Genomic DNA, 55,115 nt, shown 5'->3' on the forward strand with positions numbered 1-55,115 from the left:
AACACGGCACCGATGATGGTTCCCACCACGTTGAAGAACCCCGGGCGGATCGCCGTCGCACCGAGGAAGACCGCGGCCAGTGCAGGAAAGAGCAGCGAGTTGCCATCGGACGCCGATCCCGATCCGGTTCGCGACAGCTGGAGTACACCTGCGACTCCCGCGATGGTCCCGGCGACGATGAAGCTCCACCACACGTTCCTGGTCACCGGTAGCCCGACCAGCTTCGCCGCGGTCGCATTGGAGCCGATCGCGTACAGCGAGCGCCCGTACGGCGTGTGCGTGAAGAAATACCACGCCACGGCGCCGACCGCGAGGGTGATGAAGAAGACCAGGGGGATGCCCAGCAGCCGGGAGGAGCCGAAGCGGACGAGCGCCGGATCGATGCCTCCGATGATCGTCTGCCCGTTCGTGTACCAGATCATCAGGCCCGAGAGCAGCATGGCCATCCCCAGTGTCGTGACGAACGGACTCATCCCGAGCCTCGTGACGAAAAAACCGTTCACCACTCCCACCAGCATCCCCAGCAGGATGGGCAGGACGATCGCGACCCAGAGGGGCAGGCCCAGCTTGGCCATGAACCCGGCGCAGAGCACCTGGGACATCGCCGCCGTCGCGCCCAGGGAGAAGTCGAAGTAGCCGGACACCAGCGGGAACAGTGCTGCGACAGCGACGAGTGCGACCACTGCTTGGCTGCCGAGTATCACATTGAGGTTGTTGATCGTGGGGAATGCTCGCGATGATGCCGGGAAGAAGGCGAAGAACACCCAGACCAGCACGGTCAGGGCGGGCAGCGCGTACCCCTCGAGCAGCTTCAGTCGCATCGGCCGACGCTTCACCGGAACGGCGGCGGCATCAGCCGTCGTGGCAGGCATGGTCTGTGTCATGATCGCGTCTCCGTGCTCGCATCGTTCATTTTCTTCTCGCGCAGGACCAGGCTCGTCAGTCCGTCGACGTCGAGTTCGCCGGCGAGGACCTCGTCACTGATCTCTCCACGACTGAGGACGAGGGTCCGGTCACACAGCGCGTGGATCTCCGCCAGGTCGCTGGAGGCGACCACGACCGCGCAACCGTCGGCGGCGGCGCGGCGGATGATGTCATAGATGTCCGCGCGGCTCATCACGTCGACGCCCTGGGTCGGCTCGTCCAACAGCAGCAACGTCGGCTTCCGCTGCATCCATCGGGCGATCACGACCTTCTGCTGGTTTCCACCGGACATCGCGGAGAACAGCGCGTCCGGACCGGCGACCTTCACGCCGAATGACCGGATGAGATCCGTGGCTCTGCGCCGTTCGCGGCCACGCGGCATGAACCCGTGGGTCCAGTTGTCCGTGAGCGTGCCGATGGCGAGGTTCTCCGACACCGTCCGCTCCAGGAACGCTGCCTCTCCCGCACGGTCCTCGGGCACCAACCCGATACCGGCAGCCATCGCGTCGCCGATGTTCTTCGGACGGTACGGCGTGCCGTCGAAGTCCATGCTTCCGGCTTCCGCCGCGTGCTCCCCGAAGATCACCTTCAGGATGCTCGAGCGTCCGGAACCGACGAGGCCCGCAAGTCCGAGGATCTCGCCGCGATGCACGGTGAAGTCGATGCCGCGCAGCGGTCCACCCCGAAGTCCCGACACCGAGAACACCGGCGCCCGATCCCCGCTGGACGCCTCGCCCGTGGGCCGGAGCGCCTTCACCGCACGCCCGGCCATGGTCTGGATCAGCTCGTCTTCGGTAGGAGAATCGTCGACGATGGTGCCTGCCACCCGACCGTCGCGGTAGATCGTGAAGTCGTCGGCCACAGCGAGCACCTCGCGCAACCGATGGCTGACGATCACGACCGTCTGTCCCAGTTCGGCACGACGCCGTACGCGTTGCAGCAGCACCTCCGACTCGTGCGCGGCCAGCCGTGCCGTCGGTTCATCGAGCACGAGAACCCGGCGATTGTCCTCGTCCTGGTCCTGCAACGCACGGGCGATCGCGACCATCGTGCGGTCGGACGGTCGCAGCTCGCGCACCGGTGTCTCGGCACGCGCGTCCAGCTCGTACTCCCCCAACAGGGCGTTGACGCGGCGCCGCAGCGTTCGCCAGTCGATTCCGGGGCCCCGACGCGGATACCCGTTGTCGAGTGCGAAGTTCTCCTCGATGGAGAGGTCCTCGAACAGGCCGAGGTCCTGGTGCACGAAGCGCGTGCCGGCGGCCTGGGCGGTCGTCGGCGTGTAACCGTGCTGCAGGTCGAACGGCTGCCCGAAGATCTCGAGCTCGCCAGCGTCGGCCGAGTACACGCCGGCGAGAATCTTGATCGTTGTGCTCTTGCCCGAGCCGTTGCCGCCGAGAAGGGCGTGAACCGTTCCGGGACGCACCACCAGAGACACGTCGTCCAACGCGCGAGTGCCCGAGAAGTCCTTGCTGAGATGAGCCAGACGCAGCGCCGCGGCCGTCTCCAGGTCTCCCGGAGACGCCGCCGACGCGCCGCCTATCACCGCGTTCGTCACTTCCCCCACGCCTTGAGGAACTTCGAACGGAAGTCGACCGAACCCTCGTATCCGCCCGACATCGGCATGTTGTGGTCGGCGTCGATGACCTGCACGGACTGGCCGATGTAGGCCGGATCCTGCTTGTTCATCACCCTGAGCGCGGTGTCGATCGATCCCCATCCCTGCCACGCGTTGCCCATGGCGACCGTCGCATTGATCCCGGATTTGCCGTTGCGGATCATGTCGATGGCGCCGTCGCCGCCGAAGGCGCCGATCACCGTGAGCTTGTCGGCGAGGCCGGCCTGGTCGATCGCCGCGGCGAGCCCCGTCTCGAGATAGCTGTCGGTGGGAACGATCAGGGCGTTCGCGTCGGGATTGGCCAGCAGCGCGCTGGTGACCTTCTGCAGGTAGGAGTTGTCGGCCGTTTCCGGATCGGAGACGTCGATGGTCTGCAGAACCTCGCCGCCACCCAGCTTGGCGAGCTGGTCCTTGAAGGACTGGGTGATCCAGGGACCCCAGGCGTTGGTGGTGCTGTTGATAACGATGGCCTTCACGTTGCCGTTGTTCTTGCCGTAGACGTAGTCGGCCATGAGCTGACCGAAGACACCGAAGAAACCGGTCTTGGGTGCGTCCTTGAGCCACAGCCGCTCCGAGTTCCACACCTTCGGGGAACAGTCGTCGACGCCCCCGCCACCGATGATGGTGACGCCGGCATCGTGCGCCTCCTTGAAGGCGGCCGCGGCCGCGCTGCAACTGATGCCGATCGGCACGAGGACGTCGGCGCCACCCGCGATGGCCTGCCGGATCGCGGTGGCGAAACCCTCAGGATTGAGCTTCCCGTCGACGATCTTGCCGGTTCCGCCGGCCTTCTCGGCTGCCTCCACCACGGCCGCGGCAGGCTGGTGGCAGGTGGCGAGCTGCTCGCCGCACGACATCACGTACACGTTCATACTCTTGGGAACGGTGGTCGACGCGAGGTCCGACAGGTCCGAGCCCACGCCCTTGTACGCCTCGTCGAGGGCTTGCTGGACACCGGCACTGGTTTCACCGCCACCGGTGTTGGTCGCGTCGCCGGACGTACCAGCGCCATCGCTGCAGCCGGAGAGGACGAGCGCGGCGAGGATGAGCGCGGATGCTGTCTGCGCTGCCTTGGCCTTGATCACAACTTGCCTCCATGAGATCGGCGACGGCGCTGGACTCAAGACGGCCGCGCTGCCGCAGGGATCGGTTCGGTGACCCTGATCACACAGTCAAGAGGCAGGAAGGAGCGAGAACCAGTGGGACGTGGCGATGGAAACCATCGACGGGCAGGATGAGTGCGGTCCGTGACGTGTCCCTAGAGTCAACGTCCATGACGATGACGACGCCCTCCGCCGCCGAGCTCTTCTCGCTGGAGGGCACGGTTGCCCTGGTCACCGGGGCGACCTCCGGGCTGGGCCTGGCCGCCGCCGAGGCGCTGGCCTCCGCGGGCGCGCGCACCGTTCTCAGTGGCCTCGAGTCGGCACACCCGGGACGGATCGCGGCAGAGCGCGCGATCGACGGCTTGCCGATCGAGGGCATCGCCTGCGACGTGACGTCACAGGCCCAACTGGAAGAACTCGTCGCTCGGACGCTCGACCGGCACGGGCGGATCGACACGGTGTTCTGCAACGCCGGTCTCGCACTCGACATCGGCCCGCACACGACCAGCACCGACGAGCAACTGGACCGGATGTTCGACGTGCACGTGCGCAGTGTGCTCCGGCTGGCCAACCTCACCCTCCCGCAGATGGCCGCGCACGGTGGCGGCTCGTTCATCATCATGTCGAGCCTGTCCGGCCTGCGCGGAAACGCCCGGCTCGGCTTGTACGGCGTGACGAAGGCCGCCAACGCCCAGCTTGCCCGCAACCTCGCGGTGCAGTGGGGCGAGCACGGCGTACGGGTGAACGCGATCTCGCCGGGCGTCATCGCCACGGAGTTCGCCAAGCCCATCACCGAGGGCGAGGAGCGGGAGGCGCGGCTGGCGAAGACGCCGATGCGCCGCTTCGGGGACGCGAGTCACGTGGCAGGTACGTTGCTGTACCTGGCCTCCGCGGCAGGCGGATTCACGACCGGCCAGAACATCGTCGTCGACGGCGGCACCCTGGTGGCCGACTGATGGACGGACGTGCTCACGCAGCGAGCTGGGCCTCCAGCCACGACTACTCAGCGGAGCTTCTGAGCGCCCGTCCTGGTTGAGGGGCGCAACGGCAGATCGGAGCCGAACTCGACGCGCTCGGCTGTCTTGCGGAGAATGCCCACGAGCCAGCGCAGGGCAGGATCGTCCTTCTTCGACGGATGCCAGTAGACGACCTCGACCAGCATCGGCACCGGGACGGGCGTACGGGCGACCATGAGCCCCAGTTGATCCCCGTAGAGATCGGCGACCCGCTCGGGCACGAAACCATACCCGTCGGTGCCCTGGATCATGAACGGCACGGGGAGGAAATCGGACACCCTCATTGCGACGACCGGCGTCACCCCCGCACTCATGAGCGCATTGTTCGCGACCATCGGCACCCCATCGGCGAAGGTCACGTCCACGTACGGAAGCGTCTTCAGATCCTCCATGGAGAGCGCACCGTCTTGCAGGCGCGGATGGTCCCGACGCACGAGGCAGACGAAACGGTCCGAGAACAGCGACTGGTGCTTGCCGGGCAGCGAGCGGTCGGACGTGGCGACGATGACGTCCTTGCGGAGCAGGTCCACCGGGTCGACCTGGTACAGCGCGTCGAATTCCACCGAGGTGCCCGGGGCCTCGTCCGCGAGGACCTCCAGCAATGGAGCCGTCATCACGGACAGGGCGTAGTCGGATGCCGAGATCCGGAACCGCCGGTCGCTCGTAGCGGGGTCGAAGGCCGGGCGGAGCGTGAAGGTCCGGTCGACCTGGACCACCGCTTCGCGGACGATCGGCTGCAGGGCTCGGGCCCTGTCGGTGAGTTCGAACGTGCGGCCACTGCGGATCAACAAGGGATCGCCGATCACCTTGCGGAGCTTGGCGACCGCGCCGCTGACGGCGGGTTGCGTGAGCCCAATGGCCTCGCCGGCGCGGGTCAGGCTGCGCTCGGTGAGGACGGCATCGAGTACCACGACGAGATTGATGTCGATGCCACGAAGATCGTCCATACCGTGAGTCCCGCTCCTCTGCGCGTCGCTCACAGCATAACCAGGCAACAGGTCCGACCCGCGCGGGTCCGGTCAGAGCCGGTCTGCACCGTAGGTGCGTCGCGCCCGGGGGACCGTGTACGCGGGACTGGTCCGATCGACGATCGTGTTCTCGATGGTGCCCAGACCCTCCACGGTCATCGTGACGACATCACCGACCTTCAGCGGCGGCGGTGTCAGGGTCCCGCTGCGCGCCCAGTGTTCGGACAGAGCGCCTCGTGAGGCGGTGCCCGTCGCGAGCACGTCGCCGGCGCCCACCCAGGCATCTCGAGACGCATGCACGAGCAGCTCCTCGAACGACCAGGACATGTTGCGCAGGTTGTCGGTGCCGACGACCTCACCGTTGATGGCGACAGACATCTCCAGGGCGTACCGGTCGCCCTCCCGGTACTGCTCCAGCTCGTCGGGCGTCGTGAGCCACGGACCGAGGGTGTTGGCGAAGTCCTTGCCCTTGGAGGGGCCGAGTCCCACCCGCATCTCGTTGCCCTGGACGTCCCGTGCCGACCAGTCGTTAAGGATGCAGAAGCCGGCGATGTGCTCGAATGCCTCCTCGAGAGAGACATCACGGACCGTGTTCTTCACGATCATGGCCACCTCGAGCTCGAAGTCGAGCTTCTGCGTGAACGGAGGCATCGGGATGCCGGTTCCGGTCGGCACGACCGACCAGGGATTCATGAACAGGAACGCCGGCGCTTCATACCACTGCTCGGGCACGGTGCCGTCACCGGGCTCGTTCTTCTTCATGCCGGCGATGTGCGCCTCGAACGCCAGGAAGTCCCGCATGGCGCGCGGCTCGACAGGTGAGAGCAGCTCCGTCTCCGAGACGGCCTTGCGCTGCTGTTTCCCGCTGCGCAACAGGACGTCGTAACGCTCGGCCTCCGGTGCCCGCAACAACGGCAGGATCTCAGCGTCCAGGGGAAGATCGTGCACTCGATCGTGGCGGACCGTGCCGGTGTGCGCGATCCCCCGCTCCACGTACCGGACGTACCGGGGCATCAGTAGTCCAGGGTCTCGTAGAAGTCGCGCTGACGCGTCTCCAGGGCGGGGATCGCCTGACCGAGCGCCCACTGCTCGAAGTGCGGGTAGGTGCCGTGCTTCTTGAAGGCGGCCTCGTCGGTGTACACCTCGAAGATGCGGAAGACGTTCGACTCCTCCGGGCTCTGGTACGCCTGGTAGTACAGGTTGCCGGGCTCGTCGCGGGAAGCCGGCGAGAGCTTCGCCAGAGCGGAGCGGACGGTCTCCTCCTCTCCGGACTTGGCGATCCAGGTTGCGCTGCAGACGAAGGCCATCAGGGTTCCCCTCTCGAGTTCACGGCCGGATTGTTCCCGGTCGTCTTTCACGCTACGGATGCCCCGTGGCCTCGACCACCGGTCCGGATCGATGCCTCCCATCGGCCGAGGACGAGGTCAGCGGGTGCGGACCCGCGGGCGGCTGCGGGCCGGGGGAATGTCAGGAACCGGCCGGCTGCACCCCACCCTGCCGGTGAGCGTGCCCAGACGCTCCACGTCCAGCGTGACCTCGTCCCCCTCGACCAGCGGTGGAGGCGTGCGAACACCGTGGCGTCCCCACAGTTCGCCCAGGCATCCTCCGTTGCCCGCCGTGCCGGATCCCAGCACGTCGCCGGGGACCACGCGCGTGTTGCGCGAGGCGTAGGCGACCAGCTCCCCGAAGGGCCACCCCATGTTCGAGAGCAGGTCGTACCCGACCCGTTCGCCGTTGATCCGCGCCTCCAGCTCGAGGGCCAGGAACCCCTCGTCGTCGATGAGATCGGAGACCTCGTCCGCCGAGACGATCCATGGGCCGAGTGCCGTGCCAAAGTCCTTGCCCTTGGCCGGCCCCAGTCGCACCTGCATCTCACGGGCCTGCACATCGCGGGCGGACCAGTCGTTCATGATCGTGTACCCGAAGATCGCCCGCGCACCCTCGGCCGCCGTGAGGTCCACTCCGCCGCGGGGCGGGGCACCGATGACCGCCGCGACCTCGAGTTCGAAGTCCAGCGCCTCCGTGGCCGGCGGGGTGACCGCCTCGTCGGGGCCGAGCACGGAGTGTGGGTTGGTGAAGTAGAACGTGGGATAGCGGTACCAGGAATCGGGCACACCCCCGACGCCGTCCACGGAGACCGAGACTCCCTCGACGTGCTCCTCGAAGGCGACGAAGTCCCGGATCGTCGGTGGGTCGAGTGGAGCGAGCAGCCGCACATCCCCCAGTGCGGGCTCGCTGCCGTCGGCGGCGCCGACCAGCCGCTCCCCCGCCGCCAGGGCCGCGTCGAGCCCGGCCTCGAGCAGACCGGCCGTCGTCGTGTCGTCCGCGAAGGCGATCATCCGGCCTTCATGCACGATCCCCTCGTGCTCGGCCCCTCGGTGCTTCCAGCGTGCAATGCGCATCTCAGTCCTCCAGTATCGCGACGGCGCGGGTCCAGCCGGCGGAGGCACCGCGCACCTTGGTTGGGAAGCAAGCGACGGTGAACCCGTCGTCCGGCAGCGCCTCGAGGTTCTGCAGCTTCTCGATCTGGCAGTAGGCGACGTCGGCACCGGCCTTGTGGCCTTCCCAGACGGTGCTGGCGTCGCCGGTCTCCTCGAAGATCCGCCGGCCGATGCTCACGGGCATGTCCCACCCCCAGGCGTCGGTGCCGACGACGCGGACACCCCGGTCGGTGAGGTGCTTCGTGGCCTCGCGACCGAATCCGATCCCGGTGTCGATGTAGTCGTCCTGTCCGTAGGCAGCCGAGGCGACCGTGTGCACGAGCACGATGTCGTACGGCAGGAGCTCGTGCCCGGCCCTCGAGAGCGCGTCGTCGATATCGGCAGTGGTGACCAGGTGCCCGTTCGGGAGGTGCCGCAGGTCCAGCTTCACGCCAGGTCGGTAGAACCAGTCCAGTGGCACCTCGTCGATGCTCCACGCCTTCTCCCCGCCGTTCATGGTGGGGTGGTAGTGCCATGGGGCATCGACATGGGTACCGGCGTGCGTGGTGACGGTCATCGTCTCGGCCGCCAGCCCCTTCCCCTCGGGGAGCTGCTCGGGGAGGATCCCGTACATCGCCTGCAGGTCCGCGAGTCCGGCGATGTGGTCTTTGTAGTCGATCCTCGGCCGCAGGAACGGCGGATCGACGGGAACGACGTCGTCCAGCGGCATCGAGAGATCGATGATGGGCATGTGGTCTCCTCGACTCGGCGTCCCTACATCCTGGGTCAACGCGCGTCGCGGCGGCACTGGGTACCAGGGATGGCTCACATCGCGGAGTGCTAGATCCGGCTCTCCCCGCCGTCCACGAGCAGCGTCTGCCCAGTCATGAAGGCCGCGTCGTCGGAGACGGCGAAGGAGACCACCGCGGCAATGTCGCCGGGCTCGCCGGTTCGCGGGATGGCTTGACGGGAGCGGACCACGGCGAAATGCTCCGCCGGCACGTCGTGCAGCGCGTGCGAGGTCGCCGTCAGGCCGGGCGCCACCGCGTTCACGGTGATCCCGTCGCGTCCGAGCTCGGTGGCCAGGGCGCGGACCATACCGGTGAGAGCTCCCTTGCTGGCGATGTAGTGCGTCATCCCGGGTGGAGGGGCGAACTGGCTCGACGACGTGATCATCACGATCCGGCCCCAGCCGGAAGCCTGCAGGTCGGGAAGCGCTGCGCGCACGATATGGAAGGCACCGTCCACGTTCACCCGGAACGTGCGCGACCATGCCTCCGGGTCGAGCTCGCCGAACGGCAGGACCACCTGATACGCCGCGCAGTGCACGACGATCGACACCGGGCCGGCCACGTCGTGGACGTGGTCGACGGCGGATGCTACGGCTGAACGATCGGTGATGTCGCAGCCGATGTCGATGATGCCCGGGCGAGGTGCGTCCGGAGCAGCGACGTCCAGACTCGCCACGACCAGTCCGTCGGCCTTCAGCCGCTCGGCGATCGCCGCTCCGATGCCGCTGGCACCGCCGGTCAGCACGACGACGCGTGACGATCCAGGGCCGGCGGTCACCACGTCTCTCGCAGCTGGGCGGGCCAGATGCCGTGGCGGCCGGGGTTGAGGATTCCCTGCGGGTCGACGGCGTCCTTGATCTTCTCCACGAACCGGCGGTAGGCGTGATCGTTGAAACCGTACTGCTCCTGCGCGAGGTCCATGAACTGCAGGTGCGCGCGGTATTCGCCGTAGCCGATCCTGCCGCCCTCGCGCACGAGTTCCTGCATGACGCGATAGCCGCTGACCGTGGACTCTTCGTCGTCGATGTCGAAGGTGATGCCGGCGACGCTGCACAGCGACCGCTCGTTGATCACGATCAGGTCGGCGGTGTGGTCGAGGCCGTTGCGCTCGAACTGCGCCTTCAGCCACATCTGCAGGTCGTACACCTGACGGCCGGACAGCGGCGCCACCGGAGCGAAGCTCATGTGCCCGCCGTGCTCACCGCCGCGCCAGCCCGCCATCGTGTTCCAGTCGAGGTTCGGCACGCCGGCGTACACGCGGTCGGAGGGATCGGGGAGGCTAGCCCACCGGTCCGGCCCCGTGGTGGTGTGCCGGATCGATGCACCAGCGATCGGGCCGAACGCCGCGGTGACCTTGCGCAGCTTGATCGCAGCGATCTCCGCATCGTCGTAGAAGGCGAAGCGCAGGTGCCAGCGGCCGATGCCGAGCTTCGCGGCGATCTCGTCGATCACCCCGTCGGGAATCACCCCCTCCTTCGGCTCGTACCACGTCGTCCGCGGGGCGATCGTGCTGGCGATCAGGAGCGTGTTCAGGATGCAGGGAACACCGTCGATCGTGCCGTCCAGCCGGAGGCGCCTCAGCGTGTCGACGAGAGGGATGAGGTCCTCGTCCCGCGGGACGTCCACGTGGACGTGGGTGATCGCCTCCGGCTTGGGCATCAGCCACAGGCCGAGCTTGGTGACGACGCCGAAGTTGCCCTGGAAGAACAGCGGCTCGATCGTCGGACCGAGGTTGCGCGTGTAGAGGTTCCAGCTGGCATTGCCCTCCATGGCGCCCATGCCGGTGCGCAGCAGCTCTCCTTCGGCGGTCACCACCTCCAGGCCGCAGATGTTGCGCCAGTCCTTGCCGTACGGCAGATAGGTCAGCCCGTTATCCTGCTGGTTGCCGCCCATCGACCCCCAGCCGAGGTCGGGCACGCTCACCATCAGGTCGGCTCCCGCCGCCTCGATCGCGTCGTAGATGTCCTGGAAGCTCGCGCCGGGCTCGATGAGGGCGACACCCAGCTCCGTGTCGATCTCGAGGACCCGGTTCATGCGGCGGAAGTTGATGGTGATGCCGCCGGACACGCGGGGAGCCGCACCACCGTAGCCGTTGTTCCGGCCCTGTCCCTGCGCCCACAGGGGAACGGCGTATCGGGCGGCGGTCCGCACAATCTCCTGCACCTGTTCGGCGCTGTCGGGGAACACGACACCGGCCGTGGCGAAGGCATCCCACTCCGGGGGCTGATAGGGGTCGCGGTACTCGCCGCCGTCACCGGTGATGACGCGATCGGCGCCGATGCACCCGGCGATCTCGCCCAGCGCCGCCTGCACCGTGGCGGTGCCGACCGCGGCCGTCACCACGGGGAGGAAATCGGGGGTGACTCTGCTCATCTGCTCTCTCCTTCGAGTTGCGGCACGGAGGGCCGCTCTATCATTCAAAACCGTAGCGAGCGCTATGGTTTTGATTCCAGTCTCCTTGTCGGCGAGGGACAATGCCTGCCTGCCGATATCACGTATCGAGCGACCCTGTGCGTGCGGGATCGCTAGGCTGGGCCCATGCCCGCCGGTGACCTTCGTCCGCCCCGGCAGGAGCGCACCCAGGCCGCGTGGGAGCGGATCCTCGATGCGGGTGTCGCGATTCTCGATGAGCACGGGTACGAGGGATTCACCATCGCGTCCATCTGCGCGCGAGCCGGGGTCACCCCACCGACGATCTACGCACGCGTCCGCGGCAAGGAGGCGCTCTTCTTCGCCGTGTTCGAGCACGGCTTCGAGCCCGTGCGACGCCGACAGCAGGAGGAACTGACGGCAGCGGGCACCGGCACGGTATCGCCGCAGGACGCCGTCCGACAGGCCATCACCGCCATCGTGACCACGACCCTCGTGCACGAGCGGTTCCTGCGCACGATCGTCCACCGGGCCGAGGACGACGACGAGATCGCCCGGCGCACGCGCGACGCGAGGGCAGGAACCGCGACGCGATTCCGCGAGCTGGTACTGCGGCACCCGGAGGCGCTCCGCGATGCCGCACCGGAGCGGATCGACAGGTGCTTCCGTGTCGTTTTCGCCGCGCTTATGGCGCGCGTCGCCTTCGGCACGTCGCTCGACATCGGCGCGGAGACCAGCGACGCCGAGTTCCTCTCCGACCTCCAGGAGATCGCCCTGCGCACCCTGTTCCGCGAGACCGCTGCCTCGTAGGGCCGACGGTCTCGCGGAACCGGAAGGGGCTCAGGCCGGATTGCGTCCGATGAAGAACTCCGAGAAGGGGTCGGCCGTCGGCTCGAAGCCCGACGCGATCAGACCCTGCTTGAGCGTGTTCATCTGTGGGTCGTGGATGCGCTGGGTCGGCAACCGCAGCGGGCCGCCGTTGTAGCCGCGCAGCCAGCCCTGGAACTTCCACAGCTGCCGGTCGATGAAATGGCCGCCGTTCAGCTGCTGTGCCATGGCGCCCTTCGCCTTCCGGGCCGGGTGCATCTTCCAGTACAGCTCGGTGACCTCGTTGAATCTGCCGGCTCGCAGCAACCGCATCGCCTCGGGGATCGTCGGCCCCCAGAACTCGTGATCGCTCGTGGCGGACAACTGGATCGGGATCAACTGGCCCAGCGGCAGCAGCTCACCCTCGATGGGGCACGAGATGACGACCTCCTCGCCGAACAGGCGGTGCGCCTCGACGATGCCCATGATGGAGGGGAAGCCGCCCTCGGCCTTGATCACGGCGATGTTGGGGATGTCGTCCAGCAGCCGGCGGATGAGCCGTGCGGGGATGTCCGAGGGGTGGATGCGACTGCTGAAACCCCACAGGAACATCGGGAACAGGATCACCGCGAGGTTCGTGGCGTCGCACACGGCCTTCGTGTAGTCGTAGATCTCCTGCTCGGACTGTGGGTAGAAATTCGGCGGGTAGGACAACAGCACGAGCTCGGCGCCGGAGGCCTCAGCGCCCTTCACGGCCTCGACGTTCTGCTCGAGGGTGCTCCAGCTCGCGTGATGAACCACGACGAGGTCTCCCCCCGCCTCGTCCTTCATGATCTCGAGGAACCTCAGGTATTCGGGCAGCGTGATGTTGACCTCGGAGACTCCCAGCGAACCGAGGAAGCCGTGCTCCCTGGCGAGCCGGACGTCGTGCCGGATGCCCTTCTCGTTGATGGCGGTGAGGTCGTTCGTGAACGAGGGGATGGTGCAGTTCACCGCGCCGACGAGGCGCTCCCTGGCCCAGTCACGCGCTTCTGTCCTGGTGTAGTCAGCCATGGTCTCTCTCTCGTGTCACTTGCGGATGGTGAGGATGCCGACGGGCAACGGGGTGCCCAGGCCCCGTTCGACGGCGAGTTCGTACAGCGACTCGGCCAGGACGATGTCCTGGAACCCGCTGCCCGTGGATTTGTAGATGGCGATGCCGTGTCCGGGCCGTCCGGCCCGTCCGCCGAGCAGGTCGTGCAGCGACACGGTGACCGCTGCGGGATCGTGGCCGGCCCGCCGTGCGGCGATCAGGTCGCCGCTGTCGTGCAGCACTTCCTCCATCGCGTCGGCCACCACGAGGGCGGCCCGGCCGACGAGTGCCGGATCGAGTTCGAACTGTGACGGCGTGGTGGAGCCGACCGAGACGATGGTCGCGTCGTCGCCCACCCACTCCGAGAGCACGGTCGGCGTATCGTCCCGCGAGCGGGCCGCCGCCAGCACCAGGCCGGCACCCTCGACGGCGTCGCGGGCGGTCTCGACCGCGGTGATCGGCAGGCCGAGCTCTTCCCCCAGTTCCTCGGCGAAGCGTTCGCGGTTCGCTCGGGTCGGACTCGAGACACGCGCCGCCGTGATGTCGGCGACCCGCGAGGCGGCGCGCAGCTGCGCGCGGGCCTCGAATCCGGAGCCGACGACGGCCGCCGTGACCGGACCGCCCGGCAGCAACGCGGTGAGGGCCGCCGCAGCGGTCCCGGCCGTCCGCAGCCCCGTGACGCGGTTGCCGTCGACGAGGGCGGCGAGCCGGGAGTCCTGCTGGTCGAAGAGCGTGATGAGATAGCTGGCAAGGCCGTTGCGCATGGAGGCGGCGATCGTCTTGGATCCGGCGAATCGCGCCCCGGGAGGGGCCGACGTCATCACCCGCTGCCAACCGGCGGCCGTCGAGGCGACCGCCCGCTCGGGAGTCGTCCCGGGCACGTCCCCGCGGAGGTAGGCCTCCCGGAGGGCGGCGATCACGCGGTCCCAGTCGGCGAGCGCGGCGACGTCCTCATCGGTGAGGAACAGCGTCGCGGGCTCCGCGCGGAATCCGTCATCGGTCATGGTTCAACTCCGTTCGGTTCTCGGCGACGACGTCCGCGAGGAGGCCGTCGGCCAGGGATTGGACGCCACCGCGCATCGCGAGGAAGCTTTCCCAGAGATGCCGCCGGGTGACAGCGCACGCGGCCGGCGGGTCGCGTCGTGCACAGGCCGCGAGGATCTCGGCGTGGAATGCCGCGGCCGTGTCGTTCTTCACCTCCACGTGCAGGCGGATACGGTCCGCCTCGTCCTGGAGGATCGTGATCAGCCGTGACAGTGTCGGGCTGTCGGCGGCGTCGTAGACGATGCCGTGGAACTCACGGTTCAGACGATTGAAGGCCTCGGCGTCCGGCGCTCGAGAGACGATGTCCAGATGGATCCGTCGCATCCGCTCGACGTCCCCGTCGGACAGCCGCGGCACGCCCAGCAGCGTCGCCCGCCCCTCGAGATCGATGCGCAACGCCGTGATCTCCTCGAGCTGATTCGGGTCGATGCCGGTGACCACCGTGCCGCGGTAGGGCTGGCGGGTGACCAGGCCCAGTGCCTCCAGCTGGAGGATCGCCTCGCGCACGGGCGTGTGGCTGACACCGAGTTCGGCGCACAGGTCGTTGATCTCGACGCGCGCGCCGGCGACGAGTTCCCCGGTGACGATGCGGTCACGGAGCACGCGGACCACCTGGTCCGTCATCCGTCGGGGCTGCAGTGCCGTCATGTTCACCAGAGTCATCGAATATCGAATATCGAACCAGTCGCTCGGGAGCATGCCAGTCATCGTCGTTCGCGATGGCTTCCGAGTGCGGCGCCACCGTACGCTCGCCGGGAAGCCCGACCCTTCCCAGAGGAGCACCCCATGGCCATCGCGACGACCAACCCGTTCACGGGTCAGACGGAAAAAACCTTCGACGCCCACTCCGAGGAGGAGGTGGAACGGCGAATCGCCGCCGCGCAGGCCGCGTTCGATGCGCTCCGCGGCACGTCGTTCGCCCAGCGCTCGGAGTGGATGCTCGCCGCAGCTCAGCTTCTCGAAGACGACGTCGAGGTGCTCAGTCGCCTGGTCACCCTGGAGATGGGCCGACCGATCACCGGTGCCCGCGCCGAGGTGCTGAAGTCGGCGAAGGGACTTCGCTTCTATGCTCAGCATGCCGAGGAGTTCCTCGCCCCGGAGCCACTCGCCGACCCGTCGGCCGTGAACGCATCGGCCGCCGGCACCCGCTACGCCCCGATCGGGGTAGTCCTTGCCGTCATGCCGTGGAACTACCCGCTGTGGCAGGTCCTGCGGTTCGCCGGCCCCGCCTTGATGGCCGGGAACACCGGGCTGCTCAAGCATGCGTCGAACGTCCCTCAGACGGCGCTGTACCTCGACACGCTCTTCGAGCGGGCGGGCTTCCCCGCCGGCGCGTTCCACAGCCTGCTCATCCCCGCCTCCCGGGTAGAGGCGGTTCTGCGTGACCCGCGCGTCAAGGCCACCACCCTGACCGGCTCCGAGCCCGCCGGCCGGTCACTGGCCTCGATCGCCGGCTCCGAGGTCAAGCACGTCGTGCTCGAACTCGGAGGATCCGACCCCTTCGTGGTGATGCCCAGTGCCGACGTCGAACGCGCCGCCACGGTCGCGGTCACGGCACGCAATCAGAACAACGGTCAGTCGTGCATCGCGGCCAAGCGCTTCATCGTGCACCGGGACGTCTACGACGAGTTCACCCGGCTGTTCGCCGAGAAGGTCGCGGCCCTGACCGTCGGCGACCCCTTCGACGAGTCGACCGAGGTGGGGCCGGTGGCGACGGAGTCCGGACGTGACGAACTGGCGGAGCAGGTGACGGATGCCGTCACCAAGGGCGCCGAGGTGCTCGCCGGCGGTCGGGTGCCGCAGCGCGCCGGGTGGTTCTACGAGCCGACGGTGCTGGCCGGAATCACGCCGGCGATGCGGCTGTACCTGGAGGAGGCCTTCGGGCCGGTGGCGTCCGTGTACCGGGCGGAGAGCCGTGAGGACGCGCTGCGCATCGCCAACGGCACGACCTTCGGCCTCAGCTCCGCCGTCTGGACGCAGGATGCGGACGAGGAGGAGTGGTTCGTGCAGAACCTCGACGCCGGAGCCGTGTTCGTCAACGGCATGACGGCGTCCCATCCCGAGCTGCCCTTCGGCGGAGTGAAGGCCTCCGGTGTCGGCCGCGAACTCGCGGCCGCCGGCATCCGCGAGTTCTGCAATCTCAAGACGGTGTGGAGGGCCTGACCCCACGGTTCGGACTCCCCGCCTGGTGCTCATGAGCGCCGGCACACTGATCGAGGACGCCAACTCGAGCGGAGGGCCTCAGGTCGAGCCGACCTGAGGCACTCCGCTCCAGCCGTGCCACGTCGACGGCAAGGACGGGTCGTTCCGGCCGCCGCGTGAGGAGAACGTCTCCGAGCCGGGCAGGCCCGATCAGACGCGGTGAACCGCGCCGGATCATCTCGGCCTCGTCAGGGGACGACCACGATCTTTCCCGGCGCGTGGGAGGACTCCAGGGTCTGGAAGGCGGCGACGATCTCGCCGAGGGGGAAGACCTGCGCGACGGGGAAGGCGATCCGACCGGAGGCGATCTCCTCGGCCAGAGCAGCCAGGTTGGCGGCGGTGCGGGCCTCGCGCTCGACGTTCTGAACGCCGAGTTCGTCGACCGCGTCATAGGCGGCGATCGCGACCATCCGCTCCACCGGAACGCCCAGGGCCACGCCGGCGTCCAGCGCGTCGCGTCCGTGACAGTCGTGGACCGCGGTCACCGCTCCGAGCGCGCGCACGCGATCGGCCAGACCCGGGCCATGGGCGACCGGCACCACGCCGACCGAGCGAAGCAGGTCGTGGTGGCGCGGTGACGCAGACCCGATCACGGTCGCACCGGCGGCCAACGCCAGCTGCGCCGCAACGAAGCCGACGGCGCCCGTGGCACCTCCGACCAGCACGGTGTCTCCCGCTCCGACCGGCACCGTCGCGATCACCGACACGGCGGTCAGGCCCGCCACGTTGAGGCCCCCGGCCGCTTCCACCGACAGCCCGCCCGGGCGTTTCGAGAGATCGGACACGCGTGCGACGGCCTGTTCGGCAGCAGAACCCGCAGCGCGGCCCAACACGTCGTCTCCGACGCGGACCGCGGTTCCATCCCAGTAGACGGCGTCGTCGCCCACCGCGACGACGGTGCCGGCCACGTCCGAGCAGATGCGGCGCGGGAATGGATCGTCCGAAAGGACGAACCCGCCGCGCAGCTTGGCGTCGAAGGGGTTGAGCCCGGCGGCGCGCACCCGCACCACGGCTTCTCCGACACCGGGTTCCGGCTGCGGGGTCTCCGCCAGATGGAGGGTCTCCGGCCCGCCCGTGCGATCGTACTGCGCTGTCAACGTCATGACCTCTCCTTCACTCGCTGTACTGGCGGGCAATCTGCTCCGGCTCGAGCTGCACCGCCCAGCCCTCGATCGTGCCCGCGTTCTCGTACTCCTCGATCTGGAGGATGCGGCGGCCATGATCGACCACGTGCTCCAGTCCCGTCGTGATGAAGGCGTTCAGCGTGAGCCAGGCCACCTGCTCGTCGGCGTCCCCGCCGAGCACCAGCACGTTGGCATCGACCACCCGACGCGTGGCGATCGCGACGTTCGGCGACGTGGCCGGCACCGCGCGCGCCCCGTTGACCTTGTTGGCGGCCACGACCCCGGCGGCGGGCTCCTCCACGACGAGCACGGCGAAGGCATCGATGCCGGCGTCCTGGTCCTCGACGACGGCTCGCCCGACGCGAATCGCCTGCACCGGGTAGTCGTCGCCCGGGTCGACGGCGTCGGCGCCGTGCCAGATCACGTCGTGCCCCGCGCCCTCGGCGCGCTGCTGCAGGGCTCGGCCCAGCTCGTAGCCGCCGTGATCCGCGGTCAGGTGAATACGTCTCATGATGTGTCAGCTCCCAGGTGATTCGATCGAAGTGGTTGATGCGGAAGTAGGGGGTGCGGAGTTGGTTGATGCGGAGGTGGTGGGCCGGAACACGATCCAGCCGCCCCAGGCCACCGCGGTACCCGCGACGACCACGGTGGCCAGGGGCGCCAGGCTCCTGCCACCGCCCAGGACGGCCAACGGCGCCACGATCCCGGCGACGACGAACCGCACCGCACCGACGAGGGCCAGTGCTGTACCGGCGACGGCGCGGAGCTGCTGGACGGCGACGGCGAGGGCCGGGCCGATGTACGGCCCGCACGCGGTGGCGAGACAGAAGAAGCCGAGCAGGATGAGCCATACCGACCGTGACCGGCCGAGAGCCGCTGCCGCGACGAGGACCGTGCCGACGGTGAGCACCGCCAGCCCCACGCCGAGGATCCTGTGACCGCTCCAATGGCCGGAGAGCCGCGCCGTGAGCAGTCCACTGAGCAGCAGGCCCATGCCGTTCACGGCGAAAGTGATGGCATAGGCCCCGGGGGTGAAGCCGAGGCCCGTCTGGAGCACATGCGACGAAGCGGCGATATAGGCGAAGCTCGCTGCGAAGGCCGCCCACACGGTGGTCGCTCCGCACCAGAAGGTCCGCGACCGTGCCGCCGTCGCGATCGAGCCCGGCACTGCCCGGAGCCCTCCGCGTACGCGGCGCTCGACCGGCAGCGACTCGGGCACGGCGGCGAGCAGTCCGACGAAGGTCAGGGCCGCGGCGACGGCCACCCCGACGAAGATGCCGCGCCACCCCCACGCCAGCATCAGCAGCACGCCGGCGACCGGAGCAGCGATCGGACCCACCGCCATCAGCGTTCCCAACAACGTGAACCCGCGCGTCAGCTCACGGCCGGCAGCCAGATCCGAGATCACGGCGCGTCCGACCGTCGCACCGGTCGCCGCGCCGCAGCCCATCAGGAAGCAGGCCAGGATCAGCACCCACACTCCCGGTGACAACGCACACGCCAGGGCGAACAGTGCCATGGCCGCACTGCCGGCGAGCAGGGGGCGCCGGCGCCCGACGGCATCCGAGACGGGGCCCGAGAGCAACTGACCGGCGGCCATGCCGATCGTCACCGCGCTCAGCGAGAATTGCGTGCGGTCGGCGGCGGTTCCGAACTCCTCGGCGATCGTCGGCAGGGCGGGCAGGAAGATGTCCGTGGACAGCGGTCCGAGCATCGCCAGGGTGCCGACCGCCAGGAGCGGTGCCGGCGAGAGCCCACGTGCGGGCCCCGACAGGGACCTCGTGGTCAGCCGTGTGTGCACGATCCGCGCCTGCGATCGTCGCCGCTAGACCGGCGGAGCGACGAACAGTCCCTCGTCGATGTCGTTGAACGACTCCCGGGCGACCAGCTCGCTCATCTCTGCGGCAGTGCCCCACTGGTCTTGCGTGGACATCAGGCTGGTGTCCATCCGCGAGGGGTGCCAGGTGTCCTCGTCGAGAACGGCCAGCTCGGTCGTGTACTCGATGGTGTTCCCTGCCGGCGAGAGGAAGTACGCGAAGGTGTTGTCGCCGGCGTTGTGACGGCCCGGGCCCCAGATCATGCGAGTGCCTGCCCGGAGGATCTTGCCGGAGCCGCGCATCCACTCCTCGATCCCGCGCATCTCGAACGAGAGGTGATGGAGCGAATGATGGGGGCCCTGGGCGATCGCGATCGAGTGGTGGTTGCGGTTGCAACGCAGGAAGTGCATCAGGTCGACATCGGTGGGCGTGACCAGCGAGTCGGAGATGGTGAAGTCGAGATGGTCGATGTACCACTGGGCGCTGCCGGCCAGGTCTGCCGAGTTGAACACGACGTGAGACAGCTTCACCGGAATCGGTTCACGTTCGCGGATCTTCCGCGAGGCTCGCAGCTCGTAGTCGGTGGAGAACTCCAGGACCCGTCCGTCGCCGTCGAACACGCGGAAGCCGTAACCTCCGCCGGGTTGGGTGAGTTCCTGCGGCTCGTGGATGAACGTCACGTTTTCCGCGTGCAGCTTGTCGGCGAGCTTGTGCAGGTCCCTGCGGTTCTTCGTGGCCATCCCAACCAGATCGATCCGCTTCTCGTCATCGCGCAGGCGGAGGATGAACGGCTCCGGGGACCCCTCGGCGGCCAGGTGAACCAGGCCCTCGTCGCTCTGCACCGCGGTGAGCCCCCAGTGCTTGATGAAGAAGTTCTTCTCCTCCTCGAAATTGGGCACCGCCAGCGCGGCGTACCGCAGATGGGAGACCAGTCGTTCAGTCATCGTCGACCTTTCCTCTCTGACCGCTGGACACCCATAGATGGGCGCCGTCCATTGGCACCGAGAGTAGGCGGGACTGCCTCACCCGACCATGTGGTGGGTCGAATACCATGCATCGTGTGACTGGCACCGAACCCGATCTGAACCTGCTCGTGGCGCTCCGTGCGCTGCTCGAGGAGGCGAACGTCACGCGGGCCGGCCAACGTATCGGCATGGGGCAGTCGACGATGTCCTCCGCCCTGGCCCGCCTGCGAGCGGTGTTCCAGGACGAACTGCTGGTGCGCATCGGTCGCGACTACGAACTCACCCCGCTGGCACGTGAGGTGCTTCCCCAGGTGCAGTTGACGATTCCACTGATCGAGCAGGCACTGAACAAGGAAACGCCCTTCGACCCGGCGTTCGCCCGGCGCCGCTTCAGTTTCCAGCTGTCGGATTTCGCCGCCATCGAGCTGCGTCCGTTGTTCAGTATCGCCACGTCCGCCGCGGGCGGGGTGTCGTTCGACCTCCAGCGCCTGCCGATCGCACCGACCGATGCGGACCGCGACCTCCTCGGCCACGACTTCATCGTCGCGGTCCCCGGCATCGGCATCGAGGCGGAGAGCTTCGAACTCTTCCGGGATCACTACGTGGTCATCGCGGACCGCTCGAATCCCGTCGTCGGCGACGGCGCCATCTCGCTCGAGGACTTCCTTGCCAGTCCGCAGATCCGTTGTGATTTCGGCCGGTCCCACGTGACGCCGGCGGAACGGCGGATGCGCGAACTGGATCTGCGCACGAACGTCCGGGTGACGACCTCGACGCTGCTGTCGATCCCTCTGATCGTCTCCGGAACCGCCCTCGTCGGGGTGGTGCCGAGCCGCCTCGTCGACCGGCTCGGCGGCCCGACCACCACCGTCGCCGTGCCCACGCCCTTTCCCCGCGTCGAAGTCATCGAGCGCCTGTGGTGGCATCCGACGCATCAGCACAACCCCGCTCACACCTGGCTCCGCGAACTCATCGCCGAAGCCGTCCGGGCCGAGGCCGTCTCCGCCCGCTGAGGCGATGGCAGCCATCGCCGCCGCCGTATGGCGGCGGCCGTCGCGCGCCCCTAGCGTCGTCACCGGATGCGGGACGCAGGAGTCGTTCCGCGGATGTGACGAGGCATCCGTGAGGAGAGTGGCAACGATGTCGGTCGAGAAGGTACTCATCGTCGGTGGAGGCTTCACCGGGCTGACGGCAGGAATTGCGCTGGCACGGCGCGGAGTCGCCGTCACGCTCGTCGAACGCGCGAAGGCGTGGGCCCGGGTCGGGCACGGCCTGACGATCCAGGGCAACGCGCTTCGGGTGTTCAAGGACCTGGGCGTGCTCGACGACATCATCGCCCGAGGGTTCCCGGAGGAGGACGGGGTGACCCTGTACTTCGCCGACGGTCGGACGATGTCGCATCTGCAGACCCCGCGCACCGGGGGCGACGACCTGCCCCCGACCATCGGCGTCCTTCGGCCCGACGTCCACGAGGTACTGGTGTCGAAGGCGGAGTCGCTCGGCGTCGAGATCCGCCTCGGCCAGGAACTGGCCTCCTTCCAGGACGACGGCACCGCGGCGACCTCCGTCCTGACGGACGGGACGACCGAGACCTGGGACCTCATCATCATCGCCGAGGGCATCAAGTCGCGGACCCGGGCCGAGCTCGGCATCACCGAGGACCGCGCCCCGACCGGGCTGGGGATCTGGCGCGCGGTCACCGATCGCAAGCCGGAGATGCACGGTGGGATCGCCTTTCCGGCGTCGGACGACGGTGGCGCGTACAAGGTCGGCTACACGCCGGTGAGCGCCACCCAGTGCTACGTCTTCGTGCTGTGCCGACCCCAGCGCGTCGACAACGGTCTGGCTGATCACCAGGAAGTACGTAGACTGATGGAGAACTTCCACGGTGAGTTCGACTGGATCCGTGAGTCGATCGACGAGAACACGTTCATGAACTTCCAGCAGATCGAATGGATCTTCGTCGAGGGCCCGTGGCACCGTGGGCGCGTCCTGGCCATCGGTGAGGCCGTGCACGCCGTTCCGCCGCTGATCGCCCAGGGGGCCGCGCTGTGCCTGGAGGACGCGCTGCTGCTCGCCGAGCACATCACTGAGGACGGCGACCTTCAGACGCAACTGACCGCGTTCCACGACCGGCGCCTGCCTCGGATCAGGGGCGTCGTCGACGCCTCCCTGCAACTGGCGCACTGGGAGCAGAATCCGGGGACGCCCGACGCCGACCCCGGCCGGGTGATGGCGGAGTCCCTGCTCGCCCTGGTGGCCGCACCGTGACGTCGCATGCGCCTCGCCCCGGCTTCCGCGTTCCCCGGCGCATCGTCACGGGGCACGACGAGCACGGTACCTCCCTCATCGTCAGCGACGGACCGGTCCCGGTCACCCAGGAGCTTCCCGGCGACGGTGTCGCCTTCCACGAGATCTGGCTGACCGGAGAGACGCCGGCCCCGATCCACGCCGGACCGGAGGATCCGACCGCCGGTTCGGTCACGGTGCCCCCGCCCACGCACGGCACCCGCATTCGCATCAACGAATTCCTGCCCGGCCACCTCGACGAGCGTGGCCTGCAGTCGCCCGTGCATCGCACCGAGTCGATCGACTACGGCGTCGTGCTCGACGGGGAGATCACGCTGATCCTCGACGACAGCGAGGTCACGGCACGGGCCGGGGACATCGTGATCCAGCGCGGCACCGACCACGCCTGGGCCAACCGCGGGAACACGACAGCCCGCGTCGCATTCATCCTCGTCGGCGGCGAATACCAGGACGACGTCCTGCAGGCACTGCCCGTCGACGTGAGGCACGGTCTCATGCGCCACGGGCCGCGCGACTGAGACGGAAGGAGAATCATGCACATCGATCACGTCGGACTGTCGGTCGGCGACCTCGACGCCCAGCTCGCCTGGTACCAGGAGGCGTTCGGTTTCGCCGTCGCCAACCCTTTCGCCCTGGAATCGCTCGGACTGCGCGGCGCCTTCCTGCTCGGGCCGGACGACCTGGCGATCGAGCTCCTCGAACGCACCGGGTCCGTCCATCGGCGCCCGGCGACGTCCGCACCCGATGAACTCCTCGCCCAGGGCTGGGGTCATCTCTGCCTGCGGGTCGATGACATCACGGCCGTCTACCAGAGGCTCCTGGCCGCCGGTGCCGGTCCGGTCAGCGGCCCCGCGCCGTCACCGGAGCCGGGCGTTCGCTTCGCTTACCTGACGGACCCGGAGGGCAACTTCATCGAGCTCGTGGACCGCGGCCGGCCGGTAAGCGCATGAGCGACATCGTCCTCCCAGGCCTGTCCGGCGACCAGTTCGTCGTGACCGGCGCGGCCGGTGGCCAGGGCGCCGAGGAGGCTCTGCTGCTCGCCCGCAACGGCGCGCACGTGATCGCTGCGGATATCCGCGATGGTGCCCCCGAGCTGCTCGCATCCGCCGCCGGACTGCCAGGCGTGGTCGAGTATCGACGACTCGACGTCGCCGACGAGGACGAGTGGGCCGCGCTGGCCGCCTCCCTGTCCGGGCGACGGGTGAAGGGACTCGTCAACAACGCGGGCGTCACCTCCCGCGTCCGCATCGGTGCAGTCGAGCGCGCCGATTGGGATCGCGTGCTCTCGATCAACGTGACCGGCGCCATGCTCGGGATCCAGGCGCTGCTGCCGTTGATGGACAGGGGCTCCTCGATCGTCAACATCGGCTCGGCCGCCGGACTCACCGGTCACTACACCGCGGCGTACACCACCAGCAAGTGGGCGATCCGCGGACTGAGTCACTCGGCGGCAACCGAGCTGGGTCCCCGCGGAATCCGGGTCAACCTCGTCCACCCTGGATACATCCACACGGAGATGACCGCCACCGCACCGCCGACGTTCCTCGACGCGAACGTCGCGGTCGCTCCCCTGCATCGCGGCGGTCAGCCCGAGGAGGTGGCCGGCGTCGTGGTGTTCCTCCTGTCGGATGCGGCCTCCTACATCACCGGCGCCGAGGTCGGCGTCGACGGCGGCCAGTTCCTGTCCGGTGTCGCCACCTACCTGTCGGACGCCGTCCGGCCGGAGACCTCCTAGGAGCGCCCATGTTCATGTACTTCCCCTCCAACTACGTGTGGAGCATGTCGGTTGTCGCCACGCTCAACAACGGCGGTTACATCGATGAGATCGACCGGGCGTGCAAGCCGGTGCTGCTGGCATCCCAGAACGGAGACGACGCCGGAACCGAGGAGCTCTACGCATCGTGGTCGTCCGTCGCCGATCGTCTGATCGCGAAGGCACAGCACGACGAGAGCCGCGGTCGACGGATAGGCGCAGGCGAGACGTACTACCGCGCCTCGCTGTACACCTCGCAGGCCGAGCGCCTGCAGTCACCGAAGTGGGAGGGCCGAAACGGGGCCTACCAGAAGTCGATCGATCTGCTGCTCAAGCACGTGGAGCTCTCGGGGGTGCCGCTGTCCGCGGTGGACATCCCGTACGCCCCAGCCGACGAGAACGTCGACGCGGCCCTGCCCGGCTACTTCTACCGCGCCTCGGGCCCGGGGCCGCATCCCGTGGTGATCCAGTGGAACGGACTGGATTCGACCAAGGAGATGATGTACTACTCGCAGTTCCCCCAGATGCTGGCCGAGCGCGGCATCTCGACGCTCATGGTCGACACCCCCGGCTCCGGCGAGGCATTGCGGCTGCGTGGATTGACCGCCCGCCATGACACCGAGATCTGGGCAGGGGCGATCATCGACTGGCTCGAGCAGAATGCCGACGACCTGGCCGTCGACCCCGAGCAGATCGGCATCGTCGGGTGGTCACTGGGCGGTTACTACGCACCGCGCGCGCTGGCCTTCGAGAAGCGCTTGAAGCTCGGCGTGGCGTGGGGGGCGAATCACCAGTGGGCGGAGGTCCAGGAAGGACGCCGTCAGCGTGAGGGCGAGAACCCCGTTCCGCACTACTGGGACCACGTGTTCTGGGTGTGGGGCGCCTCCGACATGGAGGACTTCATCGAGAAGACGAAGGACATGCATCTGAACGGCGTGGCCTCCGAGATCACCGCGCCGCTGTTGATCACCCACGGCGTCGGAGACCGGCAGATCAACGTGAAGTACGCCCACCAGACCTACGAGCAGGCCACGAACAGTCCCAAGCGGGAACTGCGTCTGTTCGACGACCCCGAGGGCGGCACGGAGCACATCTCGATCGACAACATGCCCTATGTCGCCGGCATCATCGCCGACTGGGTCGCGGAGACCTTCGCCGAGGGGACGACCGCGCACGCCTGAACCCGCGCTGACGCGCACCGGCGGGCCGGCACGCAGAGCACGCAGCACACGACGGAAAGGGACCACGTATCGACGTGGTCCCATTCCGTCGTGCGCAGCGACGCTCCTATGGATGTCAAGCGGCGGCTGGTAGGTCTTGGGGGTTTTCGAGTTGCCGGTAGAGCTGGCGGGCGATGTAGCGCTTGAGGCAGCGTTTGATTTCGCGGTCGGTCTTGCCTTGGGTTCGGCGACGGTCGGCGTAGGCGCGAGTGTCAGGGTAGTAGGGCAGTCGGGAGAGCACGATCGTGTGCAGGGCCCGGTTCAGTTGGCGGTCGCCGGACCGGTTGAGGCGGTAGCGGGTGGTCTTGCCTGAGGATGCCGGGATCGGCGCGACGCCGGCGAGCATGGCGAAGGCGGCATCGTCGCGGACCCGGCCGGGGTGCGACCAGGCTGTCAGGACGGTGCCAGCCACGATCGGGCCTACGCCGCTGACCTGGAGCAGGTCGGGACGCCATGAGCGGACCAGCGCGCGGATGAGGCGCTCGTGCTCGTCGGCATCCTCGGTGAGGAAGGTGATCCGACGGGCCAGGGTGCGCAGCACCGACAGTGCCTCCCGGACCTCCACGTCACCGTTGGTGGTGGCTGGTCGGAGCCGGGTGGCGGTGGTGACCATGGCGGTGGTCGATTGGCCGCGGAACCGGGCGCGGACCTTCTCCGGGGCGGTGATGACCAACGCCCGTAGTTGGCGTTGAGCGGTGCTCGCGGCCTCGACCGCAGCGCGCCGGGCCGTCAGGTGCACCGCGACCGCGGCCCGCTCCGCACCGGTCTTGGGCCGGGCCAGACGGGTTCGGCTGAGGGCTTCGCGGGCGGCTCGCTCGGCGTCGATCGCGTCGGACTTGGCCCCGGCGCGGCGGTGGGCACGAACCGGGCGGTCCAGCTCGACGACCAGCTCTTCGGCGTCGGCCAGGTGCCGGGCGAGCCCGGCGCCATACCCGCCGGCCCCTTCCAGCGCCCAGGCCCGCAGCCCGGCGTGGGCTTCGGCCAGCGTGACCAGCTCGGCGTAGCCGTCGGGGTCGGTGCTGACCGTGGCGCGGGCCAGCACGGCGCCGGTAGAGGCGTCCAGCACCGCAGCGGTGAATCGCCCCGGGTTTCGTGGAGGCTCGGTTAGTTGGATCGGACCTCGGTGAGGACCGGGTTCTGACGGTAGTGCTCCACGGGCTGTGATGCCCAGTGGTTGGTCTCGAGCTCGACGGGCGGTATGAGCCCGATCTCGCCGTGAAGGCGCCTGTGGTTGAACCAGTCGACGTACTCGGCGACGGCGATCTCGACGTCACCGACGTTCTTCCAGCCGCCGTTGGGGCGCAGGAGCGGGTTGCGGATGCACTCGGCCTTGAACAGTGAGTTCAGCGCCTCGGCCATGACGTTGTCGTAGCTGTCGCCCTTCGACCCGACGGACGCGACGGCTTCGGCTTCGGCCAGCCGCTCTGTGTAGCGAATCGCTCGATACTGCCTGGGTTCAATCGGTCGTTGCAACACCGGGTTGTTGGAGTGAGCGTAGCTGTTCTTCGAAGACCTCGGCGGGGGTCTTCCAGCCCAGGCTCTTGCGGGGCCGGTTGTTCAGAGCGAGAGCGACTGCTTCAAGATCCCCGGCGGACCAGCGGGAGAGGTCGGTGCCCTTGGGGAAGTACTGACGCAGCAGCCCGTTGGTGTTCTCGTTCGTCGGCCGCTGCCAAGGCGAGTGGGGGTCGGCGAAGAAGACCCTGGTGCCCGTCTCCAGCGCGAACTGGGCGTGCCCGGAGAGCTCTTTGCCGCGGTCCCAGGTCAGTGTCTTGCGCAGCTGAGCGGGCAGTTTCGCCATCGACGCGGTCAGCGCAGTGTTCATCGCGGTGGCGCCGTAACCGCCCAGCGCCGGGCCGTTCTTCACCGGCGGTATCTCGCCCCAGCCTTCCAGCCGCGGCAGGTGCACCAGCAGGGTCGAGCGGCTCTTGCGTTCGACGATCGTGCCGATCGCTGACCGGCCGGTCCCGATGATCAGGTCGCCTTCCCAGTGCCCGGGCACGGCCCGGTCAGCGGCTTCGGCGGGTCGCTTGGAGAACACGACGTCGGCGCTCACATGCCCCTGGGCCCGGTTCTGTGCGCGAGCTCGTGGCTGCCGCAGCGCACGCCCGGTTCGCAGACAGGTCACGAGCTCGCGGTGGAGCGCACCCCGGCCCTGGATGAACAGCGACTGGTAGATCGCCTCGTGGCTGATGCGCATGGACTCATCATCCGGGAAGTCCAGCTTCAGCCGGTGGCTGATCTGCTCCGGGCTCCACGCGATCGCCCACCGCCGGTCCTGCCGGTGCGGCTTGTTCAGCCCCTTCCACGCGGGCGGCTCCGGCCCGACCACGACGGCGCCGTCCGGACGGCGAACCCTGCCAGCAAGACGCTCCTGAACGTATTCCCGCAGCCTGGCGTTGGTCGCGAGCTTCGCCGGCTTCGGCCGCTTCGCCGCCTGTTGAGCCTTCCACTGCGCGACCAGCGGCCGGTACTCCTGCTTCCCGCCGCGGGTGGCCGCGTTACGGCGCAGCTCACGGGAGATCGACCCAGGATCACGACCGATCCTGCGGGCGATCTCACGTACCCCGACCTGCTGCGCGTGCAACAGCGCGATCTCCTCCCGCTCCTCGAACGACAGGTAGCGTCCGGATGGTTCGGTCAAGGAAATGGGAGGCATGCCGCCAGCGTGGCGAAACCAGCGGCTCCCGACCGGCACGGACACGCCCACCGTCAGCGCCGCCTCGGCCGAGGTGATGCCCGTCGCGATCAGACGCCAGAACTGCCGCTGCACCGCCCGCGAGGGCTCAGGCCGCCCGGGCGAACGCATCGGAGGACGCAACGCCCGATCCGCACGCCACTGCCGACGCGCACCCTCCGGCACGTCGCTGGCCTTCTTGCCCCAGTCCGACCTCGCCATCGCCAAACACCTCCGTGATCGAAGTGTTGCGACGACCAGTTGAATCCGCCCTGCGATCCCCGGTCCGAGTGGTGGATCAGGCCGGTGACGTCCTGGCCGGCTCGCTGGCGAGCCCACAGGCCCATGTCGAGGGCGTCCAGCGCCAGGTCGGTGCGCAACGAGGTGGATACCTGCCAGCCCACGATCATCCGGCTGAAGACGTCCAGGACGAACGCCACGTCGGTCCAGCCCGCGTGCGTGCGGACGTAGGTCAGATCTGCCACCCACAGCTGGTTCGGGGCGGTCGCGACGAACTTCCGCTTCACCCTTGTCCTCGGGACGCTCGGTCTCCGCGCCCTCGCCACGAGTGGTCGTGCGGGTCTTGTCCCGCGCGATACCACGTAGCCCCTCGGCCCGCATCAGCCGCTCCACAGTGCAGCGGGCGACCTGCACACCCTCGCGGTTGAGCTCGGCGTGGATCTTCCGGGCGCCGTAGACACCGAGGTTGGCCTTGTGGGCGGTCTTGATCTCGGCGACCAGCTCGGCGTCACGCACGGCTCGCGGCGACGGTGGGCGGGTCCTGGCGGCGTAGTAGGTGCTCGGGGCGATCTGCACGCCAGCGTCCTTCAGGACTGCGCAGATCGGCTCGACCCCGAACCGGTCGCGGTGCTGATCGATGTCGTCGACCAGCACCGCGGTGGGTGCCTCTACCTGATCTTGCGGTCGAGCTCCGCAGCCGCGAAAAAAGCCGCGCTCGTCTTCAAGATCTCGTTGGCTCGCCGCAGCTCGCGGACCTCGCGCTCGAGCTCGGCCAGCCTGGTCGCGTCGTCGGTGCTCATGCCGGGCCGCACACCGCCGTCGATCTCGGCCTGCCGGACCCAGGTCCTCAACGCCTCCGGGTGGACCCCGAGCTGGTCAGCGACCCGCTTGATCGCCCCACGCGCCGACTCCGGGTCTCTCCGGGCGTCCATCGCCATCCGCGTGGCCCGCTGCTGGAGCTCGACGCTGTACTTCCTCGGTGCTGCCATGACTCTCATCATCCTTCCCAGGACTGAGAGCCTCCATCAGACCCGGGGCGATTCAGTTCAACCGGTTGCTCGTGGACGAGGTCCTCTACGCCCGCCCCTACGCCACCGAGACCGCCCGCCGGAGCGCCGTGGAAACCTGGGTCAGCCACTACAACTACCATCGACCTCATACCGCCTGCAGCGATCAGCCGCCGGCCTCACGCGTCCCAGCCCGTGTCAACAACGTCACGCCCTCCTACAACTAGCGAACCGGTACGTCGACCCTCACAGTCAGCCCAGCACCGACCCTCCGCCGTCGACCACCAGGTTCACGCCGGTGATCCATGTGGCCTCGTCGGAAGCCAGGAACACGGCGGCGTTCACGATGTCGTCGGGTTGTCCCACGCGACCGAGCGGGATGCGGTCCCAGGCCGCCCGCATCGCGGGCGGCGGGTTGTCGACCAGGAACTTGGTCGCCGGCGTCTCGATGAACCCCGGTGAGATGCAGACGGCGCGGATGCCGTGTGGTCCGCCCTCGACGGCCAGCTGCTGCGTCAGGTTGATGACTCCGGCCTTCGCCGCGCCGTGCACGTTCTGCGGCATGAACTCCACGCCACGGGTTCCGGCGATGGAGCCGATGTTCACGATCGTCCCGCCGCGCCTCTTCAGGTGCTTCCAGGCGGCGCGGACGGCGTAGAAGACGATACTCAGTTCACCGCGCACGTTGAGCTCCCAGTCCTCGACCGCGAGCTCGTCGATGGGCCCGAAACGCTGCACGCCGGCATTGTTGTAGAGGATGTCGATGCAGCCATAGGCGGCGGCCGCCCAGTCGATCCACTCCGCAGCGGTCTCCGCGTCGCTCAGATCGACGGGAGCGTGGCCGGTGATGGCACCGCCCTCCTCCCGGACCATCCGCACCGTCTCCTCGAGCCCCTCGGCATGGAGGTCGCAGCCGACGACCCTCGCGCCCTCCGCGGCGAACCGTCGCGCCGCCTCGCGTCCCATGCCCCCACCGATCCCGGTGATGACCGCCACCTTGTCCTGCAAACGTCCCATGGTTCTCCTTCTCGCGTTCTCTCATCTTGGCGAATGGGGGGGAATCCCGCCTCCGCCTCGACGGATGACTGGTATCCGGCCTCACCACGCCGCGCCCAGCGCCCAGCGGGCCGTGATGGCTGGTATCCATGGGATCGGGTGTCCGGTCCGGCCCGCTCTTCCTAGCCTCGGGAGTGGGTGCCGGTAGCGTCCTGCATCCGCCGAGCTTTCCAGGAGATCAATGATGACTGCTGATGTCACCTTCAACGGGCGCCTGGTGCTCCCCTCCGATCTCGACTGGGAGGAGGCACGGGTGGGCCGCGTCTTCAACGGACGGCGCCCCGACAGGCAACCCGACGCCGTGCTGTTCGCCGCCACGGTCGACGACGTGCAGAAGGGCGTTCGCCTGGCGAAGGAACACGGGTGGATCGTGTCCGTCCGCTCCGGCGGACACGCGTGGGCGGTGTGGAGCGTTCGCGACGGGGGTCTGCTGATCGACCTCGGGGCATTCCGGGACATGGCGTACGACGAGGACACGGGCATCGTCTCGGCGGGGCCGGCCACCAAGGGCGGCGACGAGCTGTCGCCCTACCTCGAGGAGCGCGGCCGCTTCTTCAACGGCGGGCACTGCCCCTCCGTCGGCATCGGCGGTTTCCTGCTGCAGGGCGGTCAGGGCTGGAACCAGCGGGGCTGGGGCTGGGCCGCCGAGTCGGTCGTCGCCATCGACGTCGTGACCGCCGATGGTGAGCTGATCCGCTGCGACGCCGAGCACAACAGCGACCTCTACTGGGCCTCCCGGGGCTCGGGCCCCACCTTTCCCGGCATCGTGATGCGGTTCCACCTGGCGACCCGCCCGCTCTTCGGGCATCTGGCCCACACGGTGCACGCCTATGAGCTCGAGGACTTCGCCGAGGTCATGACGTGGCTGTACGGGGCGCACCACCGCATCCCCGACAACGTCGAGATCGTGGCGATCTCCACGCCCGCACCGCTGCCGGACGGCACGGAGAGGCGCGTCCTCCTCGTGACCGGGGCGGGATTCGGCGACGACGAGGATCACGCCCGCGCCTCCCTCGCCGGGTTCAACGCGTGCCCGGTCATCGACCGCGCGATCTTTGTTCAGGACGCCGCGCCCTCCACCCTGGCCGAACACCGTGCACAGCAGGAGATGCAGAACCCGGAGCACTGGCAGTATGTCTGTGACAATGCGTGGATCGACGGCGAGAACACTCCGGAGGGGATCGCCGCGATGGTCGAGGGCATCCGACCCCTGTTCACCACGAACCCGACGGAACGGGGCTTCGCGATCTGGATGAGCAACGCACCTCGCCGCGATCTGCCGGACATGGCCTTCTCACTGCACACCGACGCCTATGTCGCCGCCTATACCGTGTATGAGGACCCTGCCGAGTACGCACGCAACCGGTCCTGGGTCGACGCGGTCTTCGCGCACGCCCAGCCCGTCACCGCCGGCCAGTACTTGGGCGACAGCGACATGACCAACCGTCAACTGCAGTTCATGGCCCCGGAGAACTGGGAGAAGCTGAAGGGCATCATCGCCTCGCGTGACCCGGAGGGCCGCTTTCACCGCTATCTCGCCGCGGACCAGGAGACGTTGAACATCAATCACTGGGTACTGGAGCATCCTGCCCCGGTGTCGTGAGCGCCCCGTGGGAAGTCACGGCAGAGGGGCGGCGTGGATCCTCACGCCGCCCCCTCTGCGCTGCCGACTTCTGGTGCGTCACTCAGTGCGGAATGCCCAGGTCCTTCGCGTTGCCGTCGAGGTCGGTGTGGACGAAGGAGTTGTACGCCACGAGGATGTCGGCGAATCGATCGGTGGCGTCGATCCGGTACATGATCACGCCGTCGAACCGGAAGGTCTCGCCCTTCTTCACCGCGCCGAAGATGGTCTCCACGGCGTCATGCTTCGCGGTGAAGAGCGTCTGCATCTGGATGGCCGCTGTCTGTTCATCGGACACGAACCGCGGGACCATGAGCGCCTCGACGAAATTCGGCCAGATGTTGCCCCTGTAGTGATGCTTCATCCCGTCCACACCGGTGTACTCGAGCGTGCCGTTCTTCACGTGTACGTCCGGAGTCAGGTAGTCGTCGAAGGCGGTGTCGTCCTCGGCGTTGAATCGGTTGATGTACTCGCGAAAGCGGTCCTCGCGCATGTCGTTTCCTCTCGTCATAGAACGGGTCAATCGCGACGCTAGGGCACCGAGATAAGCCGGAGAACGCCCTCGAGACAATGGGAGCCATCAGGCGTCCACGCGCACGGCCCGCCGTCACTCGTTCTTCCGTTGCTCGGCGGACTTCTATCACGAGAACTTGACCGGGAAGGATACGCTCTTCCGTGCGGTCGTCCATGCCGAACTGGATGTTCTGTACCTGGACAGCAAGACGGAGAGCAAGGAGCGGTGGCTCGAGCAGTCACGCCGATCGAGGCATCTTCCTCATCGACCTCGGCCCTATCCCGTCAACGCTGTCAGCCGCACATCCAGGGCAGCAACGCGGCGGGCTAACGTCGTCAATCGCGTCGCACGGGCACGCGCGCTGGAGCCCGAGGGCATCATCGTTTGCCACGGCCCAAGCCACCGGGAACTTAAGCCGGCCCCGGAGGAAGCCGGCCTGCCATTACTGCATAACAAACGGATCCCGCTCCGTCGGGGGAACTGGCCTGCGGCCTTCGTCGAGCGTTATCGCGAGGCCGTTCGGCGATTGCAGTCTAACGGGTAGCCCTCCTCCACCTCCTTACTACCGGGAGCAGTATTTTCAGTATGAAGGTGAGTGTGCGCCTGACCGAGAGAGACCTTGAGACGCTCGACCGGTACGCCGCTCACGCCGGGCTGCCATCGCGGTCGGCGTGAGTGCAGCGAGCCATCCGCATACTGGACCATGCCGAACTGGAGGACGCCTACGAGGCCGCCTGGGACGAGTGTGAGATCGATGGCGAGGCGAGCGCGTGGGATACCACCACGCCAGACGGTTTGAACCGTGCTGCGCGGTGAGATCCGCTGGATCGACCTCGACCCTGCCCGAGCCGGCGAGGCCGACAAGCGACGGCCCGCCATCGTCGTGAGCAACGACCGGGCCAACGCCACGACGGCGCGCCTCGGCCGCGGCTTCGTGACCGTGGTGCCGGTGACGAGCAACGATTCGCGCACTTACCCGTTTCAGGTGCTGCTGCCGGCCGAGAAGACGGGGCTTGCATCCGACTCTAAGGCGCAGGCGGAGCAGGTCCGCTCCGTGGCGATCGATCGCGTTGGCGGGACGGCCGGCCGTGTCCCCCCGGATCTGATGCTCCGACTCGACGACGCGTTGCGGCTGCACCTGCAGCTGTGACCGCCGGCAGGCGCGACAGGGGTTCGCGTGACCTTCCGGGCCGTCAGAGCAGCGCGCGAGACCCATCGGTGCAGAGCGCGGACCGCTATGCTCCCGCTCGCGTTCGGCAGTGCGACTACTCGGATGACACTCCTGACATCTGCCTACTATGATCAGAAGTATCAGCAAGCGCCAGCCCTGAACAGATCACCGCGTCGGACCAGGAAGAGGTGCGAGATGACCGTCCCAGCCAAGTCCGTCGAAGGCACCACCACCGAGACCCTGCTCGCGGCAACGCAGCGGACCGTCGCGGCGATCGAGGCCCTGGGTGCTGCCGCGCACGCCGTGCAGGTGCCGGCGTCGCCCCAACTCGCCCGGTCCGCTCAGCACACCGAGAACCGCTGGCGTCAGCTCGACGACGAGTTCGGCCTCCTAACCGCCGCCCAGGCGGGACGGCGGATGGGCTCGATCAACGACCGGGCGGCGCGCACCCGGGTCTCCAGCGCGCGCGGCTGCCTGCTCGCCGTCCGACGCGGTGGGCGCAACCTCTATCCCGGTTTCCAGTTCGACGACGACGGGCACCCCCGGCCCGCTGTCGCCCGTCTGCTGGGTACGGCCCGCTCACTCGACGTCTCCGACGAGACGTTCGCCCTGTGGCTGGTGGCGCCCGCCGAGGCCCTGGACGCGCAGCGGCCGGTCGATCTGCTCGCGGACGACGGGGCCCTCGACCGGGTGGATCAGGCGTTGGAGCGTCGCTTCGGCGTGCGCTGGTGACCATCGATCGCCCTGGCGTTCCGGCGCCGCCCGACCCGTTCGAGCCGCGCATCGACGTCCTGGCCGCCGGTTCACGTGTGGTCAGGGTCTTCAGCGTCGGGGGCGGCCGTACCGCGGCGAGCTTCAACCCGGGCTTCGGCGCGCCCACCCGCTTCGCGTTCTTCAACGAACCACCGGTGCCGGTGCTCTACGCCGGTGAAACCGAGGAGTCCGCGGTCGCCGAGACGGTGCTGCACGATGTTCCCGTCCAGGGTGGCGACGTCTATCCCGAGGACTACCGCGAGCTGGCCGCCGCGGCACTGGTCACGCGGCGCGATCTCCGGTTCGCCGCGTTCCACGGCCTCGGGCTGCGCCGCCTCGACGTGACCGCGGCGCAACTGACCGACACGTCGTCGGCCGAGTATCTCCGAACCGTGGCGTGGGCTCGCGCCGCCCATGGGTACCGCGATGACGACGGCGGCCTGGACGGGGTGTGCTGGATGTCCCGTCAGTGCAACAACGCGAAGGCGTACGTCCTCTTCGGCGACCGCGTGGGGGCCGACGACCTGGAGATCGCCACGGACTACGCGCGCATCCTCGGCGTCGGAGCGGACCTGGACTGGCTGATCGACCTGTGCGCCGGCCTGCGCATCAACGTCGTGGTGTGATGCCGTGGCCTCGCGAGAGCCGCTGGCGCGGGCTCAGTTGCGGTTGTGGCCGAACTCGCGCGAGAGCAGCGCCCGCTTGTAATGCGCCTCGGCGGCGTCGACGTCGCCGTCCGGGTCGTGCGGGTCGAACACCCGCAGGACGCTGTACTGGAAGTGGCGAGCGTGCTTCGGGTCGTCACTGATCACGCGCTTCAACTCGACGTTGCCACCGTGACCGTCCTGGGCGTAGGCGCGCCACCGTCCGAGGACCCGCTCGCCGCCGTCGGCCTTGCCGACGTAGAGTCGGCCGTCCTTTCGATCGGCGATGAGGTAGACGCCCTTGACGAGGGCGAGCGCGTCGCGCCACTGCTCGTAGTCGGGGTCGTCCATCACGCGCTGCAGCTCGGCGTGATCGATCAAGAGATCCGAGAATCCCGGGAAGGGTTGGGTGCGACGCGGCGCAATCTCCTCCACCGGGAACGACGCTGCGACCACACCCCGTTTCGCCCAATTCACTGCGTCACCCGACCAAGTGATGACCAGCTTGTCCTTCACGCTGTCCAGGGCCGTTGAGACCTTCAGATCGAAGTAACGGTGGACGGCATCCCGCTGGTCGACGAGCTCTCCCTCGTTCTCGTAGGCGGCAATGAAGCGCGACCGCCGTTTGCCGTCCGCCATGAAGACGAGCCACAGCCGCGGCGGGTGCTTCATGAACTTCATGGTCGAGACGCTCTGCTCACGCGTATAGGCGAGGACGCGCTGGGGTGTCGCACCGGCCGGTGACGGGATGCCATCGCGGTGATACGTGTGGCGGATCACCAAGACGTCGCTCAAGTCGTCGATGCCCATCCCGGCCAGAACGTGCCCAAGCTGGAGGCGAGCAGCGGGGACGGGCGGGGTCGTCATGGCCCCAGCGTAAGGCTGCGGTCCGACAATCTAGGTGCTGCACCTTCGCTGACCTGCGGTTCTGTCGGCGGCAGCCTCTACGCTCGTCCTTGTGACCACGATCGAGGCCGTCTGCGGCGACATCACCACCGTGGCGGTGGACGCCGTCGTCAATCCGGCCCACCATGCCCTTCGCGGCAGCGACGGCGGGGTCGACCACGCGATCCACGCCGCCGGTGGCCCGACCATCCTGTTCGACGCCATTGAGCGGTACCCGGACGGTCTCGCCTCGGGCGACGCCGGCTGGACGACGGCCGGCGACCTGGCGGCCCGGTGGGTGATCCACACCGTGGTGCCGCACGCGCAGGAGGCGCACGGTGGGCGTCGCCTGCTCGAGGCCTGCTACCGGAGTGCCCTGCAGCTCGCCGACGACCTCGGTGCGGGGAGTGTCGCCGTCCCGCTGCTCGGCGCGGGGTCGCTCGGCTGGGCCGTCCGGGACTCCCTCGCCGCTGCCCTCGACGCGGTCGCCGGCAGCGATCTCTCGGTCGAGCGCGTGCTGCTGACGACCACGGAGGACACGCATCGCGCGGCCGAGTCGGCGCTGTTCCAGGCGACGCCGCTGCGCATCCTGCAGGCGGTTCGGCTCCTGCACCGGCGCGGGTATCACCGGCTGCGGACGAGGCCCGGCATGAGCGCGTCCGGCATGTACTGGCGGGTGACGATCGCGTCCACGGACTACGACGACGGCGAGGACGGGTACCGCGACGCCGATCAGGTCATCTTCTACTCGACCGGCGGCCTGAGGGAGTTCGCGGGTGGCCACGTCGACGCTGCGACGTCTGCCCGGCAGACGGCCGAGCTCATCCTCGCGGCGATTCCGCACCTCGAACCCACCGCCGACGACCCGGCCTATGCGCAGTGGTACGAGGGCCTGATGCGGCTGGCGGAACGCGACCACGCGCTGCCGATGTCCTACGCGGACTACTTCGACCACGAGAAGGGCTGGGAGATCGGCTGGTGCAGCGGGCTGCGGTATCCCGCGCCGCCTGCGCCGCCGTCGGCTAAGGAGAGGGCATGATCAAGGAGATGACCGACACGATGGAGACCGAGAACGCCTGGTACACCCAGCTGCGCGAGCAATGGAAGCCCGAGCACGTCCGGCTCCTGCTGATCGGCGAGAGCGCTCCCGACGACAAGGGCGACCCGGCCGCCCGGCGGTTCTTCTACAACGACAGGCTCACCGGCAAGGACGCGCTCTTCCGGGCAGTCGTCCACGCCGAACTCGACACTCCGTACCTGGACGGCAAGACGGAGACGAAGGAGCGGTGGCTCGAGCAGTTGCGCGATCGAGGCATTTTCCTCATCGACCTGGTTCCCTATCCGATCAACGCGGCCAGCGGCACGTCCCGAGCAGCAGCGCGGCGCGCCAACGTCGCCGATTGCGTCGCGCGGACACGCGCACTTCAGCCGGACGGCATCATCGTGTGCCACGGCCCGAGTCACCGGCTGCTCAAGCCGGCCCTGGCGGAGGCCGGCCTCCCGCTGCTCCATGACGAACAGATCCCGTTCCCGCTCGGGAACTGGCGCGCGACCTTCGTCGAGCGCTATCGCCAAGCTGTCGAACGGCTGGACTCGACCTCCTACGAGGCGGCGTCGGACGAATGGGACTCGGCCGGTGAGCAGACCGCCTGGGACGCCACGACGGCGGATGGTCTGGACCGAACGACACGGTGATGGTCCCGCGCTGCGTGGGCCTACACGTTGGCTGGCGCCTTTCAGCGGTGCCGCTGACTCAGTCGACCCGGTCGTTCCAGTAGTCCGGTCGCCGGCTCCGGCGCGCGAACGCCACGATGATCACATCGTCCCCGTGGACGACGTAGACGACCCGGTAGGGGAAGGTTTCGACGTTGCCGCTGCGTACGACCGGCAGGCGGTCCCAGCCCGGGAGGGGAGGCCACGCTTCCGGGTTCCATGGGCAACGTCATCCACCGCTTCCGCGATCGCATCGTCGAATGCCTCACCCAGACCGAGGGTGGTCGTTTCGTAGTACCGCACCGCGTCGAAGAAATCGGCTTCCGCGTCGGGATGAATCCGGAGTCGCGGAGTCACCGACGCAGGTCGTTCAGCAGGTCACCCGCCCCGCTGCGCGTCTGCTCGAAAGAACTCAACTCGACGTCGCCATTCACGACGTCGTCCACACGACGGCCGATCTCGTCTCGCCACGCTGCGTCGACGTCAGGCTGCGCGTCGTCGTCATCGGGGCGCACACTCGCCAGCAGCCGTCGAGCGATGGCGGTGCGCTCGCGGGGCTCGAGGTGGAGGCCAGCCTGAGAGACCTTCCTCAGCCTTCCGTGCCATGCACCGAGTCTACGGCGGTGCACCGACATGGCCCGGGTTCCTCACCCCGCCGGCGTCCCCGCCAGCACCTCCCGCGCCAGCTCGACGACCGCCTGCGCCCGCGACGTCAACGCCAGCCGGTGCGGCCACGCGACCACCACCCGTTCCGCGCGCGGTTCCGGCGTGATCGGCAGCGTCACCAGCCGGCGGCCCTCCGCACTCGTCTGCACCGCCGCCCGCTGGAACTGCACGCCATAGCCGAGATTGCGACCCACCAGGGAACGCACCAGCTCGATGTTCGTCGTCCGGTGCGCCACCTGCGGGCGCACCCCGCGTCGCCGCAGCAGCTCCAGCGTGTTGGCCCCGCTCGGCGGCAGGTCGAGCAGGATCAGCGGCTCGTCGGCCAGGTCCCGCACATCGACCGCCTCCTCACCCGCCAGCCGGTGCTCGGCCGAGAGCACGACGCGCGGTTGCGCCTCATACAGCGGGCGCACCTCGAGCTCGGTCGGCAGCGCGACTTCGTACGCGATCACGACGTCCAGCTCCCCCACCGCCAGCCGCGCCACCAGCTCGTCCGTCGTCCCCTCGGTGACGCTCAGCTCCACGCCCGGATGCCGCTCGGCCAGCCGCGCCCACAGCTCGGGCACCACGGTCGGCGCGAGCGTCGAGTAGCACCCGACGGCGACCGGCCCCACCGGCTCGCCGTCGTGCTCCCCGATGGTCAGGCGCAGCTCGCTCGCCTGCCGCAGCAGGTCCCGCGCCCCGTCGAGCAGACGGACTCCGGACGGCGTCAGGGTCAGCCCGCGAGCCCGACGACGGACGGCCAGCGTCGCCCCGAGGACGGACTCCAGCTCACCGACGGCCGAGGCGACGGCGTTCGGCGTGACGTACGCGTGCTGCGCGGCCGCTGCGAACGACCCGTGCTCGGCCGCGGCGACGAAGAGGTCGAGTTGCCGGAGGGTCAGCCGGGCGTCGAGCACGACGTCGGACGGAGACGACTGCAGGTCCGGCTCCGCGCCCGTACCCTGCGATGGCTTCATCAGCAATCTCCTTGCGTTTGTTGAGCAGAAACAGTCAGTTGCACTGTAGTTGAGAGCTGGCTCACAGTGGAGGAGAACATCCGGTCGCCGTCGACCGGACCGGAGGAGCCACCATGATCGTCGCTGTCGAAACAGAACCCGGCACTCGCACGACGTCGTCGTCGGCAAGCCTGATCTGGGCGTTCCACGCCGACTTCACCGCCTACGTCGAGCGCCTGGCCGACGGTCGCGTCGACGTCTCGGGCGGCGCCGAGCGCACGGCGGACGGCCGCTTCCGATTCCCCGTCGGCATCGCGCGGGGAACCTGCTTGAAAGGAACCGGCGCCGTCCACTGGACCGGCCACCACGGCCTCCTCGCCGTCACCCTCGCCGACCCCGCGATCGAGCACTCCGGGCCGGTCGTCACCATCACCGACCCTTTCTCCCCCGCCGAACGCATGGTCCTCGCGCACCTCGGCGACCCCGAGGAGACCGAGACCGGCCGGCGGTACACGCGACCGATCCTCACCGAGTCCGGCGCCGACCTCTTCATGGACCACTACCCCGCTGGCCTCCCGCTGGCCTCGCTGGAGATCGAGGACGCCCGATGACCACCATCACCGACGCCTCCGTCGCCGACTGGGTGTCCATCCCCGAGCTCTACGCCGATCCCTTCCCCACCTTCGAGCGGCTCCGCGCCGAGGGCGGCGTGCACTGGGTCCCCGCCGTCAACCGCTACCTCGTCACCTCCTACGCCGCCGTCCACGACACCGAGCTGGACCAGCAGACCTTCTCCGCCAACGAGAAGGGGTCGCTCATGATCCGGGCCATGGGGCACTCGATGCTGCGCAAGGACGACCCGGAGCACGCCGTCGAGCGTCGCGCCTGGCAGCCGGTGCTGCGCCCGTCGGTGGTGAAGAAGGCGTGGCTGCCGATCTTCGAGCGCAACGCCGAGCGCTACCTCGAGCTGCTGCGGGAGAAGGGGCCCGGCGCGGACCTGGTGTGGGACTTCGCCGCGCCCTTCGCCGCCGAGAACCTGCGCGCCATCACCGGCCTGCACAACGTCACGCAGGAGGACCTGCAGCGCTGGAGCCAGACGCTGATCGACGCCACCGGCAACTACGCCGACGACCCGGCGGTGTGGGCGCGGGGCGAGTCGTCGTTCGACGAGGTCGACGACGCGCTGGACGAGATGATCGGCTGGCACCGGCGCCACCCCGACAGCTCGCTGCTCTCCGCCCTGCTCGCCCTGCCCGGGGAGCAGATGCCGATCGAGTCGATCCGGGCCAACCTGAAGATGACCATCGGCGGCGGCCTCAACGAACCGCGCGACGCGATCGGCGTCGCCGCCTGGGCGCTGATGCGCGACCCGGACCAGCGCGCCCTCGTCGAGGCCGACCCGTCGCGGTGGAACGCCGTGTTCGACGAGGCGATCCGCTGGGTGGCGCCGATCGGCATGTACTCGCGGCAGACCACGCGCGACGTCGACCTGCAGGGCGTGCGGCTGCCGGCCGGCGCGAAGCTGGGCATCTGCCTGCTCTCGGCCAACCGCGACGAGCGCCAGTGGCCCTCGCCAGAGCGGTTCGACCTCACCCGCAGCGGGCAGGGCGCGCACCTGGCCTTCGGCAAGGGCGTGCACGTGTGCCTGGGCGCCTGGGTCGCCCGCGCCGAGGTTGCCGACGTCGCGCTGCCGGCGCTCTTCAAGGCGCTGCCGGGCTTGAGCCTGCACCCCGAGCGGCCCGCCGTTCCCGGTGGCTGGGTGTTCCGCGGCATGGACGAACTCCCGGTCACCTTCGACACGGCGACGCCGGCCGGCGCGCCTGGCTCTCGCGCCGCCGCGGGTGCCTCCCCCGCCACCTCGGCGGCTCCGGCACCCTCGTCGGTCGCCGGGCCTCATGTCGCCATCATCGGCGCCGGCCCCGCCGGATGCTACACCGCCCAGGCCGTCCTCCGCCGCCTGCCCGGCGCGCGGGTGACCGTCTACGACGCCAGCCCCACCCCGTACGGCCTCGTCCGGTCCGGGGTCGCCGCCGACCACCAGGGAACCAAGGCGGTGGCCGACCAGTTCGCCCGACTCTTCGAGCGCGACGGCGTCCGCTTCGTCGGGTCCACCCGCGTCCACACCGACCCCGTCGCCGAGGACGTGGTGCTCCGAGGCCGGCCCGCGCAGGACGCGCCCGCGGTCCGTTCGCAGGACGCCGCCGGCGCCGAGCTCACCCTGCAGCAGCTCCGCGACGCGCACGACGCCGTGGTCGTCGCCACGGGCCTCACCGGTGACGCGCCGCTCGACATGGCCGGTGCGCTGGTCAACGGCGCACCCCGGCCGGGGGTGTTCGGATCCGGGGAACTAACTCGGTTGCTCAACGCCGACCCCGCTTCCTGCACCGGCGAGTTGCCCACCCTGGGCCGAACCGCCGTCGTCGTCGGCATGGGCAACGTCGCCATGGACCTCATCCGGCTGACCGCCAAGCGCGCCGAGCACCTGGCCGACTCCGATATCCACGACGAGGCGCACACCGCGCTGACCGACCAGCTGACCACCCTGCACGTGGTCGGGCGGTCCCAGCCGGACATGGCGAAGTTCGACCCGGTGATGCTGCGGGAGATCGTCGAGCTTCCCGGTATCGAGCACGTCGTCCATGGCGTCAACCTCGCCCAGCTCGAGGCCGCCGGCGATCCGCGGTCGGAGCTGATCGCCGACCTGATCCGCTCCGGTTCGTCCGGCGCAGACGCCTCACTCCGAATCGAGTGGTGGATCGGCTACGTCCCCGCCGAGGTGCACAGCGATTCGCAGTCGGGACGCGTGTCGGCACTGACGATCACCGCGTGCGACAAGGCCGCCAACGCGTCCGCCCGGCTCGACGCGGACGCCGTTGTCACCGCCATCGGCTTCCATGCCTGCGCGGACGACCTCGTCGGCTCCCTCGGCGCCCTCGACGAGCGGATCCGGGACACCGGCCGGATCGAACCGGGTCTATACGTGGCCGGGTGGGCGCGCCGCGGCCCGCGGGGCACGATCCCCTCCCAGCGCACCGACTCCCGCGAGCTGGCCGAGACCATCGCCACCGACCTCGAGACAGGGAGTCCTTCCCAGCCAAGCGGCCCAGCACGTGGCTACATGACACTCGCTCCCTACCTGGCGCGCGCGACCGACTGGGCCGGCTGGCAAAGAGTCGACACCGAGGAACTCGCCCGCGCCACCGAAGGCCGGGTGCGCGGCAAATTCCGCGACGCCCGTGAGCTGCGGCTACTCGCCTCCGCCGCCATCAGCACACCCGAGCGCGCCGCCGAAGGGGCATCAGCGACGGTCGGCGCCGCGGCGACCCACCTGCCACCACTGACCGTGCTGTTCGGCACCGAGTCCGGCAACGCCGAACTTGTCGCCGAGGAACTGGCCCGCCACTTGGCCGACCGGTTCACTGTCACCGTCCGCGATATCGGATCCCTCCGCACCACCGACGTTGCCGCGGAGCTCGACCGCGCCGTCCCGCACCTGCTGATCTGCTCCACATACGGCGACGGCGAACTGCCCACCACCGCCCATGGATTCCACCGGGCCCTCCTCAACCAGCAGCCGGATCTCACCGGCCTCCGTTTCGCGGTCTTCGGACTCGGCGACCACTCCTACCACGCCACCTACTCCCGCGGTTCGGAGATCCTCGACGAGGGCCTCCGCCACCTCGGCGCAGAGCGCATCGGCCACTACGGCCGCCACGACGCCGCAAGCGGGGAAAGCGCAACAAGAGTGGCCCGATGCTGGGCCGACAGCGCTCTCGAGAACCTTGAGACCGAGGTGGCGCAAGAGCTCTGAGATATCAAACCTCGGGCGCCACGCGAGCGCACTTCAGAGGACCCGTCCTTGCCGCCTGCTGGCCTCGACGCGCATCCATAGGGCTTGGCCGACACCGTCGACGACGGATCGAACTGATAGCTTTACCTCTATGCCGACTGACCGCGTTGCGGAGACGCTATCAACGCTGCGATCGTTCATGGAAGAGCGCAACTGGCCTCAATTTCATACTCCGGAGAATCTCGCGAAGAGTATCGCGATCGAAGCAGGAGAGCTTCTCGAGTGCTTCCAGTGGAGCGCAGAAACCGATCATGACCGGATTCGCCACGAACTTGCAGACGTAATGACGTATTGCTTCTTGTTGGCAGATAATCTCGATTCCGACCCAATCGATCTCATCTACGCCAAACTGGAAATCACGAGTAGCAAATATCCCGTGGAGAGGTCACGCGGTCGGAGCGCCAAGAGTGACCAACTTTAGAGTCGAAAACTTGAGCTTGGACTTGGACGCCGTGTCAGCATGGGGAAAGGCATCGGTCGAGCATAGAAATTGGCCAGTCGTGTACACCCTCAACGGGCAGAACGAAGTGTATGTCGGCGAGTCATTAAACGCTGCGGCTCGCCTGAAACAGCATATCGCTGCGGGCCGTTCACACTTGCGAGTGGTGCGAGTTCTCATAGATAGCACCTTCAACAAGTCGGTATGTCTCGACCTTGAATCCTTCTTGATCCGCATGTTTGCGGGCGATGGGAAGTTCGCGGTGACCAATCTTAACGAGGGAATCACGAACGCCGATTACTACAATCGACACCTGTATCAGGAAACCTTCGATGAAATCTTCAATCGATTGAAGGATTCCGGTCTATTCACTCGGACCATACCGCAAATTGAGAACTCCGATCTGTTCAAGCTCTCACCTTTCAAGGCGCTGACCAGCGACCAAGCCGGCGCTGTCAATGACATACTCGAGGGGCTGTTCAAGGATATGGAGACCGAGACCTCGAGCGTCATCGCGATCAAAGGCGAGCCCGGAACGGGTAAGACTATCGTTGCGATCTATCTGATGAAGCTGCTCAGGGACATTCAGTTGCGTCGCGACCGCGGCGTCATCGACAGCGACTCCATATTCGCAGAGTACTTCATCGAGGGATACGCCGAACTGCTGGCAGGGCTTCGACTTGGCCTCGTTGTACCACAACAGTCTCTTCGACAATCGATTCGCAAGGTGTTCTCGAAGACTCCTGGTCTGGACGCGACTATGGTCCTGAGCCCTTTCGAAGCTGCCCTGTCGACCGAGCAGTTCGATCTGCTGATCGTCGATGAGACTCACCGCCTGTCTCAGCGAGCGAACCAGTCTTCCGGAGTACGGAACAAACAATTCCAACAGATTAACGAGAAGCTATTCGGCGAGGACAATTACGACCTCACGCAGCTCGACTGGCTCCAAGCCGTGAGTCGTCATCTCATTCTTCTCATCGACAGTGAACAAACTGTTCGACCCTCTGACCTTCCCACTGAGCAACTCGGCCGCGTACTCGACACGGCGAGAACAGAAGGCCGGATCTACCAACTCCTTAGCCAGATGCGCGTCAATGCAGGCGACGACTATGTTGCCTACATCCGCCGGATATTCGACACCGAAACCGCCGCTCTTCCGAGACTCAAGAACTACGAGTTCATTCTATTCGATGACTTCAAACGAATGAAAGATCACATAGAGCGAAAGAATAAGCAATTCGGGCTCTCGAGATTGGTCGCCGGATACGCTTGGCCCTGGTCGAGCAAGAAAAACCGAGAGCTCTTTGATATAGAGATTGAAGGCTCCAGACTGAGATGGAACTCTACAGACAAGGACTGGATCAACTCGCCGAACTCTAAGAATGAGGTCGGATCCATTCATACCGTCCAAGGATACGACCTAAATTATGCAGGGGTAATCATCGGTCCGGAGCTAAAGTTCGACAAGAACCTACAGCGCATTGTCTTCGATAGGAGCAACTATTTCGACAAGAAGGGCAAAGAGAACAATCCGCGCTTAGGCATCAACTACACCGATGCAGATCTGCTGCAGTACGTCAAGAACATCTATGCTGTACTGATGACGAGAGGAATGCGCGGAACCTTCGTGTATGTATGCGATCCGGAACTACGTTCATTTCTCCAGTCCCGTATCCCCACCACTATCCAGGTTGATCAAGATAGATCGCTCCGGATGTAACCCTTGAGTCAAGGTGGACGTCTCTACACCCTTGCGGCACGTTCCGCATCCAGAAAGGTCTCCTGCGCCGGTGCACTGCGACCGGAATGCAAGCAGCGTATGCAACAAAAGAAGGGCCCCGCCGGCGCTGGCAGAGCCCTTCTCATTTTGGTGGAGCTGAGGGGACTCGAACCCCTGACCCCCTGCATGCCATGCAGGTGCGCTACCAGCTGCGCCACAGCCCCATCGTCACCGTGCACAGCCCGGATCGAGACCGTTATCCGTGCCGCGGCAACTCCAGAAGTCTATCCAATGAACTCCCGAGTAACCAAATCGGAAGGGCCTCAGCCCTCCTCGACCACCACCGGCTCCGGCAGGCTCCCCGCGTTGTGCTCCGCGAGCCGCCAGCGCAGGCCGCGGGCGGCCTTGTCCGGGCCCATCTCCTCGAGCATCGACCAGTTGCAGTTGGCCAGGCCGGACAGCACCGACCACGACCCGTGCGGCAGTCCCAGCATCGACGTGATCGCCACGCGCGCCGCGCCGCCGTGGGTCGCCAGGACCAGCAGGCCGTCGTCGGGCACCGAGGCCAGGTGCTCCTGCACCGACGCGCAGACCCGCGCCGCCACGTCGAGCCGGCTCTCCCCTCCCCCGGGCACCACCTCGACGTCACCCGTGGTCCATGCGGCGGACTCCTCCGGGAACTGCTCGTTGATCTCCGCGAACGTCAGACCCTGCCAGCGCCCCGCATTGGTCTCCCGCAGCCGCTCGTCCAGCGTCACCGGCAGACCGGTGAGCCGACCCAGCGCCTCCCCGGTCTTGCGGGCGCGCGTCAGGTCGGAGGCGACGATCCTGTCCGGGTTCAGCGCCGCCAGCAGCCGCGCCGACGACTCCGCCTGCGCCTCCCCGACCTCGTCGAGGTCGATGTCGGTCTGCCCCTGGAACCGGCCGGCCACGTTCCACGGCGTCTGCCCGTGCCGCCACACGATGACGCGGCGGCCGTTCGCGGCGTGATGGCCGCCGGCCCCGTGTGATCCGGCGCCGTGAGATCCGACCGAGCTCACGCCCGGGGCTCGTCGTCGCCGGAAGGCGAGGTGAGACCCAGCTCGGCCGGGTCGACCAGGGGACGATCAGAAGAGGCAGCACCAGCCCGCTCCTGACCCGCCGGCACGCTCGCGTGCGCGTTCAGCTCGGCCGAGATGTCGATGACGGGGCTGTCGTTCCACAGCCGCTCCAGCGCGTAGAACACCCGGTCCTCCTTGTGCTGCACGTGCACGATCACCTGCGCGTAGTCCAGCAGCACCCACCGGCCCTCAGACCGGCCCTCGCGCCGCACGGGCTTCTCTCCCAGCTCGGCCAGGGCTTCCTCGATCGCGTCCACGATGGCGTTGACCTGCCGCTCGGTGGACGCCGACGCGATGAGGAACGCATCGGTGATGGCGAGCCGCTCGCTGACGTCAAGCGCGACGACGTCGTTCGCCTGCTTGTCGGCGGCGGCCCGGGCAGCGGCCCGGACGAGGGAGATGGAGAGGTCGGTTGCGGTCACGGAACTCCTTGAAGGAAACGAGTGAAGAGAACTCAGCGGAGGAACATCATGGCGGCCAGCACGGCCAGGCCGACAACGACGATGGCGGAGGTGCCGATCAGGGCGGCTACCCACGGGCGACGGCCCTGCCGGGCGGTGCGGGAGTCGAGCGGGTCGAGACCCGCGGCGTCGGCCGCACCGACGGGCAGGGGCGGTGCCGAGCTGATCGACGACGGTGTCGTCGCCTCGACATCGGACGCGGACACCGGCGACGCCGGAGCCGGAGAGGACGACGCCGTCGCGCCCGACTCGAGCAGGTCGGCCGTCGGCACCCACCCGGTGGCGGGACCGGGAGCGGCGTCGGACTCGTGGTCGGGCGTCGTCGGAACAACAGCGTCGGCGGGCGCGCCCGGCGTCCCCGGCAGCGGCTGCGCCGTGCCGGTCTCCGGGTCCACGGTGAGGAACAGCATCGAGGTGCTCGGCGGGGCGAGCGTCGGGAAGTCGAACGCGGGGTCGTTCTGGTACCGCAGCGGGGTGACCGCACCGAGGTTGTGCGGCTCGGTCAGCTCGACCGGCGGCACCAGGTCGGACGCCACCGGCGCATCGGTCACGGCCGGTCCGGCGGGCGTCCCCCGCTGGGCGGCGTTCAGCGCCGCGGCACGGGCGGCCAGGGCCTCCTGCTCGGCGCGGACCTGCGGGTCCACGTGCTCGGGCCCGGCGTGCTCGGCGCCCTCATGCTCGCCGTGCGCCGTGGCAGGAGCAGTCGACACCCCGTGCCGGGACAGGCTGACCGCGTGCTCGCCCGCCTCACCGGAGAGCTCGGCCATCCGGGCCTCGTACTCCTCCCGGGTCAGCGCCGCTCCGGCACCGAAGGCGACCCCGTCGGCGTCGACGTCGGACGCGTCGGTGGCCGACGGATCCGACGGAGCAGCGCCGCGAGCCGCCTCCTCGGCGGCGCGCTCGGCCGCCCGCCGCTCACGGCGGGTCAGGTACTGGACGGGCTGGTTCGGGTCAGTCATGCGGCACCAGGGCATTCTGCGGGGTCGCGCCGTCGAGCACGGGCCGCCCGATGCCGGAGTCCGCGCCCGCCACCTCCGCGGTGTACAGGCCGTACTTGGCGATGTACTGGACGACGCCGTCGGGCACCAGGTACCAGACGGGGTGGCCGCTGCTCACGCGGGCGCGGCAGTCCGTCGAGGAGATCGCCATGGCGGGGATCTCCATCAGGGAGATGTCGTCGCGGCCGATGTTGCTCAGCTCGTGCCCGGGCCGGGTGACCCCGACGAAGTGGGCGAGCGACCACAGCTCGTCGACGTCCTTCCAGGACAGGATCTGCGCGAGCGCGTCCGCCCCGGTGATGAAGAACAGGTCCGCGTCCGGGCGCAGGGCGTGCAGCTCACGGAGCGTGTCGATCGTGTAGGTGGGGCCGGGCCGGTCCACGTCCACGCGGGAGACGCTGAACCGCGGGTTGGACGCCGTCGCGATCACCGTCATCAGGTAGCGGTGCTCGGCGGGCGAGACGTCCTGCGTGGACTTCTGCCAGGGCTGGCCGGTGGGGACGAAGACGACCTCGTCGAGCCCGAACACGGACGCCACCTCGGACGCGGCCACGAGGTGGCCGTGGTGGATCGGGTCGAACGTGCCGCCCATGACGCCCACCCGGGCGCGGTGCCCGGGGAGGGAGACGTGGCCCGGCGTGGGGACGGGCGAGTTAATGGCGCTGCTCCCGGTGGTGCTCCGCCGGCAGGGTGCGCTGCGGGTCCACGTGCTCGTCGTGCGCGTCGTGGCGCATGCCGACGTTGGTGAAGGACACGGTGACGAAGAGCAGCAGCAGGAAGATGCCGAAGATCACCAGCATGACGACCGGGGCCGGGGCGATCGTCGGGGCGGGGGCCTCCTCGGCGGCGGACAGGACGGCGGTGGCCATCGAAGTGAGCATGCTCTCCCTGCTTCGGGTCGGGTACGGGGACGAGGACGGGGGCACCCGGCTCGACCGGGTTGCCGCCCACGTCGGGGGGACGGTCCCCATCCTACGTCGCGGGGCCCTGCCGAGCGGCGAGCGGGTCGCCGTCGTGGCGCGGACCGGCGCCGCCGTCGCGGGCGTCGCCGACGGTGCGGTCCCGGCCGACGGACAGGCCCACGACCACCTGCACGACGTTGACGCCGACGAGCACCAGCACCGGCACCGTCCAGGCACCGGTCGCGGTGAACAGGATGCCGACGACGGGCGGCCCGACGGCGGCCAGCAGGTACCCCACGGACTGGGACATGCCGGACAGCGACGAGGCGTCCCGGTGGTCCGCGGCGCGCAGCCCGATCAGGCTGAGCGCGATGACGAGGGAGGCCCCGCCGCCGAGTCCGGCGATCAGCGCCCAGACGGTCGCCAGGTCCGGCGCGAGCAGCAGGCCCATCAGGCCTCCGCCGGTGAACACCGGGGCGAGCGCACTGGGCAGCCGCTGGTCGCGGCCGCGCAGCAGCAGGGGGACGAGGAAGCTGGAGGCGACGCCGACGAGCTGATACGCGAACAGGTCCCAGCCGGACTCGACGTCCCCGTGCCCCCACGACCGTTCGATGGTGGGCAGCCACGTGACGATGACGTAGAAGTTGACCGACTGCAGACCCATGTACGCCGTCACCTGCCAGGCCAGCGGCGAGCGCCACACGCTGCGGCGCGGTCGGGTGGCCGCAGCGGCGCGTTCGCCTTCACCGGGCTCGTCGCCGGCGGGCTCGACGGCGGGCTCGTCCACCGCGGTCCGCGTGCGCAGGTGCGGCAGCCACAGCAGGATCGCCGGGACGACGAGCAGCGCCCACGTGCCCAGGCCCAACCGCCAGCCGGCCTCGTCGCCGTCGGGCAGCCGGAGGTGGGACAGCGGCACCGCCAGACCCGCGCCGACCGAGGCGACCGCGCCGAGGACCGCCGAGTAGGCCCCGGTCAGCTGCGGGACGTGGCCGGGAAACTCCCGCTTGACGATCGAGGGCAGCAGCACGTTGCCGACGGCGATCGCCGCGCCGATCAGGAAGGACCCGATCCACAGGCCGGCCTCCCCGAGCAGGCCCCCCGTCGGCAGGGACCGGATACCCGCCCCGACCAGCAGCAGGAACAGCGCGGCGAGCACGGTACGGGCGGCGCCGAACCGATTGCCGACCGCCGCGGCCACCGGCGAGATCACGGCGAACGCGAGCAGCGGCATCGCCGCGAGCAGGCCGAGCCCGGTGGGCCCCACGCCCGTCTCCGCGCCGACCTGGTCGATGAGCGGGCCCAGCGCCGTGAAGATGGGCCGCAGGTTGGCCGCGATCGCGAGGATGCCGACGACCAGCAACCACGCCGGCGGCCGGCCACGCAGGTGGCCGGCCGCTCGCGTCGTCGCCCCGTTCGTGGAGGTGCGGGCGCTCATGCCGCGCACCCCCGGGCGGGCGGGGACGCCGTCACGGGCGCACGTGCCCGTCGCCCGTCACGATCCACTTCGTCGTCGTCAGCTCCGCCAGCCCCATCGGGCCGCGGGCGTGCATCTTCTGCGTCGAGATGCCCACCTCCGCGCCGAGCCCGAACTCGCCGCCGTCGGTGAACCGGGTGGACGCGTTGACCAGCACCGCGGCGGCGTCGACCTCGGCGACGAATCGCTCGGCGTTGGCCAGGTCGTTCGTCAGGATCGCCTCGGTGTGCCGGGTGGTGTACGTCTCGATGTGCTCGATGGCCGCGTCGAGCGAGTCGACGGTCGCGACGGCGAGGTCCAGGTCGATGTACTCGGTGGCCCAGTCCTCCTCGGTGGCCGGCTGGCTGGGGACGTCGGCGGGCAGCGCGGCGGCGACCCGCGCGTCGACGTGCAGCCGGACGCCCGCCTCGGTCAGGGCCCGCAGCGTCGCCTCGAGGCCGGTGTAGCCGGGGTGGACGAGCAGCGTCTCGACGGTGTTGCAGGTGCTGGGCCGCTGCGTCTTGGCGTTGAGGACGATCGGGGTGACCATGTCCGGGCTCGCGGAGGCGTCCACGAAGATGTGCACGTTGCCCTCGCCGGTCTCGATGACGGGCACCTGCGCGTTGCGCACGACGGTCTGGATCAGGGAGCGGCCGCCGCGCGGGATGAGGACGTCGACCTTGCCGCGGGCGCGCATCAGCGCGTTGGCGCCGGCGCGGCCGTGCTCGTCGATGGTCTGCACGGCGGTGGCGGGCAGCCCCTGGGCCGTCAACGCCTCGCCGATCAGCTCGACGAGGGCCGCGTTGGAGTGGGCGGCCGCGGTGCCGCCGCGCAGGATGACGGCGTTGCCGGCCTTCAGCGCCAGCCCGGCGATGTCGACGGTCACGTTGGGGCGGGCCTCGTAGATGGCGCCGACGACGCCGAGGGGCACGTGCACCTGCCGCAGCCGCAGCCCGTTGGGCAGGGTCTGGCCGCGCACGACCGAGCCGACCGGGTCCGGCAGGGACGCGAGGTTCTCCAGCGCCTCGGCGAGGCCGACGATGCGCTCCGGGGTCAGGCGCAGCCGGTCCTGCAGGCTCGTGCTGACGCCGTTGGCGTCGGCGTCGGCGAGGTCGCGCTCGTTGGCGGCGAGGATGCGGTCCTGATTGGCGATGAGGGCGGCGCCGATGGCGCGCAGCGCGGCGTCCTTGGTGGCGCGGGTGGCGCGGGCGAGCCCGCGGGAGGCGGCCTTCGCGGCGTCGGCGATCTGGTCGATCGCGGCCGCGGTGGCGTCGTCGACGGCGGCGGCGCTGTTCTCGGAGGCCGTGCTCTCGCCTTCGACAGCCGGTTTCGGGGCGTCGCTGTTCCCGGTCCCGGAAGAGGCCGTGCCGGAGTGCTGGGTGAGCGTCGTCATCCGCCCAGTCTATCGAGGCGGAGCCGCCCCAAGCATGGGTGGCGTCACACGCTACGCGTGCCGACAAACCTTGGCCGAGCCCATCGCCGTCAGGCTCGCGGCAGGGGCCGCCGAGGGCGTCGGCCTCGTCACCGCTTGGAACCAACTCCGCTAGGAACGTTCCCGGAGGCCTCCGAGCTGCTGGCCGCCGCCGACCGGTTCAATGCACGAACGGGCAGCCGCTTCTAGCTGAATCCAGCGATTAGCTTGGTTGCAGCTAGACGGCATGAAGTAACTCCTACGGTTTGAAGGGGTTGCCGGCCGCGCGATATCTGCCGAGCGTTGAGCGGCGGGCTTGATGTGCACGCACCATCCGTCGCGAAGCGGCGGCTGACGGGACTCTAGCCAGCAGCCCACGAGCTGCGGCACACTGACCCGCATGACTGGGGAGCGCAGCGAAGACGATTGGGTGAAAGTCCTCATCGGGGCGATCGAGACTGGCGTGCCTGTCGACCCTGGCGGCGAGAATCTCGGCATTCTCGACGGTGAATTTGACGAAGATCGAGCGGTGATCGCGCCGACAGACGAACTTCTTAAAGGATGGGGCTCCGAGCGCACCGTCCCCGCAGCCGCTGTACGTCGAGCGGTCTTGAGCCGCGAACTCACGGCAGATCCGCACGGTCTGCAGATTTACGCCGTCCGTATCGTCGGGTCCCTCGATCTCACAGGTGCGCGCCTCGGTCACCGCCTCGTCTTCGCCCGCTGTCACTTTCCCCAAGGTATCCGCGGTCGGCAGCTACAGGCGGCGGGGTTGAATATCCCCGGCTGTCGGACAGCGGAAATCGATCTCGACGGCGCTCATCTCGACAACGACGCGTTTTGGGCCGGGTTGACCGCGGCCGGGCAGGTGCGCGCGGTTTGTGCGCACATCGGCGGACAGCTCAATCTGAAGAAGGCGACTCTGTTCAATCCCGACGGGATTGCTCTCGGCCTCGACGGTGCTCGGGTGGACGGTGTGCGCACATCGGCGGCCAGCTAGCCCTGCAGAAAGCGATCCTGTCCAACCCTGCTGGGTACGCGCTCAGCCTAGACAATGCTCGGGTGGACGGTGACGCGTTGTTGGCCGGGTTGACCGCGACCGGGCAGGTGCGCGCCCCCGGTGCGCACATTGGAGGCCAGCTGTACCTGCGGGAGGTGGCGCTGTCCAACCCCGATGGGGACGCGCTCAACCTCGACCGTATCCAGGTAGACGGTGGAGCGTTTGGGGCCGCGTTGACCGCGACCGGGCAGGTGCGCGCCGTCGGTGCGCACATCGGCGGGCGCACATCGGCGGCCAGCTAACCCTGGAGAAGGCGGTCATGTCTAATCCCGACGGGATTGCTCTCGGCCTCGACGGTGCTCGGGTGGACGGTGGAGCGTTCTGGGACGAGTTGACCGCGACCGGGCAAGTGCGCGCCCCCGGTGCGCACATCGGCGGCCAGCTAGCCCTGCAGAAAGCGATCCTGTCCAACCCTGCCGGGGACGCGCTCAGCCTCGACAATGCTCGGGTGGACGGTGGAGCGTTTTGGGACGGGTTGACCGCGACCGGGCAGGTGCGCGCAATCGGTGCGCACATTGGAGGCCAGCTGCACCTGGAGAACGTGGCGTGTCACTCCCTTCCCTCCGATGGAACTGTCGGAGGCCTTCACTTGCAGGGTGCGGTGATCGATAGCCTTTTCGTAGGACGAATACAAGCAGTTCTGGATCTGCACTTGGCTCACATTCAGGTGCTCGTTCTCCGGGACAACAACCCACCCCCAGCAGTGGAGGCGACCGGCTGGGCTCTTACCAGCCTCCGGCTCATCGCTGTGCCCAGCGGCCAGAACGGCCGGGACGTCATTCTCACCAAGTGGCTGGACAGACAGGAAGTCTTTGTGCCACAGCCGTGGCACGAAGCTGCGGATGCGCTGGCCCGCGATGGTCATATGGAGGAGGCGACCCGGTTGCGGATCGCCGCAGCGAAGCGGTCTACCGAGCAGCTTCGACCTGCTGGACGGCCGACGAGAAGATTCCGCTCGATCTATGGTTGGGTCACTGGGCGGACACGGTGGCTGCTGCGCCTCGGCTACGGGACCGCCGTCGGATTCGGGTACCGGCCGCTACGCGCTGGGATCTGGCTCGCCGCCTTCGGGCTCGCCACAATGCTGATCGCTGGCCTCGGAGCCTCCCAGTTGGAGCCCTCCCGCCAGGCCCGGCCGTTGGACATTGGAACCTCGGCGCAAACCGTCGCCCAGCACGGTCCCCTGACCGGTGCCACCGAGTGCGAGGCCGCCCGCGCGGGCTGGGACTACCCGTGCCTGAACAAGGTCCTGTACGCCGTCGAGACCGCCCTTCCCGTCGTCGGCACTGTGCAGTCCTCGGCATGGGTGTGGGGTCCCGGCGCATGGTTTCCGGCGCTGATCATCACCGCCCTGAAAGCGCTGTCATGGCTGTTCACCGTCCTGCTGCTGGGCGGGGTCACCAACCTGCTACGCAAGACCTGATCACCCGCGCCGCGGATCCGCTGACGCGGGCTCGGGCGGCCAGTGGTTGCCACACCCGAGACACGGGCCGCGTGGAGGTCACCGTCTCAAAGGCGGTCGGATGCCAGCTACACCCGGCCCGGCGCCACCCACCACCTGGCGGACGACGTCGAGCTGACCGCCAACGGGCGGTCATCCCGCACGATTCACCGCTCAAACCGCCATCCGTCGCCGGGCACAACCCGGTCGTCGGCGTAGCCCTTGACATCATGGACTCCCCGAGCCTCGAGGTTGCAACCGCCGGCGCCGCCTCGCTTTCTCTGGCCATCGAGAGAGGCTGGTCCAGCTACGCCCATCTCTTGACGACCTTCCGCGAGGCATCCCGCTCAGTGCGCCACGGCCTCCACGGGAAGCCCGGGGATCCCGACCCGGGTCGCGTAGACGCTGCCGGCGTCGGGCTCCGCGTCGTCGGGCAGGCCCTCCCGGGAGGTCGTGATGTAGAGGGTGCGCAGGTCGTCCCCACCGAGCGTGCAGGCGGTGGGCTGGCTGACCGGCACCTCGATGCGCTGCGTCAGCGTGCCCTCGGCGTCGTACCGGTGCACCTGCCCGCTGCCGTTGACGGCCACCCATACGGCGCCCTCGGCGTCGACGCACAGCCCGTCCGGCCGGCCGCTGCCGGGTCCGTCCCCGCCGTCGACCTCGACGAACGGCCGCCGGTTCACGAGCCGGTCCTCGACGTTGTCGAACACGTCGATCCGTCCCGTCGGGGTGTCCGCGTAGTAGGCCAGCTCCCCGTTCGGCGTGAAGCCGAGGCCGTTGGAGACGGTGACGGCGGGGTCGGTCGTCTCGATGGTGCCATCCGCGCCGATCCGGTACAGCCTGCCGGCACCCTCCGCCTGCTCCAGGTGCATGCTGC

At 68.6% G+C, this 55,115-nt stretch carries 56 protein-coding genes, 1 tRNA gene, 3 pseudogenes and 1 other annotated feature (2 of these 61 running past the window's edge); of the genes and pseudogenes, 23 read left to right on the plus strand and 37 right to left on the minus strand.

Going from position 1 to position 55,115, the window contains the following annotated elements; all coding sequences use genetic code 11:
- The 3 genes in view from IEX22_RS04585 to IEX22_RS04595 are tightly spaced (each overlapping or abutting the next) and all read right to left on the minus strand, a layout consistent with a single transcriptional unit that may run on beyond the window.
- Positions 1 to 884, minus strand: partial view of an ABC transporter permease gene (locus IEX22_RS04585; protein WP_188666849.1) — the 5' portion only. 136 nt of this gene lie to the left of the window's left edge; 884 of the gene's 1,020 nt are visible here — the first part of the coding sequence; it begins with the start codon at positions 882 to 884; its stop codon lies off the left edge, out of view.
- On the minus strand, positions 881 to 2,479 hold the full coding sequence (locus tag IEX22_RS04590; RefSeq protein WP_188666851.1) for a sugar ABC transporter ATP-binding protein: 1,599 nt from the start codon (positions 2,477 to 2,479) through the stop codon (positions 881 to 883). Before IEX22_RS04590 ends, IEX22_RS04585 begins: the two co-directional genes overlap by 4 nt.
- Positions 2,476 to 3,624: a sugar ABC transporter substrate-binding protein gene (locus IEX22_RS04595; protein ID WP_188666853.1), complete on the minus strand. Its 1,149-nt coding sequence runs from the start codon at positions 3,622 to 3,624 to the stop codon at positions 2,476 to 2,478. Before IEX22_RS04595 ends, IEX22_RS04590 begins: the two co-directional genes overlap by 4 nt.
- A gap of 188 nt (positions 3,625 to 3,812) precedes the next feature.
- Between IEX22_RS04595 and IEX22_RS04600 the strand changes: the two genes are divergently transcribed.
- Entirely contained in the window at positions 3,813 to 4,598 is a 786-nt protein-coding gene (locus IEX22_RS04600) for an SDR family NAD(P)-dependent oxidoreductase (protein WP_229659773.1), read from the plus strand.
- A 47-nt stretch (positions 4,599 to 4,645) separates the two neighbouring features.
- Here the strand turns inward: IEX22_RS04600 and IEX22_RS04605 are convergent, their stop codons facing one another.
- The 7 genes from IEX22_RS04605 to IEX22_RS04635 all read right to left on the minus strand — a co-directional run bounded on the left by IEX22_RS04605 (position 4,646) and on the right by IEX22_RS04635 (position 11,210).
- Positions 4,646 to 5,605: a LysR family transcriptional regulator gene (locus IEX22_RS04605; protein WP_188666855.1), complete on the minus strand. Its 960-nt coding sequence runs from the start codon at positions 5,603 to 5,605 to the stop codon at positions 4,646 to 4,648.
- A gap of 72 nt (positions 5,606 to 5,677) precedes the next feature.
- Positions 5,678 to 6,640: a fumarylacetoacetate hydrolase family protein gene (locus IEX22_RS04610; protein ID WP_188666857.1), complete on the minus strand. Its 963-nt coding sequence runs from the start codon at positions 6,638 to 6,640 to the stop codon at positions 5,678 to 5,680.
- Positions 6,640 to 6,933 (minus strand): putative quinol monooxygenase, encoded by a 294-nt coding sequence (locus IEX22_RS04615; protein WP_188666859.1) that lies wholly within the window; start codon positions 6,931 to 6,933, stop codon positions 6,640 to 6,642. The genes IEX22_RS04610 and IEX22_RS04615 overlap by 1 nt, the downstream gene beginning before the upstream one ends.
- Before the next feature lie 117 nt (positions 6,934 to 7,050).
- Complete coding sequence (locus IEX22_RS04620; RefSeq protein WP_188666861.1) at positions 7,051 to 8,028, minus strand: fumarylacetoacetate hydrolase family protein; 978 nt, start codon at positions 8,026 to 8,028, stop codon at positions 7,051 to 7,053.
- A gap of 1 nt (position 8,029) precedes the next feature.
- Entirely contained in the window at positions 8,030 to 8,797 is a 768-nt protein-coding gene (locus IEX22_RS04625; protein WP_188666863.1) for a cyclase family protein, read from the minus strand.
- A gap of 89 nt (positions 8,798 to 8,886) precedes the next feature.
- A complete protein-coding gene (locus IEX22_RS04630) occupies positions 8,887 to 9,615 on the minus strand; it encodes an SDR family NAD(P)-dependent oxidoreductase (RefSeq protein ID WP_188666865.1) in 729 nt (242 codons plus the stop codon).
- On the minus strand, positions 9,612 to 11,210 hold the full coding sequence (locus IEX22_RS04635; protein ID WP_188666867.1) for an FAD-binding oxidoreductase: 1,599 nt from the start codon (positions 11,208 to 11,210) through the stop codon (positions 9,612 to 9,614). Before IEX22_RS04635 ends, IEX22_RS04630 begins: the two co-directional genes overlap by 4 nt.
- A gap of 165 nt (positions 11,211 to 11,375) precedes the next feature.
- Between IEX22_RS04635 and IEX22_RS04640 the strand changes: the two genes are divergently transcribed.
- Entirely contained in the window at positions 11,376 to 12,017 is a 642-nt protein-coding gene (locus IEX22_RS04640) for a TetR/AcrR family transcriptional regulator (protein WP_188666869.1), read from the plus strand.
- A 30-nt stretch (positions 12,018 to 12,047) separates the two neighbouring features.
- On the opposite strand, the gene IEX22_RS04645 is transcribed toward IEX22_RS04640, so the two are convergent.
- From IEX22_RS04645 to IEX22_RS04655, 3 genes are read right to left on the minus strand one after another with little or no spacing between them, the layout of a single operon-like run.
- Positions 12,048 to 13,067 carry a dihydrodipicolinate synthase family protein gene (locus IEX22_RS04645; protein WP_188666871.1) on the minus strand — a complete coding sequence of 340 codons (1,020 nt, stop codon included), beginning with the start codon at positions 13,065 to 13,067 and terminating at the stop codon, positions 12,048 to 12,050.
- 15 nt (positions 13,068 to 13,082) lie between these two features.
- Positions 13,083 to 14,090 (minus strand): ornithine cyclodeaminase family protein, encoded by a 1,008-nt coding sequence (locus IEX22_RS04650; protein ID WP_188666873.1) that lies wholly within the window; start codon positions 14,088 to 14,090, stop codon positions 13,083 to 13,085.
- The gene (locus IEX22_RS04655) at positions 14,080 to 14,913 is read right to left on the minus strand and encodes a GntR family transcriptional regulator (protein ID WP_188666875.1); all 834 of its coding nucleotides are present in this window, start codon (positions 14,911 to 14,913) and stop codon (positions 14,080 to 14,082) included. The genes IEX22_RS04650 and IEX22_RS04655 overlap by 11 nt, the downstream gene beginning before the upstream one ends.
- Positions 14,914 to 14,916: 3 nt before the next feature.
- On the opposite strand from IEX22_RS04655, the gene IEX22_RS04660 reads away from it, so the two are divergent.
- Positions 14,917 to 16,293, plus strand: coding sequence for an NADP-dependent succinic semialdehyde dehydrogenase (locus IEX22_RS04660; protein WP_188666877.1), 1,377 nt, complete (start codon positions 14,917 to 14,919; stop codon positions 16,291 to 16,293).
- Positions 16,294 to 16,520: 227 nt separating this feature from the next.
- Here the strand turns inward: IEX22_RS04660 and IEX22_RS04665 are convergent, their stop codons facing one another.
- Genes IEX22_RS04665 through IEX22_RS04680 form a run of 4 tightly spaced genes read right to left on the minus strand, consistent with a single transcriptional unit; the run spans position 16,521 to position 20,217 of the window.
- Positions 16,521 to 17,435: an NADP-dependent oxidoreductase gene (locus IEX22_RS04665; protein ID WP_188666879.1), complete on the minus strand. Its 915-nt coding sequence runs from the start codon at positions 17,433 to 17,435 to the stop codon at positions 16,521 to 16,523.
- Positions 17,436 to 17,445: 10 nt separating this feature from the next.
- Positions 17,446 to 17,967: an RpiB/LacA/LacB family sugar-phosphate isomerase gene (locus IEX22_RS04670; protein ID WP_188666886.1), complete on the minus strand. Its 522-nt coding sequence runs from the start codon at positions 17,965 to 17,967 to the stop codon at positions 17,446 to 17,448.
- 6 nt (positions 17,968 to 17,973) lie between these two features.
- The gene (locus tag IEX22_RS04675) at positions 17,974 to 19,257 is read right to left on the minus strand and encodes a multidrug effflux MFS transporter (RefSeq protein ID WP_188666889.1); all 1,284 of its coding nucleotides are present in this window, start codon (positions 19,255 to 19,257) and stop codon (positions 17,974 to 17,976) included.
- Positions 19,258 to 19,281: 24 nt separating this feature from the next.
- The gene (locus tag IEX22_RS04680; protein ID WP_188666891.1) at positions 19,282 to 20,217 is read right to left on the minus strand and encodes a VOC family protein; all 936 of its coding nucleotides are present in this window, start codon (positions 20,215 to 20,217) and stop codon (positions 19,282 to 19,284) included.
- Between the two features lie 116 nt (positions 20,218 to 20,333).
- Between IEX22_RS04680 and IEX22_RS04685 the strand changes: the two genes are divergently transcribed.
- The 6 genes from IEX22_RS04685 to IEX22_RS04710 are packed head-to-tail and all read left to right on the plus strand — an operon-like array spanning position 20,334 to position 25,482.
- Positions 20,334 to 21,251, plus strand: coding sequence for a LysR family transcriptional regulator (locus tag IEX22_RS04685; RefSeq protein ID WP_188666893.1), 918 nt, complete (start codon positions 20,334 to 20,336; stop codon positions 21,249 to 21,251).
- 4 nt (positions 21,252 to 21,255) lie between these two features.
- On the plus strand, positions 21,256 to 22,509 hold the full coding sequence (locus IEX22_RS04690; RefSeq protein WP_268236858.1) for an FAD-dependent monooxygenase: 1,254 nt from the start codon (positions 21,256 to 21,258) through the stop codon (positions 22,507 to 22,509).
- Positions 22,506 to 23,066, plus strand: a complete 561-nt coding sequence (locus tag IEX22_RS04695) for a cupin domain-containing protein (RefSeq protein WP_188666896.1) — start codon at positions 22,506 to 22,508, stop codon at positions 23,064 to 23,066. Before IEX22_RS04690 ends, IEX22_RS04695 begins: the two co-directional genes overlap by 4 nt.
- A gap of 15 nt (positions 23,067 to 23,081) precedes the next feature.
- Entirely contained in the window at positions 23,082 to 23,498 is a 417-nt protein-coding gene (locus IEX22_RS04700; RefSeq protein ID WP_188666898.1) for a VOC family protein, read from the plus strand.
- Positions 23,495 to 24,283: an SDR family NAD(P)-dependent oxidoreductase gene (locus IEX22_RS04705; RefSeq protein ID WP_188666900.1), complete on the plus strand. Its 789-nt coding sequence runs from the start codon at positions 23,495 to 23,497 to the stop codon at positions 24,281 to 24,283. Before IEX22_RS04700 ends, IEX22_RS04705 begins: the two co-directional genes overlap by 4 nt.
- A gap of 8 nt (positions 24,284 to 24,291) precedes the next feature.
- Positions 24,292 to 25,482, plus strand: a complete 1,191-nt coding sequence (locus tag IEX22_RS04710) for an alpha/beta hydrolase family protein (RefSeq protein WP_188666902.1) — start codon at positions 24,292 to 24,294, stop codon at positions 25,480 to 25,482.
- A 115-nt stretch (positions 25,483 to 25,597) separates the two neighbouring features.
- Here IEX22_RS04710 and IEX22_RS04715 read toward each other — a convergent pair whose 3' ends face one another.
- The 6 genes and pseudogenes from IEX22_RS04715 to IEX22_RS04730 all read right to left on the minus strand — a co-directional run bounded on the left by IEX22_RS04715 (position 25,598) and on the right by IEX22_RS04730 (position 29,424).
- The gene (locus tag IEX22_RS04715; protein WP_229659774.1) at positions 25,598 to 26,587 is read right to left on the minus strand and encodes a transposase; all 990 of its coding nucleotides are present in this window, start codon (positions 26,585 to 26,587) and stop codon (positions 25,598 to 25,600) included.
- A 95-nt stretch (positions 26,588 to 26,682) separates the two neighbouring features.
- Positions 26,683 to 26,970: pseudogene (locus IEX22_RS15785) on the minus strand (integrase core domain-containing protein); the annotation flags it as partial.
- A 7-nt stretch (positions 26,971 to 26,977) separates the two neighbouring features.
- A complete protein-coding gene (locus tag IEX22_RS15790) occupies positions 26,978 to 28,327 on the minus strand; it encodes an IS30 family transposase (protein ID WP_438816591.1) in 1,350 nt (449 codons plus the stop codon).
- Positions 28,267 to 28,797: a DDE-type integrase/transposase/recombinase gene (locus tag IEX22_RS16095; RefSeq protein WP_368855330.1), complete on the minus strand. Its 531-nt coding sequence runs from the start codon at positions 28,795 to 28,797 to the stop codon at positions 28,267 to 28,269. Before IEX22_RS16095 ends, IEX22_RS15790 begins: the two co-directional genes overlap by 61 nt.
- A pseudogene (locus IEX22_RS16080) lies at positions 28,790 to 29,089 on the minus strand (IS3 family transposase); the annotation flags it as partial. The pseudogene IEX22_RS16080 and the gene IEX22_RS16095, both read right to left, overlap by 8 nt.
- Positions 28,997 to 29,146: a sequence feature (AL1L pseudoknot), on the minus strand. Its footprint overlaps the pseudogene before it by 93 nt.
- Entirely contained in the window at positions 29,104 to 29,424 is a 321-nt protein-coding gene (locus tag IEX22_RS04730) for a transposase (protein WP_188666905.1), read from the minus strand. (Overlaps the previous feature by 43 nt.)
- A 53-nt stretch (positions 29,425 to 29,477) precedes the next feature.
- Between IEX22_RS04730 and IEX22_RS04735 the strand changes: the two are divergent.
- Positions 29,478 to 29,669 (plus strand): annotated as a pseudogene (locus tag IEX22_RS04735) (integrase core domain-containing protein); the annotation flags it as partial.
- Between the two features lie 25 nt (positions 29,670 to 29,694).
- Here the strand turns inward: IEX22_RS04735 and IEX22_RS04740 are convergent.
- Positions 29,695 to 30,459, minus strand: a complete 765-nt coding sequence (locus tag IEX22_RS04740) for an SDR family NAD(P)-dependent oxidoreductase (protein WP_188666906.1) — start codon at positions 30,457 to 30,459, stop codon at positions 29,695 to 29,697.
- A 223-nt stretch (positions 30,460 to 30,682) separates the two neighbouring features.
- Between IEX22_RS04740 and IEX22_RS04745 the strand changes: the two genes are divergently transcribed.
- Complete coding sequence (locus IEX22_RS04745; RefSeq protein ID WP_188666908.1) at positions 30,683 to 32,101, plus strand: FAD-binding oxidoreductase; 1,419 nt, start codon at positions 30,683 to 30,685, stop codon at positions 32,099 to 32,101.
- An 82-nt stretch (positions 32,102 to 32,183) separates the two neighbouring features.
- Here the strand turns inward: IEX22_RS04745 and IEX22_RS04750 are convergent, their stop codons facing one another.
- On the minus strand, positions 32,184 to 32,612 hold the full coding sequence (locus tag IEX22_RS04750) for a nuclear transport factor 2 family protein (RefSeq protein WP_188666915.1): 429 nt from the start codon (positions 32,610 to 32,612) through the stop codon (positions 32,184 to 32,186).
- 823 nt (positions 32,613 to 33,435) lie between these two features.
- Here IEX22_RS04750 and IEX22_RS04755 point away from each other — a divergent pair.
- The 3 genes from IEX22_RS04755 (at position 33,436) to IEX22_RS04765 (ending at position 35,183) form a co-directional block, all read left to right on the plus strand.
- Positions 33,436 to 33,783, plus strand: coding sequence for a type II toxin-antitoxin system PemK/MazF family toxin (locus tag IEX22_RS04755; RefSeq protein ID WP_188666917.1), 348 nt, complete (start codon positions 33,436 to 33,438; stop codon positions 33,781 to 33,783).
- Positions 33,784 to 33,999: 216 nt separating this feature from the next.
- A complete protein-coding gene (locus tag IEX22_RS04760; protein ID WP_188666919.1) occupies positions 34,000 to 34,536 on the plus strand; it encodes an antitoxin Xre/MbcA/ParS toxin-binding domain-containing protein in 537 nt (178 codons plus the stop codon).
- Entirely contained in the window at positions 34,533 to 35,183 is a 651-nt protein-coding gene (locus tag IEX22_RS04765; RefSeq protein WP_188666921.1) for an RES family NAD+ phosphorylase, read from the plus strand. Before IEX22_RS04760 ends, IEX22_RS04765 begins: the two co-directional genes overlap by 4 nt.
- A 33-nt stretch (positions 35,184 to 35,216) precedes the next feature.
- Here IEX22_RS04765 and IEX22_RS04770 read toward each other — a convergent pair whose 3' ends face one another.
- Positions 35,217 to 36,068, minus strand: a complete 852-nt coding sequence (locus tag IEX22_RS04770) for a GIY-YIG nuclease family protein (RefSeq protein WP_188666923.1) — start codon at positions 36,066 to 36,068, stop codon at positions 35,217 to 35,219.
- Between the two features lie 91 nt (positions 36,069 to 36,159).
- On the opposite strand from IEX22_RS04770, the gene IEX22_RS04775 reads away from it, so the two are divergent.
- Positions 36,160 to 37,125 carry a macro domain-containing protein gene (locus IEX22_RS04775; protein WP_188666931.1) on the plus strand — a complete coding sequence of 322 codons (966 nt, stop codon included), beginning with the start codon at positions 36,160 to 36,162 and terminating at the stop codon, positions 37,123 to 37,125.
- Positions 37,122 to 37,781 (plus strand): hypothetical protein, encoded by a 660-nt coding sequence (locus IEX22_RS04780; protein ID WP_188666933.1) that lies wholly within the window; start codon positions 37,122 to 37,124, stop codon positions 37,779 to 37,781. The genes IEX22_RS04775 and IEX22_RS04780 overlap by 4 nt, the downstream gene beginning before the upstream one ends.
- Before the next feature lie 371 nt (positions 37,782 to 38,152).
- Here the strand turns inward: IEX22_RS04780 and IEX22_RS04785 are convergent, their stop codons facing one another.
- Both IEX22_RS04785 and IEX22_RS04790 read right to left on the minus strand, forming a co-directional pair.
- The gene (locus IEX22_RS04785) at positions 38,153 to 38,434 is read right to left on the minus strand and encodes an addiction module protein (RefSeq protein WP_188666935.1); all 282 of its coding nucleotides are present in this window, start codon (positions 38,432 to 38,434) and stop codon (positions 38,153 to 38,155) included.
- Between the two features lie 12 nt (positions 38,435 to 38,446).
- Positions 38,447 to 39,424, minus strand: coding sequence for a LysR family transcriptional regulator (locus IEX22_RS04790; protein ID WP_188666937.1), 978 nt, complete (start codon positions 39,422 to 39,424; stop codon positions 38,447 to 38,449).
- A gap of 113 nt (positions 39,425 to 39,537) precedes the next feature.
- On the opposite strand from IEX22_RS04790, the gene IEX22_RS04795 reads away from it, so the two are divergent.
- The 4 genes from IEX22_RS04795 to IEX22_RS04810 all read left to right on the plus strand — a co-directional run bounded on the left by IEX22_RS04795 (position 39,538) and on the right by IEX22_RS04810 (position 45,412).
- Entirely contained in the window at positions 39,538 to 40,014 is a 477-nt protein-coding gene (locus tag IEX22_RS04795; protein ID WP_188666939.1) for an HtaA domain-containing protein, read from the plus strand.
- Positions 40,011 to 43,214, plus strand: coding sequence for a cytochrome P450 (locus tag IEX22_RS04800; RefSeq protein ID WP_188666946.1), 3,204 nt, complete (start codon positions 40,011 to 40,013; stop codon positions 43,212 to 43,214). The genes IEX22_RS04795 and IEX22_RS04800 overlap by 4 nt, the downstream gene beginning before the upstream one ends.
- Before the next feature lie 130 nt (positions 43,215 to 43,344).
- Positions 43,345 to 43,674 carry a nucleotide pyrophosphohydrolase gene (locus IEX22_RS04805; protein WP_188666948.1) on the plus strand — a complete coding sequence of 110 codons (330 nt, stop codon included), beginning with the start codon at positions 43,345 to 43,347 and terminating at the stop codon, positions 43,672 to 43,674.
- Positions 43,675 to 43,753: 79 nt separating this feature from the next.
- Positions 43,754 to 45,412, plus strand: coding sequence for a DNA/RNA helicase domain-containing protein (locus IEX22_RS04810; protein WP_229659775.1), 1,659 nt, complete (start codon positions 43,754 to 43,756; stop codon positions 45,410 to 45,412).
- Positions 45,413 to 45,560: 148 nt separating this feature from the next.
- Here the strand turns inward: IEX22_RS04810 and IEX22_RS04815 are convergent.
- From IEX22_RS04815 to IEX22_RS04850, 8 genes are all read right to left on the minus strand, one after another.
- Positions 45,561 to 45,636: transfer RNA gene (locus IEX22_RS04815), tRNA-Ala, on the minus strand.
- 99 nt (positions 45,637 to 45,735) lie between these two features.
- Positions 45,736 to 46,452 carry a histidine phosphatase family protein gene (locus IEX22_RS04820; RefSeq protein WP_188666952.1) on the minus strand — a complete coding sequence of 239 codons (717 nt, stop codon included), beginning with the start codon at positions 46,450 to 46,452 and terminating at the stop codon, positions 45,736 to 45,738.
- The gene (gene rsfS, locus IEX22_RS04825) at positions 46,449 to 46,934 is read right to left on the minus strand and encodes a ribosome silencing factor (RefSeq protein WP_188666961.1); all 486 of its coding nucleotides are present in this window, start codon (positions 46,932 to 46,934) and stop codon (positions 46,449 to 46,451) included. The genes IEX22_RS04820 and rsfS overlap by 4 nt, the downstream gene beginning before the upstream one ends.
- A 32-nt stretch (positions 46,935 to 46,966) precedes the next feature.
- Positions 46,967 to 47,932 carry a hypothetical protein gene (locus IEX22_RS04830; RefSeq protein WP_188666963.1) on the minus strand — a complete coding sequence of 322 codons (966 nt, stop codon included), beginning with the start codon at positions 47,930 to 47,932 and terminating at the stop codon, positions 46,967 to 46,969.
- The gene (gene nadD / locus IEX22_RS04835) at positions 47,925 to 48,563 is read right to left on the minus strand and encodes a nicotinate-nucleotide adenylyltransferase (protein WP_229659776.1); all 639 of its coding nucleotides are present in this window, start codon (positions 48,561 to 48,563) and stop codon (positions 47,925 to 47,927) included. Before nadD ends, IEX22_RS04830 begins: the two co-directional genes overlap by 8 nt.
- 61 nt (positions 48,564 to 48,624) lie before the next feature.
- Complete coding sequence (locus IEX22_RS04840) at positions 48,625 to 48,852, minus strand: hypothetical protein (RefSeq protein WP_188666965.1); 228 nt, start codon at positions 48,850 to 48,852, stop codon at positions 48,625 to 48,627.
- Between the two features lie 91 nt (positions 48,853 to 48,943).
- Entirely contained in the window at positions 48,944 to 50,308 is a 1,365-nt protein-coding gene (locus tag IEX22_RS04845) for a CynX/NimT family MFS transporter (RefSeq protein ID WP_188666967.1), read from the minus strand.
- A 31-nt stretch (positions 50,309 to 50,339) separates the two neighbouring features.
- Positions 50,340 to 51,719: a glutamate-5-semialdehyde dehydrogenase gene (locus IEX22_RS04850; protein ID WP_188666969.1), complete on the minus strand. Its 1,380-nt coding sequence runs from the start codon at positions 51,717 to 51,719 to the stop codon at positions 50,340 to 50,342.
- Between the two features lie 418 nt (positions 51,720 to 52,137).
- On the opposite strand from IEX22_RS04850, the gene IEX22_RS04855 reads away from it, so the two are divergent.
- The 3 genes from IEX22_RS04855 to IEX22_RS04865 all read left to right on the plus strand — a co-directional run bounded on the left by IEX22_RS04855 (position 52,138) and on the right by IEX22_RS04865 (position 54,220).
- Positions 52,138 to 52,737, plus strand: a complete 600-nt coding sequence (locus IEX22_RS04855; protein ID WP_188666971.1) for a hypothetical protein — start codon at positions 52,138 to 52,140, stop codon at positions 52,735 to 52,737.
- Between the two features lie 62 nt (positions 52,738 to 52,799).
- Positions 52,800 to 53,039: a hypothetical protein gene (locus IEX22_RS04860; protein WP_188666973.1), complete on the plus strand. Its 240-nt coding sequence runs from the start codon at positions 52,800 to 52,802 to the stop codon at positions 53,037 to 53,039.
- Between the two features lie 17 nt (positions 53,040 to 53,056).
- Positions 53,057 to 54,220, plus strand: a complete 1,164-nt coding sequence (locus IEX22_RS04865; RefSeq protein WP_188666975.1) for a hypothetical protein — start codon at positions 53,057 to 53,059, stop codon at positions 54,218 to 54,220.
- A 365-nt stretch (positions 54,221 to 54,585) separates the two neighbouring features.
- Here the strand turns inward: IEX22_RS04865 and IEX22_RS04870 are convergent, their stop codons facing one another.
- A protein-coding gene (locus tag IEX22_RS04870) for an SMP-30/gluconolactonase/LRE family protein (RefSeq protein WP_188666977.1) crosses the window boundary here: on the minus strand, positions 54,586 to 55,115 show its 3' portion. The gene runs 331 nt beyond the window's last position; only the last 530 of its 861 coding nucleotides appear in the window; its start codon lies off the right edge, out of view; its stop codon occupies positions 54,586 to 54,588.

This window comes from Tersicoccus solisilvae, from assembly GCF_014643255.1.
Lineage (GTDB): Bacteria > Actinomycetota > Actinomycetes > Actinomycetales > Micrococcaceae > Tersicoccus > Tersicoccus solisilvae.

Bases quoted from the DNA above. Each gene is read 5' to 3' on its own strand.
- IEX22_RS04600 (WP_229659773.1), top strand. From the start codon at position 3,813: ATGACGATGACGACGCCCTCCGCCGCCGAGCTCTTCTCGCTGGAGGGC.
- IEX22_RS04605 (WP_188666855.1), bottom strand. From the start codon at position 5,605: ATGGACGATCTTCGTGGCATCGACATCAATCTCGTCGTGGTACTCGAT.
- IEX22_RS04610 (WP_188666857.1), bottom strand. From the start codon at position 6,640: ATGCCCCGGTACGTCCGGTACGTGGAGCGGGGGATCGCGCACACCGGC.
- IEX22_RS04615 (WP_188666859.1), bottom strand. From the start codon at position 6,933: ATGGCCTTCGTCTGCAGCGCAACCTGGATCGCCAAGTCCGGAGAGGAG.
- IEX22_RS04620 (WP_188666861.1), bottom strand. From the start codon at position 8,028: ATGCGCATTGCACGCTGGAAGCACCGAGGGGCCGAGCACGAGGGGATC.
- IEX22_RS04625 (WP_188666863.1), bottom strand. From the start codon at position 8,797: ATGCCCATCATCGATCTCTCGATGCCGCTGGACGACGTCGTTCCCGTC.
- IEX22_RS04635 (WP_188666867.1), bottom strand. From the start codon at position 11,210: ATGAGCAGAGTCACCCCCGATTTCCTCCCCGTGGTGACGGCCGCGGTC.
- IEX22_RS04640 (WP_188666869.1), top strand. From the start codon at position 11,376: ATGCCCGCCGGTGACCTTCGTCCGCCCCGGCAGGAGCGCACCCAGGCC.
- IEX22_RS04645 (WP_188666871.1), bottom strand. From the start codon at position 13,067: ATGGCTGACTACACCAGGACAGAAGCGCGTGACTGGGCCAGGGAGCGC.
- IEX22_RS04650 (WP_188666873.1), bottom strand. From the start codon at position 14,090: ATGACCGATGACGGATTCCGCGCGGAGCCCGCGACGCTGTTCCTCACC.
- IEX22_RS04660 (WP_188666877.1), top strand. From the start codon at position 14,917: ATGGCCATCGCGACGACCAACCCGTTCACGGGTCAGACGGAAAAAACC.
- IEX22_RS04665 (WP_188666879.1), bottom strand. From the start codon at position 17,435: ATGACGTTGACAGCGCAGTACGATCGCACGGGCGGGCCGGAGACCCTC.
- IEX22_RS04670 (WP_188666886.1), bottom strand. From the start codon at position 17,967: ATGAGACGTATTCACCTGACCGCGGATCACGGCGGCTACGAGCTGGGC.
- IEX22_RS04680 (WP_188666891.1), bottom strand. From the start codon at position 20,217: ATGACTGAACGACTGGTCTCCCATCTGCGGTACGCCGCGCTGGCGGTG.
- IEX22_RS04690 (WP_268236858.1), top strand. From the start codon at position 21,256: ATGGCAGCCATCGCCGCCGCCGTATGGCGGCGGCCGTCGCGCGCCCCT.
- IEX22_RS04700 (WP_188666898.1), top strand. From the start codon at position 23,082: ATGCACATCGATCACGTCGGACTGTCGGTCGGCGACCTCGACGCCCAG.
- IEX22_RS04705 (WP_188666900.1), top strand. From the start codon at position 23,495: ATGAGCGACATCGTCCTCCCAGGCCTGTCCGGCGACCAGTTCGTCGTG.
- IEX22_RS04710 (WP_188666902.1), top strand. From the start codon at position 24,292: ATGTTCATGTACTTCCCCTCCAACTACGTGTGGAGCATGTCGGTTGTC.
- IEX22_RS15790 (WP_438816591.1), bottom strand. From the start codon at position 28,327: ATGCGTTCGCCCGGGCGGCCTGAGCCCTCGCGGGCGGTGCAGCGGCAG.
- IEX22_RS04730 (WP_188666905.1), bottom strand. From the start codon at position 29,424: ATGGCAGCACCGAGGAAGTACAGCGTCGAGCTCCAGCAGCGGGCCACG.
- IEX22_RS04740 (WP_188666906.1), bottom strand. From the start codon at position 30,459: ATGGGACGTTTGCAGGACAAGGTGGCGGTCATCACCGGGATCGGTGGG.
- IEX22_RS04745 (WP_188666908.1), top strand. From the start codon at position 30,683: ATGACTGCTGATGTCACCTTCAACGGGCGCCTGGTGCTCCCCTCCGAT.
- IEX22_RS04750 (WP_188666915.1), bottom strand. From the start codon at position 32,612: ATGCGCGAGGACCGCTTTCGCGAGTACATCAACCGATTCAACGCCGAG.
- IEX22_RS04760 (WP_188666919.1), top strand. From the start codon at position 34,000: ATGACCGTCCCAGCCAAGTCCGTCGAAGGCACCACCACCGAGACCCTG.
- IEX22_RS04770 (WP_188666923.1), bottom strand. From the start codon at position 36,068: ATGACGACCCCGCCCGTCCCCGCTGCTCGCCTCCAGCTTGGGCACGTT.
- IEX22_RS04780 (WP_188666933.1), top strand. From the start codon at position 37,122: ATGATCAAGGAGATGACCGACACGATGGAGACCGAGAACGCCTGGTAC.
- IEX22_RS04785 (WP_188666935.1), bottom strand. From the start codon at position 38,434: ATGTCGGTGCACCGCCGTAGACTCGGTGCATGGCACGGAAGGCTGAGG.
- IEX22_RS04790 (WP_188666937.1), bottom strand. From the start codon at position 39,424: ATGAAGCCATCGCAGGGTACGGGCGCGGAGCCGGACCTGCAGTCGTCT.
- IEX22_RS04795 (WP_188666939.1), top strand. From the start codon at position 39,538: ATGATCGTCGCTGTCGAAACAGAACCCGGCACTCGCACGACGTCGTCG.
- IEX22_RS04800 (WP_188666946.1), top strand. From the start codon at position 40,011: ATGACCACCATCACCGACGCCTCCGTCGCCGACTGGGTGTCCATCCCC.
- IEX22_RS04805 (WP_188666948.1), top strand. From the start codon at position 43,345: ATGCCGACTGACCGCGTTGCGGAGACGCTATCAACGCTGCGATCGTTC.
- IEX22_RS04830 (WP_188666963.1), bottom strand. From the start codon at position 47,932: ATGACTGACCCGAACCAGCCCGTCCAGTACCTGACCCGCCGTGAGCGG.
- nadD (WP_229659776.1), bottom strand. From the start codon at position 48,563: ATGGGCGGCACGTTCGACCCGATCCACCACGGCCACCTCGTGGCCGCG.
- IEX22_RS04840 (WP_188666965.1), bottom strand. From the start codon at position 48,852: ATGCTCACTTCGATGGCCACCGCCGTCCTGTCCGCCGCCGAGGAGGCC.
- IEX22_RS04845 (WP_188666967.1), bottom strand. From the start codon at position 50,308: ATGAGCGCCCGCACCTCCACGAACGGGGCGACGACGCGAGCGGCCGGC.
- IEX22_RS04850 (WP_188666969.1), bottom strand. From the start codon at position 51,719: ATGACGACGCTCACCCAGCACTCCGGCACGGCCTCTTCCGGGACCGGG.
- IEX22_RS04855 (WP_188666971.1), top strand. From the start codon at position 52,138: ATGACTGGGGAGCGCAGCGAAGACGATTGGGTGAAAGTCCTCATCGGG.
- IEX22_RS04865 (WP_188666975.1), top strand. From the start codon at position 53,057: ATGTCTAATCCCGACGGGATTGCTCTCGGCCTCGACGGTGCTCGGGTG.